We start from the raw sequence: 56,696 nt of genomic DNA, 5'->3' as shown, positions 1-56,696 counted from the left end.
GCTGGTCATCACCGTGCGCGGCACCGCCTTCGAGAAGGCGGCGACCGAGGGCGGCTCGGGCACCGTCGAAGCCGTCAGCGGCCCCGGTGACGCGGGCACCTCCAGCTTCGTCGGCGCGGAAATCGCCAAGAGCGAGCGTCCGGAACTGACCAGCGCCAAGATCATCGTCTCGGGCGGCCGCGCGCTGAAGGACGCGGAAACCTTCGAGAGCATCATCACGCCGCTTGCGGACAAGCTCGGCGCCGCGATCGGCGCGAGCCGCGCGGCAGTGGACGCGGGCTATGTCCCCAACGATTACCAGGTCGGCCAGACCGGCAAGATCGTCGCCCCGGAAGTCTATTTCGCCATCGGCATCTCGGGCGCGATCCAGCACTTGGCCGGCATGAAGGATTCGAAGGTCATCATCGCCATCAACAAGGACGAGGACGCCCCGATCTTCCAGGTCGCCGACGTGGGCCTGGTGGGTGACCTCTACACCATCGTGCCGGAGCTGACGGCCGCACTTTAAGCGGTTCATCGCAAACGACTTTGAAATGACACGAACCTCCGGCAGTCATGCGCGACTGCTGGAGGTTTTCTTATGCGCCTTGCTCTTATTGCCTTTACCGCCCTCACCTGCGCGACGCCCGCGCTTGCCGCGCCTGCCGCCGTCGCGACGCCCACCGGCGACTGGGAGACCTCGTCCGAGGGCGGCCTGTGCCGAATGCAACGCGCCTTTGAGGCAGGCGGCCAGCCGCATCTCCTGATCCTCGAGCAGAACGCGCCGGACCGGGCCGTGGGGATCGCGCTCGCCGGGCCGTCGCTGGCGGCCTTCCGCCCCGAGGCGCCGCTGCGGGTGACCTTTGCCGAGGGTCATGCCGGATTCGACAAGAAGGCGCGCATCGAGCCCAATAGCCAGTTCGGCCACGTCGCCGTTCTCGAGGGCGTGTGGCTGGAGAAGGGCACGCCGCAGCGCGACGGGAACCGCAGCCATATCGATCCGGCTGCGGCCGAAAGCGTCGATCGGATCGCGGTTGCGCAAGGGAGTGGCGGTGTGAGCTTCGCCACCGGCGCGCTGGGGGATGCCGCCAAGGCCCTCAACGCCTGCACCGCGCAGATCATGCGCAGCTGGGGCCTCGATCCCGAGGTGCAATACGGCCTGCAACGCTCGGCCGCCCCCGCGGATCAGGAGCGGTTCATGACGCAGATGCGCAACGCCTACGCGCGTCCGGCGCAGCGCACCTTGCAGCAGGGCACCATCGACTTCGTTGTCTTCACCGATGCGGCGGGCAAGGCCACCGATTGCCGGATGCTGGTCGCGACCGGTTATGAAGACCTCGACAAGGCGATGTGCGCCACGGCGATGAAGGAACGCTTCCGGCCGGCGCTCGGGCCGGACGGGCAGGCGACGGCGTCCTATTGGCGGCTGCGCACGGGCCTGCGTGTGGCCTTCCAGGGATAGCGCAAGGCCCAGCGGGCCGCACCCGGCTAAAGCAGCGTATTGATGAAGTGGAGCGTCATCCCGACGAGCCCGCCCACCAGCGTGCCGTTGATGCGGATGAACTGGAGGTCGCGGCCCACCGCGCCCTCGACACGGTCGGTGATGGTGCGCGCGTCCCAGCGCTTCACCGTCTCGGACACCAGCCGCACGATCTGGTCGCCGTAGCGGGTGGCGACGCCGACCATCGTGCGGCGGGCGAAGCGGTTGATCTGGTGCTGGAGGCGCGCGTCGCTCTGGAGCGCTCCGCCGAGCTCCGAGAGCATCGCGCGCATCTCCTCGCCCATCCCGCTTTCGGGATCGCGGGCGCGGCGGATCAGCGACTGGCGCATCCGTTCCCACACCCCGGTCCACCACACCGCGACGGCGGGGTTGGCGATCAGGTCGCGCTTCATCTCCTCGACCTTGGCGCGGGTGTCGGGATCGTGCTGGAGGTCATGGCCGAGCTTGGAGAGCCCCTCCTCGATCTTCGCGCGCAAGGGGTGGTCGGGATTGACCAGCACCTCGGCGAGCAGCTTGTAGAGCCCGTCGAGCACGCTCGAGGAGATGGTCTTGTCGATCCCCGCCCAGCGCAGCACGCCCGCGACGCGCTGGTGGATGATCTCGCGCAGGGTGTCCTCGTTGTCCTCGATGGTGAGGCCCGCCCAGCGCACGAAGCCGTCGATCAGCGGCTGGTGCCGCTTGTCGGCCATGGTGGTTTCGATCATCCGGCCGGCGAGCGGGGCGATGTCGAGCTTCGCAAGCTGCCCGGCAAGGCCGCTCCTCACCTGCGTGCCGAGCCGGTCCGGGTCGAGGGATTCGAGCACCTCGGCGAGCAGTTCCGCCGCCCCGCTGGTGATTCGCGAGCGTGCATCCCCGCCCCTCTCGGGCGAGGCGGCAAGAAACTCGCCTGCGGCCTTGGCGACGTTCATCGTCGCCATGCGCCGCGCGACCACCGCGGGGGTGAGGAAGTTCTCGCGCAGGAAGGCCGCCATGGTGTCGGCGATGCGGTCCTTGTTCTCGGGGATGATCGCGGTGTGCGGGATTGGAAGGCCGAGGGGATGGCGGAACAGCGCCGTGACCGCGAACCAGTCGGCAAGGCCCCCCACCATCGCGGCTTCGGCAAAGGCGTGGACATAGCCCCAGGCGGGGTGGCCGCCGGTGGCAAGGCCGTGGGTGGCGAGGAAGATCGCCGCCATGCCGGCGAGCATTCCGGTCGCGATCCAGCGCATCCGCCGCGCGCGGTCGACGGTCAGCGGCTGACCGCCGAAGGTGAGGGGCACAAGTGAGCGCGTCGCCATATCCGTGCCTTAGCCCGCCGGGGGCGGACAAGTCACCCCTCGCCTATTCCGCGGGCAAATGGCCCGGCGGCAGGCCGTGTCCGGGCAGGGGCAGGGCGGGCGCCGCATCGGCCGCGATTCCGGGCCGCTCGTCGCCCGGGCGATAGGTCAGCATCCGGTTGCGCAGCCACGGGCCCACGCGCTTCTCGAAGCCGTCGGCAAGGCTGAAGCCCGCCGGCACGATCAGCAGCGTCAGCAGGGTCGAGAGCACCAGGCCGCCAATCACCACGATCCCCATCGGCTGGCGCCATGCCCCGTCGCCCGACAGCGACAACGCCACCGGCACCATGCCTGCGGTCATCGCCACGGTGGTCATGACGATCGGCTGGGCGCGCTTGTGCCCGGCGTCCATGATCGCCTCGAGCTTGGGAATGCCCTTGTTCATCTCCTCGATCGCGAAGTCGATCAGCAGGATCGAGTTCTTGGAGACGATCCCGAGCAGCAGCAGGATGCCGATATAGACCGGCATCGAGTTGGGCATCCCGACCAGCCAGATCAGCAGGATGCCGCCAAGCGGGGCGAGCGCCAACGAGGTCATGTTGACCAGCGGGCTCATCAGCCGCTTGTAGAGCAGCACCAGCACCGCGAAGACCAAAAGCACCCCGGCGGCGATGGCGATCAGCAGGTTCTGGACCAGCTCGGCCTGGAACTGCTCCTCGCCCACCTGATCGCGGATCACGCCGAGCGGGAGGTTCTTGAGCGTCGGCAGCTGGTCGATCTGCGCCTGCGCATCGCCCTTGAGCACGCCCGGCGCAAGGTCCGCGCCGACCAGCACGCGGCGGTTCTGGTTGTAGCGCTGGATCGCCGTCGGGCCGGAACCGAAGCTGATGTCGGCGACGCGGCTCAGCGGCACCGATCCGCCATTGGCGAGCGGCACCGGCAGGTTCTCGATGGTGCTGAAATCGCTGCGCGCCTCGCTGGAGAGACGCACCGCGATCGGGATCTGGCGATCCGACAGCGAGAAGCGCGCGGCGTTCTGTTCGATCTCGCCCAGCGTCGCGATACGGATCGTCTGCGACAGCGCGGCGGTGGTCACGCCCAGTTCGGCGGCGATCTCGGCGCGCGGGGTGATGATGATCTCGGGCCGGTTGAGGTCGGCGCTGATGCGCGGGGCGACCAGCGACTTCAGCCCCTTCATCTCCTCGACCAGCTTGAGGGCGGTCGCCTCGAGCTTCACCGGGTCCGAGCCCGCCAGCATCACCGTCATGTCGCGGCCCGAACCAAACCCGATGCGCTGCGACTGGAAGCGCACGCGCGCGTCGGCGAAGCGGGCGAGCTTGGGCGCGAGGTCGCGCGAGAATTCGATCGAGGTGCGCTCGCGGTCCTTCTTGAGCTTGACGAAGATGGTCGAGGATTCGCCCAGTCGGATGCGTTCGAGCAGCCGCTCGACCTCGGGCTCCTTGCGCAGCTCGTCGGCGACGCCGTTAACGACGCGCTTGGCCTCGGCGAGCGAGGTGCCGGGCACCATCTCGACCTGCACCTGAAGGTTCTCGTTGTCGATATCGGGCTGGAACTGGCCGGGAATCTGGCCGAACAGCAGGATCGTCACCAGCAGCGAGAACCAGCCGATGCCGAGCATCCACAGGCGGTGATCGTAGAAGCGCGCGGTCAGCCAGCGCTGCGAGCGAGCGAAGCGCGACGATCCGCGGGCCGGCAGCTCGATCAGCTTGAAGGCGGCAACCAGCGCGGCGAGCGACAGCAGCGAGACGAACAGCAGCTGCGTCACCTCGAAGACCTTGTCGACCAGCTTGTAGAGGCCCCCGGTGGTGTCGCTCGACACGGCGGCGGCGATGATCTTGGGGATGCCGAGCGCGGCGATGGCGTTGAAGCTGGTGAACATCGCGATCGCCGGCACCGCCAGCAGGATGATGACCGTCAGCAGCAGCGCGGGCACGTAGAGCCAGCGGCGGCGCGGCCCGGTGAGCCCGGCGCGGCGCACGGCCATCTTGCCGGTGTCAAGCGTCCAGGCGAGCACGCGCATATAGGTGTCGATCATCCGCCCGCCGCCATGTTCCCCGTGGCCCTTTGCCTTGAGGAAATAGGCGGCCATCAGCGGCGTGATCATGCGCGCGACGGCGAGCGACATGAGCACCGCGACCACCACGGTGATCCCGAAGTTCTGGAAGAACTGGCCCGACACGCCCGGCATCAGGCCGACGGGGAGGAACACCGCGACAATGCAGAAGCTGGTGGCGACCACCGGCAGGCCGATCTCGTCGGCGGCGTCGATCGAGGCCTGGTAGGCGGTCTTGCCCATCCGCATGTGCCGGACGATGTTCTCGATCTCCACGATCGCGTCGTCGACCAGCACGCCCGCGACCAGCGCAAGGGCGAGCAGCGAGAGGAAATTGAGGTTGAACCCGAACCAGTTCATGAAGAAGAAGGTCGGGATCGCCGAGAGCGGGATGGCGACGGCGGAAATGAAGGTCGCCCGCCAGTCGCGCAGGAACACGAACACCACAACGACCGCGAGCACCGCGCCCTCGACCAGCGCCCACATCGAGGACTTGTACTGGCCGCGGGTGTAATCGGTGGCGTTCGACAGCGCGATGAACCGCACGCCGGGCGTCTCTTCGGTGATCTTCTCGATCTCCTTCAAGGCGCTGTCGTAGACCGCAAGGTCCGATGCCCCGCGCGCGCGGTTGAGGTAGAAGTTGACGACCTCCTTGCCGTTCACCTCGCTGCGCTGGGTGCGCTCGGAGATGCCGTCCCTGACCTCGGCGACATCGGCGAGCCGCACGGTGCGTCCGCCGCCGATCGCGATCTGGGTCTGCGAGAGCGCGTAGGCGGTCGGCGAATTGCCGAGCACCCGCAGCGATTGCCGCGTGCCGCCGACTTCGGCGAGGCCGCCCGCGGCGTTGAGGTTGCTCTGGCGCAGCGCCGCGTTGATCTGCGTGGCGGTGACGCCGAAAGACTGCATCCGCGCCGGATCGAGGATCACCTCGATCTGCCGGTCGACCCCGCCGTAGCGGCCGACCTCGGCCAGCCCGTCGATCTTCAAGAGGCGCTTGGCGACCGTGTCGTCGATGAACCACGAAAGCTGCTCGAGCGTCATGTCGTCGGCCTCGACCGCGAAGACGCCGATCGCGCCGCCGACGGCGTTGACCTTGTTGATGCGCGGCTCGAGGATGCCGTCGGGCAGGCTCCCGCGCACCGACGTGATCGCGGTCTCGACCTCGTTGACCGCCTCGATCAGGTCGGTGCCGATCTCGAACTCGACGACCGTCAGCGAACTCCCCTCGGTGGCGGTCGACTGGATCGAATCCACCCCGTTGATCGAGCGCACCGCGCTTTCCACGCGCTGGGTGATCTGGTTCTCGATCTCGGTGGGCGAAGCGCCCGGCTGGGCGATGGTGACGATGACCGCAGGGAATTCGACATCCGGGTTCTGCGTCACGTCCATCCGCATGAAGCTGACCAGCCCGGCGAACAGCAGGCCGGTGAAGAACACCAGCGGGATCACCGGGTTGCGGATCGACCAGGCCGAGATGTCGCGAAGTGCCATGAAAGTCCTGCCTGTTGTCGCGCCGGGTATCGTGCGCCCCCGTGCCAGCTACGGCCCGGGCCGCGCGCCGGATGGACGCCCTACTTCTGCAAAGGTTGCGGGTTGACGGTCTCGCCGGGGTTGAGGAAGCCGCCGGCGCGCAGCACCACGCGCTCCGAGCCATTGAGGCCCTCGGTGATGGCGATCCCGTTCGGTGTCACCGCGCCGGTCTTGACCGCGCGGCGCTCGGTCTTCTTGTCCGCGCCCACGACATAGACGAAGCTGCCCTTGGCATCGGCCAGCACCGCGCTTTCGGGGAGCACGGTGGCGCTGAAGCTGCCGCTGTTGATCCGCGCGGTGGCAAAGCCCCCGGGGCGCAGGCCGGGCGAGAAATCGAGCGCGATGCGCACCGTGCCCTGCCGCGTCGTCTGGTCGATGGTCGGGGCGAGCTGCCACACCTGCCCGGTGAAGCGCTGGTCCGATCCGGCCGGGACGACCGCCGCCGAGGTGCCGACCGCAAGCTTGGCGAGCTGTTCTTCCGAGACCCGCGCGAGCATTTCCATCTCGCCGCCGCTGGCGATGGTGAACAGCGCCTGGCTGCCGGCGCCGACCGTCTGGCCGGGCTCGACATTGCGGGCGAGGACATATCCGCTCGCCGGGGCGAGCACGTCGAGCCGCTGGTTGCGGGCGCGCAGTTCGCGCAGCTGCGCCTCGGCGACCTTGACCCGCGCCACGGCAGCGTCGCGCGTCGCGGTCAGGCGGTCGACATCGGCCTTGGAGACGAAGCCGCGCGCCACCAGCTGGAGCGCGCGGTCGAGGTTCGCCTGAGCGAGATTGGCGTCGGCCCGCGCGACATCGATCTGCGCGGCCTGGGCGGCGGCCTGCTGGACCTGCACCGAACGGTCGATCACCGCGAGCACCTGGCCCTGGCGCACCCAATCCCCGGCATCCACGGTGACGCGCACCACCTGCCCGCCCTCGCCCGCGATGCCGACCGGCATCGGGCGGCGCGCGGCGAGCGTGCCGGGGGCCTCGATCTCGCCCGCGACCATGGTCCGGCCGGGGGTGACGACGGTGACGGTCGCGGCCTGGCTGTTGTTGTCCGAAGCCGGCGCGGGCTGGCGTCCGGCAAAGGCGAAGAAGGCGCCGATCGCGAGCAGCAGGACAAACAGCCCCCCCACCCCGAAGATCAGCCAGCGCGGAACGGCGGCTGCCGGGCCGCTGCGCGCGGCGGCATAGTCGGCGGTCACCCCGTCACCGGCATCGGCGCTGATCGTCGTCTCGTAATTCATGGCCATTCCTTCACCCGGAACCGGCGCGCGCGGCCCAGTGAGTGTATTATTCGCATAAGGCACCAAGTGCAACGCCTCATAGAGCGCGCGGGTCACGGCTGCAATCCGTGCATCGACCGATGACTTCCCGCCTAGACGAAAGGCACGGATTGCGCGCGCAACGGCAAGGCCCGCCCCGCCGGTGGGCGGAGCGGGCCTCGAAAGCATCGACCGGCGCGATGCGCAGGGCGGATCAGTACTTGAGCTGGCGCTCGTAGAGCTCGCGGTAGTGCTGGATCTTGGTGACGCGCAGCCCGTGCATCCCGGAGCGATCGACCGCGCGCTGCCAGGAGGCGAACTCCTCGAGCGTGAGGCCGTAGCGCGCCAGCGCCTCGTCGAGCGTCAGCAGCCCGCCGTTGACGGCGGCCACCACCTCGGCCTTGCGGCGCACGACCCAGCGCTTGGTATCGGGCGAGGGCAGGTCGGCAAGGGTCAGCGGCTCCCCGAGCGGGCCGATCACCTGTGCCGGACGGATGTCCTGGTTCTCAATCATTTCGTGTCTCTCACATCGCCGCTGGGCGCATCGGAGCTGTTTCCTTCCGTATCGCCCGGGCGGTTCGGATCGTCGCGCAGGACTTTCGCACCGGGAGCATTCCTTTGTCCTAAACCATCACGGTTAACGGCAGGTTCGTCATCGTCGAGAAGCGCAAAATAACTTGCCGCGGCATCGCCGAAGCTCGCGGCGACCGCTTCGATGGGGGCCTGCGATTCGCTGCGCAGCAGCATCCTGAGGTCCCGCGCGGCGTTGAGGCGGGCGGTGAGCTCGCTCCACTCGAGCGCGCGCAGCGCATCGCCCGCACGGCGCGCCGATCCGGAGGCGAATCGCACGTCGGTGCCAGCGGCGCCCGGGGCGCCGCCCGCAGAGCCTTTGGCTGCGTGCAGGGGCTTGGCTTTCTCGAACATCATGGCCCTTCCTAGCCACGAGGGCGTCAAAATCCGGTAAAGCCGCCATTTACCCCGGCTTAGGAATAGTCCGGTCGGGATCGGCAAGGAGGGACCGCGCGCCTCTGGCGCAGCCGTGCGGGCGGGGCTATAGGCGCGCTCGTCCATGGCCTCCCCCGCTTCCCTCACCCCCGGCCTGCCCGCCGCAGCCGACGCCGCCGCGCTGTTCGACCTGCCGCGCCCCGCGAGCGAATGCCGGATCGTCGTGGCGATGAGCGGCGGGGTCGATTCCTCGGTGGTGGCCGCGCTTGCCCATGCGAGCGGCGCGGAAGTCATCGGCATCACCTTGCAGCTCTATGATTACGGCGCGGCGACCGGCCGCAAGGGCGCGTGCTGCGCGGGCGACGACATCCGCGATGCGCGCGCGGTGGCCGACCGGCTGGGGATCGCGCATTATGTCTTCGACCACGAAAGCGCCTTCCGCGAAGAGGTGGTCGAGGCCTTCGCCGACGAATATCTCGCCGGGCGCACCCCGGTCCCCTGCATCCGCTGCAACATGGGGCCCAAGTTCACCGACCTCTTCCGCATGGCGCGGGAGCTGGGGGCGGATTGCCTTGCCACCGGGCATTATGTGCGCCGGGTGATCGGCGAGGCCGGGGTGGAATTGCACCGCGCCCATGATCCGGCGCGCGACCAGTCCTATTTTCTCTATGGCACCACCGAAGCGCAGCTCGATTACCTGCGCTTTCCGCTGGGCGGGATGCCCAAGCAGGAGGTGCGGGCGCTGGCCGAGGCGGCCGGCCTGAGGAACGCGGCCAAGCCGGATTCGCAGGACATCTGCTTCGTGCCCGACGGCGATTACGCAAAGATCGTTACCAAGGTGCGGCCCGAGGGCGCGGCGCCGGGCGCGATCGTCCATGCGGCGACCGGCGAAAGGCTGGGCGAGCACAAGGGTATCGTCCACTTCACCGTCGGCCAGAGGAAAGGCCTCGAGATCGGCGGCCAGCCCGAGCCCTTGTATGTGATCGGCCTCGACGCCGAAGCCCGCGAGGTGCGGGTCGGGCCGAGGCGGATGTTGGCGGTGAGCGCCGCGCGCCTCAGCGAGACGAACCGCATCGGGCCCTTGCCGGATGCTCCGCTGACCGCGAAGGTGCGCAGCCTCGCCAAGCCGGTGCCGGTGACGCTCGACGGCACACTCGGGGACGGCGCAGGCGTGACGATCCGCTTCGCCTCGCCCGAATACGGCGTCGCCCCCGGCCAGGCGGCGGTGCTCTATGCCGGGGAACGGGTGGTCGGCGGCGGCTGGATCGATTCGACCGAGAAGGTGGGCGAACACTGAACCCCGTTCGCCTCGAGCGTAGTCGAGACACCCCGTACCGGCCTCTCGACTGACGACGAAGTCGGCAATTCATCCTGAGCCTGCCGAAGGGCTCGAGGCGAACGGAGGGGCGAGGCATCCCCTGTCCAGCCCCGCCGAAGTCGGGCCTCGCCCGGCCCAGAACCGGGTTAAACCCGGTCCAGACCCCTGCCAGACCCCCTCCAGCCCCCGCTTCGCGGCAATGTTTCACGTGAAACATTGCGGGCGGGGCAGATCATCACTCCTCCCAGGGTTCCAGCACGCAGCCATAGCCCTTGCGGTATGTGGCGGTGGCGCTGGCGACCAGCGGGAAACGGGCGGTGACGCTCATCGCCTTCTCGTCCTCGACCAGCGTGACCGCCTCCATCCCGGCGAGCTTGTCCTTCGCGCAGTCCTTCAGGGGGCGGCCCGCGACGAACCGGCACGAACAGGCGACGCGCGCCGAATAGGCCGAGGCGATGGTGCCGTAACCGTTGATTTCCTTTCGGAAAACCGTGGCCGCTCCGGCAATCGCGAGGACGATGACAGCAAGCACCCACCACCCCCACCGCGTGGCAGGCCGCGCGCGCGCCGAGGTGGGTGATTTCGCCATTGCCAAGCCTTCATGCATCGAGGAATGAGGGCGCGATGACCCTCCGCGACGCCGTCCTTAACCGCGCGATTATCCTCGCGCCAGCCCTGCTGATGCTTGCCGCCTGCGGCGCGGCGCCTGTAGGCGAGAAGCCCCTCAGCGAGGCGGCGAAGGCGGCGGTGACCAACAACGCCGGCGCGCCGCGGGACCAGCTGGCCCGTCAGATCGACGATCTCTTCACCATGCCCGGCCTCGGCGAAACCCGGGCCGTGGTGGTATTCGCCGACGGCAAGCTCGCCGCCGAACGCTATGCCGAGGGTTACGACGAAAAGACGAGGTTTATCAGCTGGTCGATGGCCAAGACGGTGACCGGCGTGCTGATCGGGATGCTGGTCTCCGACGGCCTCCTCGCGCTCGACGCTCCCGCCCCCGTTCCCCTGTGGCAACGCCCCGGCGACCCGCGCGCCGAGATCACCTTGCGCCATCTCCTCCAGATGCGCAGCGGGCTGCGCCACACCGAGGCCGGCGAACCGCCCTACGAATCCAGCGAAGTCAGGATGTTGTTCCTCGACGGGCGCGACAACATGGCCAAGTGGGCGGCAGAGCAGCCGCTCGAGGCGGAGCCGGGTGCGAAGTGGGAGTATTCCTCGAACACCAGCGTGATCCTTGCCGATATCGCCGCGCGCGCGCTCACCACCAGCGACCGGCCCGAGGCGCGGCGCAAGGCGGTGGCGGACTACCTCCAGCAGCGCCTGTTCGGCCCTCTCGGCATGACCAGCATGGTGCCGGAATTCGACGCATCCGGCACGCTGATCGGCGGCAGCCTGATGCACGCGACCGCGCGCGACTGGGCGAAATTCGGCGAGTTCCTGCGCCGCAAGGGCCGCGCCCCGGGCGGCGAGCAGCTCGTCCCGCAGCGCTGGGTCGAGGCGATGGTGACGCCCTCGCCGAAGAGCCCGCACTACGGCTTCCAGATCTGGCTCAATCGCCCGGTGCCGGGCCGCGAGCCGGGGGATCACCCACTGTTCCCCGACCGCGCACCCGAGAGCCTGTTCTCGCTGATCGGCCACATGGGGCAATACGTGCTGGTCTCGCCGAGCCAGCGGGTGACGCTTGTGCGCCTCGGCCACTCCGACGCGAAGGAGCGCCCGCCGATGCTCCAGCAGGCGGCGGACGTGCTGGAGCTCTACCCGGCGCCTTAGTGTTCCGCACGCCATCCGGCGTGCGGTCCTCGCTAGACGCGCAGCAAGCTGCGCCCGCTGCGGGCGGCCGTTCGGCCTTGCGGCCGCTGCGCGACCGATTGCCTCAGAGGGTGAAACTGCCCTCGACCACGGTGACGCACGGCCCGCCGAGCCATGCACGCCCATTTTCTCCAGCGCCATCCAGCCGCAGCGTCAGATCGCCGCCGCGCTGCGAAGCCTGGTGGGCACGCAGATTGTTGCGCCCCAACCGCTCCACCCAGAACGGCGTGAGAACCGCGTGGGCCGAGCCTGTCACACTGTCCTCGTCCACGCCGCCGCCGGGGACGAAGACGCGGCTGACGATGTCGGTGGCGGTGCCGGGCGCGGTGCAGATGAACTGGTCCGTGCCCAGCATCCCCAGTCCGCGGATATCGGGGTCGAGCGCGCGGACCTGCGCCTCGTCCTCGAACAGGAAGATATTGTAACGGCTGTCGTTGCGCCACACTTCGCGCGGCGCGGCGCCGAGCAGCGCGACCGCCTCCGGATAGTCGCCCGGCGCGGTGTGGATCGCGGGCAGCGCCAGCTCGTAGCCGTCACCCGCCCTCACGACCTCGAGAATGCCCGATTTCCGCGTGCGGAACGTCACCCGCTCCCCGCCGTCGCGCTCGAGCAGGATATGCCCGCTCGCCAGCGTCGCATGGCCGCACAACGCGATCTCGTAAGTGGGCGTGCACCAGCGCAGCTCCCAATCGGCCTCCCCGGTCGTGTCGCGCACCACGAAGGCCGTCTCGGCGAAGAGGTTCTCGCCCCCGATCTTCACAAGGGTATCGTCGGGCAGCCACTCCTCGAGCACCATCACGGCAGCCTGGTTGCCGCCGAAGGGCTGCGCGGAGAAGGCATCGACGTGCCAATAGGGGATCTTGAGCGTCATGCTGGGCCTCAGGGGTAGAGAAGCGTGTCGGACCAGGGCGCATCGGCGCTCTCGCGGACGAATTGCCGGCGGTCGTGGAGGCGGTTGTCGCGGTCGATCCAGAACTCGATGCGGCGCGGGCTCAGGGTGAAACCCGTCCAGTGTGCCGGGCGCGGCACCTTGCCCGCAGCCTCGTGTTCGGCCCACATGGTGTGGACCCGCTCGATATAGATGCGGCGCTCGGGCAACGGGCGCGACTGGTCGGAGGCGGCGCTGCCCACCTGGCTCTTGTAGGGGCGCGAGTGGAAATAGGCGTCGGCGCGCTCCGGAGAGACCTCGGTCAGGGGCCCCTCGATGCGGATCTGGCGGCGCAGGCTCTTCCAGTGGAACAGCAGCGCAGCCTGCATATTGGCACGGATCTCGCCGCCCTTGCGGCTTGTCGCATTGGTAAAGAAGGTGAACCCGCCGCCCTCGATCTCGCCCCGGCCGTGGCCCTTCAGCAGCACCATGCGCACCGAGGGCGCCGCACCCGTGGTCGCGGTGGCGAGCGCCATGGCGTTGGGATCGTTCATCTCGCCGACCTGTGCGGCGGCGAACCACTCCTCGAACAGCGCGAAGGGATCGATGCCGGCGGGCAGCACGCTGTCGGCCAGCTGGGCATCGTCGAGCGGGGCGGTATCGGACATGAAGGGGATCCTCGCAGATGTGGAGAAGGCCCATAGCTACGCGGGCGAGCCGGCGAAAGGCGCATTGGGTTAACCGCGCGTTTCTCCCCACCGGGGTCCCCGCTTGCACGCGGGCGCTGTCTCACCTAGCTAAACCACCATGCGCGACCTTTACGCAACGCTCGGCATACCCCGCACGGCCTCGGAAGCCGACATCAAGAGCGCCTACCGCAAGCTCGCCAAGGAGCTGCACCCCGATCGCAACAAGGACAACCCCAAGGCGGCGGAGAAATTCTCCGAGGTGACCCGCGCTTACGATCTGCTCTCCGACAAGAACAAGCGCGCGCAGTACGACCGGGGCGAGATCGACGCCGATGGCAATCCTGCCAATCCCTTCGCCGGCATGGGCGCGCGCGGCGGCTTCGGCCGCGGCAGCGCCTATGGCGCCGGGCCGGGCGGCGGGCCGCACCCGGGCGATTTCGGCGGCTTCGGCGCCGGCGGCAGCGCGGACGACGTCGACCTGTCCGACCTGTTCGAGGGCCTGTTCGGCGGGCGCGGCCGCCAGCAGGGCGCAGGCGCGCGGCGCGGTTTCGGCCGCCAGCCTCCGCCCCCGCCGCCCAAGCGCGGCGCCGACATCCAGTACCGCCTCGCGGTGCCTTTCGTCGATGCCGCCGCCGGGCGCGATCAGCGGATCACGCTGGCCGACGGCAAGGCGATCAGCCTCAAGCTTCCTGCAGGCGTCGAGGACGGCACGATGATGCGCCTCAAGGACAAGGGCCACCCCGGCCCGGGCGGCAATGGCGACGGGATCGTGATGGTCGAGGTCGGCAGCCACCCCTTCTTCCGGCGCGAGGGCGACAATATCCGCATGGATCTGCCCATCACCCTCGACGAGGCGGTGCGCGGCGCCAAGGTGAAGTGCCCGACGGTCGACGGCGCGGTCATGCTGACGATCAAGCCGGGCAGTTCCAGCGGCACGGTGATGCGGCTTGCGGGCAAGGGCTGGACACGCAAGAATGCCAGGATCGTGGACGGCAAGAACGAACGCGGCGACCAGCTGGTGACGCTGGAGATCCAGCTTCCCGCCGATCTCGCCCCGCTCGAGCAGCGCCTCGAAGGCTGGATCGACACCGCCCGCCCGCGCGAGAAGTTCGGCCTCTAGGGCCGGGCGGGACGGCCGAGCCGGTGACCGAAACGCAAGCGCCCATCCCCGCCCCCGCCGCCGCCGAGCAGCCCGGCACCCCGTCACGTGCCTGGGCGGTGACCAAGCGCGTGGCGATCGACACCTTCAACGATGGCTTCATCCACGCGGGCAATCTCGCCTACCTGTCGATGGTCGCGATCTTCCCCTTCTTCATCCTCGGGGCGGCGCTGTTCGACATCATCGGCGGCCGCGAGAACGCGCAGGAGATGATCTTCGCCGTCGCCCGTGCCATGCCCAGCTCGGTCGCGAGCGTGATCGTCCCGGTCGCCGAAACGGTCATCACCGCACGATCGGGCTGGCTGCTGTGGGCGGGCGGCGCGGTGGCGCTGTGGACGGTCTCGAGCCTGATCGAGACGATCCGCGACATCCTGCGCCGCGCCTATGGCACCACCAGCACCAGCACCTTCTGGAAAAAGCGGCTGTTGTCGGCCGGTCTGATCCTCGGCGCGGTGGTGACGCTGATGCTCTCGCTCTTCGCGCAGGTGCTGATCGGCGGCGCGCAGGAGGTGATCCAGGCCGTTGTCCCGCAACTCGGCCAGTGGATCGGCACGCTGCGCCTGTCGCGGATCGTGCCGGGCCTTGGCCTCGCGCTGTCCTTGTGGGTCTTGTTCCTCACCCTCACGCCATCGCACTTCCGGGGGAAGGAATGGCCGAAATGGCCCGGCGCGGTGTTCACCACCGTCTGGTGGCTGGTCGTTTCCGCCGCCCTGCCGGTGGTCCTGCGCACCGCATTTGCCTATGACCTCACCTACGGCAGCCTTGCCGGGAGCATCGTCACGCTGCTGTTTTTCTGGCTCGTCGGGCTCGGGCTCGTTATTGGCGCGCAGCTGAACGCGGCGCTGGCGCTGGTGGAGTCGCCGCCGCTGCCGGCCCCGGCACCCGAAGAGTGAGGCGAGGAATGAACGGATTGATGGCAGGAAAGCGCGGCCTCATCATGGGCCTCGCCAACGACAAGTCGCTCGCCTGGGGCATCGCCAAAAAGCTCGCCGAGCAGGGCGCGGAGCTCGCCTTCTCCTACCAGGGCGAGGCGCTGGCCAAGCGCGTCAAGCCGCTCGCCGCCGAACTGGGCAGCGATTTCACCTTCGAATGCGACGTGTCGAGCATGGAGTCCCTCGACGCCGCCTTCGCCGTGCTCAAGGCGCGGTGGGAGACGATCGACTTCGTGGTCCACGCGATCGGCTTCTCCGACAAGAACGAGCTGCGCGGGAAGTATGTCGACACCAGCCTCGACAATTTCCTGCTGACCATGAACGTCTCGGCCTATTCGCTGGTGGCGATCGCCAAGCGCGCCAGCGCAATGATGCCCGAGAGCGGCGGCGCGATCCTCACGCTGTCCTACTACGGCGCCGAAAAGGTCGTGCCGCACTACAACGTGATGGGGGTCGCCAAGGCGGCGCTCGAGACGAGCGTCAGGTATCTCGCCAACGACCTGGGCCCGCGCGGCATCCGCGTCAACGCGATCAGTGCAGGGCCGATCAAGACCCTGGCCGCAAGCGGGATCGGCGATTTCCGCTACATCCTCAAGTGGAACGAGTACAACTCGCCGCTGCGCCGCAACGTCACCATCGAGGACGTCGGCGGGGCTGGGCTCTACCTGCTCTCCGACCTCGCCTCGGGCGTCACGGGCGAGACGCACCATGTCGATGCCGGGTACCACGTCGTCGGCATGAAGCAGGAAGACGCGCCGGACATCGCGCTAGGGTGAGCGTCACGACGAGGCGGAGAATTCTAAGCCTTCGATCTCGGAAGAGCGCAACCTTTAGCATGTCACCTGATGCACGGGCATTCACCTAAAGGTTCTCGGCACTCCCATCCTCGGAAACTGTCCCTTTCTCCAATGATTTGCGGGTCAATGGGTTCGTTTGGTTTGATTTGCATACGGCTGGTCAATTCATCTTTGCTGCAGGTGGCGCGGCACCGCCTTTGATCGACCCCATGGATACGGCTCGTGGCGCGTCGAAGAGAAACACTGCAACTAGCTAATGAGCAAATGACAAGCAGACGACAGGCAGAAGCCAACCGGCAAAACGCGTTGAGGAGTACGGGTCCGAGGACACCTGAAGGACGCGCGGCAAGCAGCAGAAATGCCTTACGGCATGGAGTGCTGAGCACGAACTTTCTCGCAGGCCATGAGGATCGCGACCTTTTTGCGAATCTGCTAGAGGAGCTTGTGACCGAATACGGACCAGAAACAGCGAGAGAGTCCCTGCTGGTTGAACGCCTGGCGATGCTGTTTTGGCGCGAGCGCCGACTGGCGATTGCCGAGTCGGAGCAGGCCGATCTGCAATTATCTGAGGGGGCGGGGTCCTATGGAACCGGTCGACGAAACGTTCCGATCATGGATCAACTCTTGGTTGGCCGCTATCAGGGGATGCTGGCTCGGCAGATAAAGGAAACGCTGCGCGACCTCCGCGATGAGCGAGATAGTCGCTTTGGTTCGAATTGACATATCGGTCAATAAAGTCGACGGGCCTGACAACGGGAATGAATTTTGACGTCGTTACTTGCTTTGATCAGTAACTCATCTTGTTCTGTCACCGGAGAATTCGTCGGTTTCCGAGAAGAATTTGCAAGCGGCAGCGCTCACTGTCGGTGATTCGCAAATCGACCGGCACGAGCACATCGCGGTCAGAGCGCTGGCCATCGTCTAAGCAATTAGAACTCCGGCCGGTTCTGGCGGCTGATCAGTGGCCGACGCTCTCGCCCCGTTCGAGGCCCGATTGGGCGAGCTGCGCGTCGATCTGGCCGAGCAGCCGCTCGAGGCCCTCCTCGCTGTCGCTCTCGGCGCGGGCGACCAGCACGTCCTGCGTGTTCGAGGCGCGCAGCAGCCACCAGCCGTCGGCGGTGTTCACCCGCACGCCGTCGGTGGTGTTGACGCTCTCGACCTCGGGGCCTGGATTGGTGGAGAGCCGCCTGGCAATCTCCTCCATCGCCGCGAACTTGCGGGCTTCGTCGACCTGGAAGCGCATCTCCGGGGTGTTGAGCATCTGCGGCATCGCATCGCGCAGCTGGGTCACCGAGCGGCCGAGCCGGGCGGTCGCGGCGAGCAGGCGAATCCCGGCATAGAGCGCGTCGTCGAAGCCGTAGTAATCGTCGGCGAAGAAGACGTGGCCGCTCATCTCGCCGGCGAGCGGCGCGGAAGTTTCCTTCATTTTGGACTTGATGAGCGAGTGGCCGGTCTTCCACATCAGCGGCTCGCCGCCCAGTTCGGCGACCCGGTCGAACAGCGCGCGGCTCGCCTTCACGTCGGCGATCACCGTCGCGCCGGGAAGGTGCGCGAGGGCATCCTCGGCATAGATCATCAGCAGCTGGTCGCCCCAGATCACCCGGCCCTCGCCGTCGATCGCACCGATCCGGTCTCCGTCCCCGTCGAAAGCCACTCCGAAATCGAGGTTCTTTGCCGCGACGAGCGCCCTGAGATCGGTCAGGTTCGCCTCGACAGTCGGATCAGGATGGTGGTTGGGAAAATGACCGTCGACTTCGGTAAAGAGCAGATGGTGTTCCCCGGGCAGCTTCGCGGCCAGCGCTTCGAGCGCGGGGCCGGCGGCGCCGTTGCCCGCATCCCAGCCGACCCTGAGGCGCTCGAGCTTGCCGGGCTCGATACCGCCGAGACCCTCGAGCAGGCGCTCGACATACTCGCTGAGGATGTCGCGCGAGGTCACCGTCCCGGCGCCGCTGGCGAAGCCTCCGTCTGCTGCCAGTTTCCCGAGCTTCTGGATATCGGCGCCGAAGAACGGCCGCCCCTGAAACACCATCTTGAAGCCATTGTAATTGGGGGGATTGTGGCTGCCAGTTATCTGAATGCCGCCATCCACCTCTTCGCTTGAGGCTTCGGCGTAATAGAGCATCGGGGTCGCCCCGAGACCGATCCGCACCACGTCGCAGCCGCTGGTGGTGAGCCCCTCGACCAGCGCGTGCTCGAGCATCGGCGAACTCACGCGCCCGTCATAGCCGACCGCCACGGTCTTGCCCCCCGCCTCGCGCAGCAGCGTCCCGAACGCGCGGCCGATCGCCCGCGCATCATCGGCGCCGAGCGTCTCTCCGATCACGCCGCGAATGTCGTATTCGCGAAGGACGGTCGGGTCGAACTGGTGTTGCATGACGTCAGGATCTCCTTGGCGGCTCAGTGGCACCGCCGGGGGTGCGATTGCAATCGAACCATGCTTGGCGGGTCCCGCGAAAACGCGTCTGCAGCACGGATCATCCTCTGCCCCCCTCGTCCATGTTCGGCCACCCTAAAGATCGGTGCTGGCCCGTTATGTCAATGCCGGACTGGCACTAAGCCCCACGTGGCTCTACGGATGCGTCGACGTCTGTTCTGCAGACGAGGGCTATTTCAGCCGAAATGCAACGGCCTTCCGCTTAAGAAGTTTTGGATATGCTGGAACGGCTGCCAGGCAACCTAAGTTGCTTGTGTTAGAAGGGTGAACTTCGACGCGCTAAAATCAAGGGAATTCAAGCCGTCGGCCAGCAAGCATTCGCCGGCTATGGCTTTGCAGGAACCGGAGTAAGCCGCAATTTCCCCCTGCAACGGTAGGGCCAGCATTGGCCCGCGATACTTGATCATGATGGCTTCGTCCGGCTCGCCAACAACCAGATTGAGCCGGAACCATGGCCCGTCAACCAGCGCGTGTTTGCTCGACGCTTTAGAGGAGTTCTTCGGATCGTACGTGCCAAGTTTTGCGACCTCCAGTGCTCGTTCGAGGTGCAACTCCCGTGGGCGGCCATAATCATAGATGCGGAAGGTCGTGTCGCTGGCCTGCTGGATTTCGACTATCGATAACCCACCTCCGATCGCATGCACGGTGCCGGCGGGAAGGTAGAAGAAGTCGCCAGCTTGGGCAGGGTGCCAATTAAGACAGGTCTCGATGGACCCGTCGCGAGCGGCAGCCTCGACCTCGTCAGCGGTCATTTCGCGCTCGAAACCGATGGCGAGACGCGCACCGGGCTCCGCGTCGAGCACTAGCCAGCACTCTTCCTTGCCCGCTTCGCCGGGCAGCGCCTGTTCTACGGAAGGATGAACCTGGACAGATAATCTCTCGGACGTGAAAATGTATTTGACCAGCACCCGCGGAAGCTCAGGCGGTGGCTCGAACCAGATCTCGCCGATCCGTTTACCTGGCGGCGTGGCAAACGGAGGTGGTAAGTGATCGCGGCCCCAGACCTTCTCGACCGTGCGGGTCGCCAGAAGGCGGGGCAGGAATGCAGATCCGCTCACTGGCACACGGCGCTCGGCAGCTTGCCCACTGCCTGCGCCCCGTTGCGGGTGGTCACGAGGATCTCGCCGTCTGACACGATGATGCACACATCTTCAAGGTCGATCGCGGAGATCCGCGGTCCATCACTGATCGCAAGAACTCTGTTGCAGCCGATCAGATCGACTTGGCCGGATTTGATGTTGCCAGCTTCGTCGGCCTCGTCGGCGAGCGCGTCAGCAAGCGCGGCCCAGCTTCCGATGTCTGACCAGCCCATATCTGCCAGCACCATAGTGGCACGCATGGTATTCTCCATCACAGCGTAGTCCACCGACTCACTAGCGATCGCCGAGAATGGCTTAGGTGCAGGGCGAAAGATCGCGCCCTCTGAAACACCATCTGCGACAGCTTCGGCGACGAGGCGGGCCATCTCGGGCCGGTGCATCGCGAGTTCCGCCAAGAAGTGGCCCGCGCGAAACGCGAAGATGCCGCCGTTCCAGCTGTACTCGCCGCTAGCCAGATAAGCCGTCGCGCGCGCGAGGTCGGGTTTTTCGATGAATTCACGAACCACAAACCCGCCGAGGAGAGGTTCACCGCGCCGCAGGTAGCCGTAGCCGGTCTCCGGGCGGTCCGCAGCAATCCCGAAGGAGACAAGGTAGTCCTGCCGCGCCATCTGGGCTGCGGCAAAGGCCGCAGCGCGGAAGGCGTTGCTGTCGGCGATATGGTGATCGCTGGGGCAGATCAGCATTATGGCGTCTTCGGGCAGAAGCGCAGCTGCAAGGGCTATGGCCGGACCAGTATTCCTAGCTTCCGGCTCGACAACGAGCCGCGCACCCTGCGCATCTCCAAGCTGGGCCTTGATAAGATCTACGTGAGTCGCGCCCGCCATCACGAGGGGCGAAGCAAAACGAGCATCGCGCGCGAACCGGCGGAGAGTCTGCTCGAACATTGTTTCCTCGCCCATGAGGGGCAGGAACGGCTTGGGCACAGCCTTTCGGCTGACGGGCCACAAGCGGGTACCGCGTCCGCCACACAGGATTACCGGATAGATCTGCATCCCCACCTTCGTCTCTACAGGTAGCGAGAATTGCTAACCTATCTGCGGCGGTTATGCCAATACGAAGCGGGCTCGGCTGGTCGGGTCATCGCGGATTTCAGTCAATGCGTCGTGCCAGTGCGTTCCGGTTGACAGTTTTCCACGACTGTAGACCGGTGCTGTCATGAGGTCAGGACAAGAGCCTTAATCCTTGATCAGCGGCCGCCACCATTGTTCGTTGTTGAGGTACCAGCGCAGAGTTTGGGCGAGGCCCTCTTCGAAGCCATGGGCTGGGGCGTAGTGGAGCTGGGCGCGGGCCTTGGTTTCGTCGATGGCGTAGCGGCGGTCGTGGCCGGCGCGGTCGGTGACGAAGGTCTTGAGGGTGCTGGTGGGCTCGCCGCGCGCGGCCGGTGCGTCAGGGTAGCGCTGGGCGAGGCCGTCCACTTCGGCGAAGGCGCGGTCGACTTCGGCGCAGATCGTGTCGATCACGGTCATGTTGGGCAGTTCCGCCCCGCCGCCGATGTTGTAGGTCTCGCCCGGAACCCCGCGCTGCAGGCAGGCTTCGATCCCGCGGCAGTGGTCTTCGACGTGCAGCCAGTCGCGCACGTTCATCCCGTCGCCGTAGATCGGCAGATTGCGCCCGTGGAGCGCGTTCAGGAGGAACAGCGGAATGAGCTTTTCGGGATACTGGTAGGGCCCGTAATTGTTCGAACAGTTGCTGGTCGTCACCTGAAGCCCGAAGGTGTGGTGATAGGCGCGCACGAGGTGATCGGAGGCGGCCTTGCTCGCCGAATAGGGCGAGTTCGGCGCATAGGGCGTCACTTCGCTGAACGCGGGATCATGGGGGCCCAGCGAGCCGAACACCTCGTCGGTCGAGATGTGGTGGAAGCGGTGAGGGGTGCCGCTGCCCGCCAGCCACACGCTGCGCGCGGCCTTCAACAGGCTGTTGGTGCCCAGGATGTTGGTGTGGATGAAGGCATCGGGCCCGCTGATCGAGCGGTCGACATGGCTCTCGGCGGCGAAGTGGACGAGCGTCGTGATCCCATGCTCGCGCAGCAGGCGCTCGACCAGATCGGTGTCGCGGATGTCGCCCTCGACCAGTTCGGCATTCGGCGCGCCTTCCAGCGTCGAGCGGTTGCCCGCATAGGTCAGCGCATCGAGCACGATCACCCGGTCCTCGGGGTGCTGCCTGTTCCAGTAGTGGACGAAGTTGCCGCCGATGAAGCCGGCCCCGCCGGTCACAAGCACGTTAGCCAAGTCTTGCTTCCTCTTCGAGCATCAGGCGCAGGTTCTCGCGCCAGGGAACGGCGCGGTCGCCGAGGGTGGCGCGGGTCTTGCTGCAATCGAGCAGCGAGAACGCCGGGCGCCGCGCCGGGGTGGGATAATCGGCGGTGGTCAGCGGGTTGATGACGGGCACGCGCTTCACGAGGCCGAGCGCGTGCGCCTCCTCGGCGATCGCGACGGCGAAGTCGTGCCAGCTGATCGCGCCATCGTCCGCGTGGTGGAAGGTGCCGGTGGCGCCCTGCTCGACCAGCGCCCACAGGGTCCGCGCCAGCCCCGTCGCCCAGGTCGGCGAGCCGACCTGATCGGCGACCACGCCAAGCTCCTCGCGCTCGTTCATAAGCCGGATCATGGTGCGCACGAAGTTCGCGCCGCCCGCCTCGTAAACCCAGGCGGTGCGCACCAGCAGGTCCTCAGGCCGCAGGCGGTCCTCGCCCTCGGCCTTGGTGCGGCCGTAGGCGGACTGGGGATTGCGGGTATCCTCGGGCCGGTAGGCGACGGGGCTCGTGCCGTCGAAGACGTAGTCGGTCGAGACGTGGACGACCTTGCCCCCAGTCGCCGCCATCGCCTCGACCATCACGCCCACCGCATCGGCGTTGATCGCGCGCGCGGTGTCCTCGTCGCTCTCGGCGCGGTCGACCGCGGTGTAGGCGGCGGCGTTGAGGATCACCTCGGGCGCCTCGACCACGAGCCGCGCGGTGAGCATCGGCGCGTCGGTGAGGTCGCAGTCGGCGACGTCGATGGCGCTGATCTCCGCCCAGCCGGGCGCGGTGCGTTGCAGCGCCCCGCCGAGCTGGCCGCCCGCACCGGTGATAAGCACTCTCATGCGCCGCCCTCCGTCACGCGAACACGGCCGCGTCGGCAAGGCCGGTGCCGCGCGCGTCCTTGTCGGAGACCAGCGGCGCCATGCCGATGTCGGGCCAGTCGATGCCGACCGCCGGATCGTCCCAGGCGAGCGTGTGCTCGGACTGCGGCGCGTAGGGCGCGGTGCACTTGTAGAGGAAGTCGGTATCGTCCTCCAATGTCAGGAAGCCGTGGGCGAAGCCCTCGGGCACCCAGAACATCCGCTTGTTCGCCGCCGACAGCTCGATCCCGGTCCACTGCCCGAAGGTCGGCGAAGACTTGCGAAGATCGACCGCCACGTCGAACACCGCGCCCTTCGTCACCCGCACCAGCTTGCCCTGCGGACCCGGGTTCTGGAAGTGCAGGCCGCGCAGCACACCCTTCTGCGAGCGGCTGTGGTTGTCCTGCACGAAGGCAAGGTCGAGCCCGGCGGCAGCGAAGGTGCCCGCGTTCCAGGTCTCCATGAAGAAGCCGCGCGCATCGCCGAACACCTTCGGCTCGATGATCAGCACGCCCGCAAGGGCGGTCTCGATGATGTTCATGCCGGATCCCGTTCGGTGAGCAGGGCGAGCAGGTACTCGCCGTAGCCCGACTTCCTCAGCGGCTCGGCGATCTGCCTGAGGCGCGCATCGTCGATGAAGCCCTGCCGCCAGGCGATCTCCTCGGGGCAGGCGATCTTGAGGCCCTGCCGCTCCTCGGTGATGCGCACATATGTGGCCGCATCGAGCAGCGAGGCATGGGTGCCGGTATCGAGCCAGGCGAAGCCGCGCCCCATGATCTCGACCGACATCGCGCCCTCGTCGAGATAGAGGCGATTGAGGTCCGTGATCTCGAGCTCGCCGCGGGCCGACGGCTTCATGTCGCGCGCGCGGTCGACCACCGTCTCGTCGTAGAAATAGAGGCCGGTCACCGCGTAGTTGGACTTGGGGACGCGGGGCTTCTCCTCGATCGAGATCGCCTTGCCGGCCGCGTCAAACTCGACCACGCCGAAGGCTTCGGGATCGCTCACCCGGTAGGCGAACACCGTCGCGCCGGCGGCGCGGGCGTTGGCGCTGCGCAGCAGATCGGGAAGGCCGTGGCCGTAGAAGATGTTGTCGCCCAGGATCAGCGCCGAAGGCCCGCCGCGCACGAAGTCCGCGCCGATGTGGAACGCCTGCGCGAGGCCCTCCGGCCGGGGCTGAATCTCGTAGGACAGCTGCACCCCGAAATCCGACCCGTCGCCCAGCACGCGCTTGAACTGCGCGGCATCCTCGGGCGTGGTGATGATCAGGATCTCGCGGATCCCGGCCAGCATCAGCGTGCTCAGCGGATAGTAGATCATCGGCTTGTCGAAGACCGGCATCAGCTGCTTCGACACACCGCGCGTCAACGGATAGAGACGCGTGCCGGACCCGCCCGCGAGGATGATCCCGCGCCTGTTCGTCTGGCTATTCATGATGCTAAGAATTCCCCTGATCGCCTCCGACTCAGAGGTCCGAGGGCGCCCATGGCACCGCCGCCTGCTAGCGTCAACGGGAAAGTGATAGGCGCAGCGCTGCTCTGTGAGTGAGCAATTTAGACTAGCGCTGGACGGTACAAGCCTCCATAGGGCGCGCATGAATTTCCTTCGCAACGCCGGTCAGAAACTCGCCCAAAATTCCTGGTTTCTGGTGGGAGTCATTCTCCCCGTACTTCTCAGCGCCGTCTACTATTACGGGATTGCCTCTGACCAATACGTGTCCGAGTCCCGGTTCGTGATCAAGGCGCCGAATCAACGCGCCGCGCAGACCACCTCCTTTGCGAACCTGATCCAGTCGACTGGCCTGTCGAGCGGGCAGGAGCAATCGAACCAAGTGATTGATTTCGTACGTTCACGCTCGGCGCTCGAGACGCTCGACAAGAAGCTCGACATCAAGAAGGCCTACGGCGATCCCGGCATCGACTTACTTTCGCGCTTCCCGCGCATCTGGGAAAAGAACGCGTTCGAGGACCTGTTCGACTATTACCGCACCAAGATCGAGATCAGCCGGGACAACGATACAGGCCTGGTGGTACTGCGCACCATCGCCTTCTCGCCCAAGGATGCCGCCGCCATCAATGCGCATTTGCTCCAGCAGAGCGAGACGCTGGTCAATCAGCTCAATGAGAACGCACGAAACAAGGCGATCTCGGAAGCAGAGAACCGTGTTGTCGAGGCGCAGACGCGGGTGAACAAGGCGCTGAAGGCGGTTTCGGACTACCGGAGCCAGGCTAGACTTGTCGAACCGCTCAAGGAGGCAACCGGGGTGGTCGAGATCGCCAACCGCTTGATCACCGAGCGTGCGGCTCTTGAAGCCCAGCTTTCTACGGTACGCCAAGTGACGCCCGACCATCCGTCAATCCCTGTTCTGCGGGAGCAGATCGCATCGCTAACCCGCGAGATCGAACGGCAAAACTCCCGCCTCGTCGGCGGCGGGACCAACACCATCAGCCGCAAGCTTCCCGATTACGAGGCGCTCCAGATCGAGCAGGAATTGGCCTCGCAGTTGCTGGTGCTGTCACAGACCTCGCTTGAGCAGGCCCGCACTGAGGCACTCAAGCAGCAGTTCTACCTCGAACGCGTGGTCGAGCCGAACGTGCCCGACCTGCCTGAATACCCCAAGGCGCTGAAGACGGTGCTGACCATCCTCGGCTTTGCGCTGTGCCTTTACTTCATCATCTGGATGTTCGTCGTCGGCATTCTCGAACACGCCCCTGAGGACTGAGGCGATGGCATCGCTGCGCGAAGGCTGGAACATTCAGGTGCGCGTCATCGGCGCCCTCATGTTGCGCGAGCTTACGACGCGTTTCGGTCGAGAGAATATCGGCTTCCTCTGGATCATGGTGGAACCGATCTTGTTCGCCCTGCTGGTGGGTCTGGTCTGGCGATTTCAGAAGGGACCGCTGGAATTTGGTGTGGACATCATCGCGTTCACCGTCAGCGGCTACATTCCTCTCGTGCTCTTTCGGAGCATCGTCACCCGGTCGATCATGAGCTTCACTGCAAACGGAAGCTTCATGTACCATCGACAGATCAAGGTCCTCGACATTCTGCTGGTGCGCTTCCTGATCGAACTGATCGGACATATGATGGCTTATGTGGTGATCGGATTGGCGCTCGGTGCCTTTGGCATGTTCCCGCAGCCCTACGATGTAGGATTTATCATCCTGGGTGCCCTCTACTATGCGGCCTTCTGCTTCTCCGTTGCGCTGGTTGTGGCCCCGCTGAGCGAGATGAGCGAAGTCCTCGAGAAAGTCACGCCTGTAACGCTCTATATAATGATCCCGTTTTCGGGCACGTTCTTCCTGGTCAGTTCACTGTCACGTTCGGCCGCGAATGTCGTGCTCTACTCGCCTCCCGTCCATGGAATGGAGATGATGCGGTACGGGCTGTTCGGTCCATCGATCGATCCGCAATTCGATTATCTCTATCCGCTCAAGTTCATCCTGCCCGTGACGGCACTCGGCTTGCTCCTCTGCAGGATCGTTCGCAGGCGACTGGTGGTCGAATGATCGTCTGCGAGAACCTGCGCAAGAGCTACCCTGCCGGCAGTGGCCGCAAGGAAGTGCTGAAGGGAGTAAACCTGACAGTGCAGAAGGGCGAACGGGTCGCCTTGCTCGGTCGCAATGGAGCCGGCAAGTCAACTCTGATCAAGCAGATCGGAGGTGTCGAGTTGCCCGATAGCGGCCGGGTCATCCGCAAAATGACCAACAGTTGGCCGATCGGCTTCAACGGTGGTTTCCAAGGTAGCCTCACCGGCTACGACAACGCGCGGTTCATCGCTCGCATCTATGGCCGCACTTACTCGGAGATGCGCGACTTCGTCGAGGACTTTACCGAGCTCGGCACATCGTTGAAGATGCCGGTCAAGACCTATTCCTCGGGGATGCGCGCTCGATTGGCCTTTGCGCTGTCGCTCGCCATCGAGTTCGACTGCTACCTTATCGACGAGGTCATCCTGGTGGGTGACCAGAACTTTCAACGAAAGTGCCACGCCGAGCTATTCGAGAAGCGTGCCGATCGCGCGATGATCATCGCAAGCCATGACATGCAAACAGTCAGTGCGGTCTGCGACCGGGCGGTTGTGCTGCATGACGGGAGAGCCACCATCTACAACAACGTCGATGACGCGGTGGCGGTTTACGAGTCCCTGTGATCCCGAAGCCGGACGAAGTCTCGTTCTAGAGAGGATTGATCACGGGTTCTGGCGTGTGCGTGACGAAATGATTGTACCGCATATACTCAATCAGACCCTTGTAGTTCCGCAGGTCCATGGGTTGCGGCTCCTGGGAAGAGAGAGCAGCACGGTCGTGCAGCATGAACTGCTCGAAAGTGTAAAGCTTCGTGTTCCGTCCTATGAAGTGGAACACGGCGCTCTTCCGGCTCAGCTCCGGGTCGATGCGCGGGCTTCCGCCATGTGCGAGCAACGAGTGCCAGAACACGACATCGCCCGCCTTGAGAGAAAGAACCTTACGCTCAGTTCGCATGTCGCTTTCCAGCTTCAGGAAGCAATCCGTCCAAGCAAGCCCCATTTCCCCGACGAACTTCTGCTTCTCCGCACTTGAATCTTCGGTCTTAGCATAAAACTGGCGCATTTCTGCGAGCCGTGGATCGCCGGAAGCGACATGTTCGCTCAGGTAGAAAGGCCATTTGTGACTTTGTGGAACATAGAAGAGGGGTCCTGCATCGATTGATATATCTTCGAGCGCGACCCAGCAGCCGGCCATGGAGTAGGTGGGTTCAGGCCAGAAGAAAATGGCGTCGATGTGAGCTTCCTGTTCCGTGCCACGCTCGAAATTGAGGGAGCCAAAAACAACTGGCTCATCATCGAGTGCCCAGCGAAGGAAGTCGAGAATTGCAGGGGTGGCGGCGAGCTCGAGAAGCTCCGGGTGCCGCTGATGGAGCTGACCGATGCGGTCTCCAAAACCGAACTCATCGGCACCGGTATCAAACTCTTTTCGAACTTGCGCAACTATGTCGTTGTAGGCGGCAATCTGATCCGGCGTATAGGCGCTCCGGATCACCGAGAAGCCTTGATCGATCCACTGTTGCTTGAGATCATTGGAAATGCGGTTGCTGCCGTACCACTCGGGGGTTTCAGGCCCGATCGGCAGCGGGGTCGGCGCCCCACTATCCGGAGTTTCGATCGATACAGCGCTGGCAATGGCCATGAAATTTGCTCCGCAAAACCCGCCCCGGATTATACACCCAGATTAGGAAAAAGGCGAGCACTTAGATGCGGTTTTCGGGCTCTTGCAACTCACCTTAACCGTAAGCGATGTTTTCAGGCCACGTGGGCGTGCGGCAGGAGCTCGTCGATGCGGGATGCTGGGTGCCCCCAATACGGTTTGCCGGTTGATCCCGACCCCATCTCGGTCGGAGTTCTGTGCCCGAGGCTCGAGTGGGGGCGGAATTGGTTGTAGTCATGCCGCCAGGCTTCCAGCTCCTGGCGGGCATGAGCCAGGCTGGTGAAGATGGTCTCGTTCAAGAACTCGTCCCTGAGCCGCGCGTTGAAGCTCTCGATGAACCCGTTCTGGTAGGGCTTGCCTGGCGCGATGTAGTGCCACTCGACATTGCGCTCCTTCGACCACCGCAGGATCGCCATGCTGGTCAGTTCGGTGCCGTTGTCGCTGACGATAGTATGGGGCCGCGCCATCCGCTCGAAGACTGCAGCATCAAGCTCACGCCCGACCCGCGCGCCAGAGATCGACGTGTCGGCGATCAGGCGCACGCACCCCGGGCTGTAATTATCGACCACGGCGAAGATCCGGAACCGTCTGCCACAGGCGAAGGCATCGGATAGGAAGTCGAGGCTCCAGCGCTGGTTGGGTCCCTGTGGGACCGTCTCGGTGCCCGCGTGCCCAACGCCCGCTTGCGACCACCACGACGGCGCACCTGCAGCCGCTCCTCTCGATAGAGCCGTCGGAACTTCTTGTGGTTCATTGCGCAGCCTTCCCGGCATAGCAGCCAGTGCAGCCGCCGGTAGCCGAACCGGCGACGCTGGCTGGCCAGCTCCCTGATGCGCTCGCGGGCCTTCGCATCGTCTGGCCGACGACTGACGTAACGCACCATGGTCCGGTCCGCGCCCAGCACCGCGCAGGCACGACGCTGACTCACCTCGAAGACCTCCTGGAGATGAGCCACCGCCTGCCGCATGGCACGGGGCGCTAGAATGTTTTGCGCTGATCTACTTGAGCATGGCGCTGTCGAGCATCGAGTCCGCCAGCAGCTTCTTTAGCCGCTCGTTCTCCTGCTCCAGCTGGCGCAACCGCCGGGCATCCGACACTTCCAGCCCGCCATACTTCGACTTCCACTTGTAGAAGGTCGCCGAGCTGATCCCGTGACGACGGCATCCCCGCTTCCTGCTCCTTCGAAACAGCGATGATCTGCTCCTCGCTGAACCTGCTCCGCTTCATCCGTCCGTCTCCTTCTCAGGGCCGGACTCTACTCATCGCTGGAGGAAATCTAGGGGCTCAGACCAGCCTTCACCTTAGGCGGCCAGTCCCGGCGCTTGCCGACACCGGTGAAGACCTCAAAGCGCCGTACACCGCTGCTACCAGCATCATCACATGACATCGTCATAGCACCAGCGCCCCTCGACAATCAGGGCGCGGACACTCGGCGCTCCGCATCACCCGCGCAAGGTGGGCTCAGAACATCGCTTACCCTTAACCTTCCCGATCGCTACGAGCGCCCCGCTCGGGACAGCATCAAGTCGGCCAGTGCGGCATAGTCGCCTGGCGTCATATCTATCGGCAGGTCTCGCACTTTATGCACGGGCTTGGCAGTAGCAAAATCCACCCGCGAGATCGCTGTGTCTAATGCGTCTGCCAGTGCTGTTGGAGTCATCGCGCTGAGGCTGACGAAGCGATCAGAACGGAGCGTCAAATCCTTGCCCTCATAGCTGTTCGTCACGGTCATACACCCGGCGCTTGCCATTTCCAGCGGTGGATAGCTTGGATGAGGACTAACCATAAGTGAGATACCTGCGCAGGCGCGGTTCAGCATCTCGGCATATTCCTCAATCGTCATCTTGCCGACATTGCGGGCGTTATCGAGGCCTGCCAACCGGCCACCATCGAAGGCCTCTCCCGCGAAGACGATGTCGTACTGGCTGTTGGCCCGCGGGTTGCGCCCCTGCCAAATGCGAAGGCCTTCGCAGAGCAGTTCAAAGCAATTGCGGTTCACCGTTGGGCGACCGTAGGCAAGGATCAACTTCTCTGGCCGGGTGGGAGCGATCAGGCTGTTCAGGACGGGGTGCAGCTCGTAGCCTACATAATGTTGTGCATGGAAACGGTATCGAGCCTTCATGTAGCCCGCCAACTCTTCCGAGTTGATGATAGCCAGCGTGTCGTCTGGGCGGCGATAAGTCGCCTCCGCTAGAGCGTAATGGTTCGACCAGTTGTAGAAGCCGGGTTCGAAATCTTGAATGATATAGGCCATCAGGGGGTTGGAGCCAAAAATTCTTCTCTGCTCATCCAGAAGTCGAAAGCCGAGATCAGCCGTCCACCAGGCGGTTGAGATGTACATGTCGGTCGCGCGGAGGCTTATAGGGAGATGTTGCGCATGGGCGACACCGACTATCGAACAACCCGCGACATCGTCGTGCGGATTGGCTTGGGCGAAGGGGCGCCCGAGACGTGTTGTTAGCGCCTGGACCGAAGGCGGATCCACGGAGTCTGACGTGATCAGCACTCGCAAGTCTATGTCACCGCCCATCTGATCGGCAATCTGACGAATTACGGTGAGAGCCGTTGTGATGCCACCGTAAATCTTCTCAGGCTGCATGGTCGGCAGGATGGCGTTGAGACGCCGCCGCTTGCTGGAACTCGACGCCACGCCGACAGGATAGATTTCGGGAACGCTATTGTAAAAATCGCTGCGCAACGTCAGGCCTCCATTCAATCGCGGCGTGGGTCGATCCAGTGCGTAGGCTATCGAGTCGGCGCGCAGCCGCATCAAAGGGGCACCTGCATCGGTTGGTGCATCCAAGCACGTGATCTTGGCGTGGCCAAACCCCTGATGTTCACAGATGTAGAGTAAAGACCGCTCGATTGCGTGAGCCAAGGTGCCGTCGATCTGACCGGCTTCCGGCTCGAAATCCTCGTAGGTGAGGCCCAGGTTGAACAGTGGCTCGATGGCTTCGCGACGCGCCCAAAACATCGTGCTCGTCGGAAATTCAAGCGGCGTATCCGACGAGATCTTGCATCCGATGCGAGCGAGCAGAGCTGCGGCGTGATCGAAATCGAAGCCCCAGTTGCGGAGATCAAGAACAGGTGGAAAATGATCCGAGTAGACAAGTCCGACATTGGACTTCTCAAAGATGTCAAAAATCGACAAAGCAATATCACGTGAGCCAATCAAATTTGCGCGTAGAAACTCACCCCAGCCAGAGTAGATGCTGTCATGGGGAGATTTCTTCGTGTGGAGGTGCAATATCAATTCAGCGTCATCTAGATGTTTCGCTCCCTCGATCAGGAAAGGTGCTACATCACGTCCGCGGTTCTGACACAGCACGGCACGGCCATTCAGCCCATGGTCAGCAAGAATGGCATCGCTGAGCGCCACTTTTTCCGTGGTGTCAGTGGTGACGATCACCCGCGCGTCAATGCCGAGACCCGCGATTTGGCTGAATATCTGCGGCAGAAGATCTGTATAGTATCCGTGAACGATGGCCAACACTCTCGGCATTCGCCGCGGCGTCTCCAGCAGCCCGGAAAGTGGAACCTTGATCGTCGGGAACAAGGAAGCTGCCGGATTGGCGGCCTGCTGGGCACCGTATTCGTTGAACAAGCCAGCGATAGGCATAGCCGCCCGCGGACCGCCGCCATGAATGACGTTTCGGGTCTTGGGCACGCTGATCCGCCGGGCGCAGTGGTCCCTCAGCATCTCATGGACTCTAGGTGTCAGGCGATACGCAATGCGCGCATCATCGATGTCCACTATACCAGCCGTGATCAGCTGGACCTTGATGTATGGAAACCCCAGATCGAGAAGTTGCTCCCAATAGTGAATCGTCGGATTTTCTTCTACAGGAAGATCAAAAATCGGTCCGGTTGAGAAGCCAGCGTCTTGAAATCGATCTGATAAGTGCACTTCAACACTGTAGATCAGATCGTCTTTATTCAAGTAGAGTGGTACGTCGATCATAACGTCGAGCGCTTTTTTCGCCAGCGCCTGCGCACTGAACGTAAAGAAGAAGGACTGGCAATGCGGACGAACTTCCAAGTTTCGTGTCAGGAACGCCACGTCGAGGCTAGATTCGGCTATCCTTTTTCGAAGAAGCTCGATCGCAGCTTGATCTTCGTGCGCGGGGAGAATGCTGTCGTTGGTGAAGGAGACGGAGCGAGCAAGTGATAGGCCGCCCAGCAATTCGATAGCATGCCGCCAAGCGCCGAAGTCGAAGCCGATGTTCTCACGAACTATGACAATCCGGGCTGCATCGCAGCGCGGATCGACCATGTCGCTAAAGCTGTCGGTGTTTACGACCAGCGCGACGGCATAACCGGCGTCTGCAAAACTTCGGATTTGGTGCCTTTGGCAGTCGCTGAGTGTCCCGTCACCGCTATACGCCACGAAGACTAGCCAGTCCTCACCCGGCGCAATCGGCGATGCGCGGTCAAGCCGGAAGGTTGCCTGCCGATCAGATGTTACCGCCGTAGGCGCTGGATCCGAGATCAATATGGGCGAGCGTGGATACCTGCCCAGGTGCCGACCGATCCAGAGATAATGAAGGGCCGGATCGATGCCGACCATTCCAACATCCGGATATTCCTGCAGATACCACTGCTCGTCGAACTGACCACTAGTGCGCAGATTGTCGATGTCTTCCAAAGAGTAGTTGGAAAGGGACCACTGCGACATTCTCAACAATTCCTCGTGCTACTAAACAGGCTAACCATTTCGTTCCGCCTGGGCCGCGGATCGTGTTACTTACAGGGCGTAGATCATGTCGACATTATGCTGTGGATCTAGATTAGCATGTTCTCCGCTCCATCATAGGCGTTTCAGTCGCAGGTGAGTCTCAGGTGTACAGTACGTTCGATTGGGTAGATCAATGAGGACGCTCTCGACCTTCTGACATGCCATGCATTATGTAGTGGCGGACCGGATCCATCCCGTCCTGCGCAACGTCAGGGTGTATCTCTAAGTAGCGAGCGGCATCGAACAATCCTGCGCGACGATAGAAGGCGTGCTCTCGACTGCGACGCCATCTGGTCGGCAACCAGCTCCACCACTTCGGCATGCGAGCCGCCGTCATAACCATGTCGCGAAGCCAATCGTTGTCGCTCGTGAAGGCGGCACGCCAATTGCCTTCTTGAGCGAGTATCGAAGTTAACTGCGCAACCTCATTGAATCGTGCGGCGAGCTTCTGCTCGGATTCCTGACGCGCGTGCATGGCGGCCTGAAGGGCAGCCTCCCTTTCCCCCAAAGCTGCCTCGACAAGTTCGAGGGCTCGAGTCAGTTCCTCCGTCGCAGCATGGTTTGCGGCGAGCTCGGCTTCGACCTGAAGCTTGGCCGCTCTCTCAGCCCGCAGATCGGCCTCGCTGCTGCCGAGCTTCTCGCTGAGGTGCCTCGCTTCGACACCAAGCTCAGCATGGAGCTGATCGAGCGCTCGCGTCAGCTCCTCCTTCTCGGCAAGGCTCGCGGCGAGCTCGGCTTCCACCTGAGACTTGGCCGCTCTCTCCGCTCGCAGATCGGCCTCGCTGCGGCCGAGCTTCTCGGTGAGGCGCCTCGCTTCGACACCAAGCTCAGCCTGGAGCTGATCGAGCGCTCGGGCCGCACGTTGTGCTTGCATCTCCCAATGCTTCCGATCTCCAGCCAGCTTGAACGTCCATGAATCAGCTTCTCTAAGGCGAGCTTGAAGCTTCTCCTTCTCCTCCAGTGCCAGAAGATGTTCAGAGCGGACGCGATCGAGTTCTGACCTGGTCTGCTCGATCTCCTCCTCGCGCTGAAGAAGTATGCTCACCGAAAGAGCGTGTCGCTCCTGAAGTTGCGCGAGTTCTTCGGCGGTGGAGCGCAGCGAGGCCTCGCGCTCTTCGACTTCGGCTTTCAGACCTGTACAAGCTTCCTCAGCGGCAGCCAACTCGGCGGTACAGCTTGCCAATTCAGCCTGCAGTGTTGCGACCGTAGCCGCTGCGGCCTCGAAGTCGATCCGCTGCCGCTCAAGACCAGCACTGAGCTCGATGATCTGCTTGCGACTGGCCTCGTGTCCGGCTTGTTCTTGTGACAGACGCGCTCCAATCAGGAGGAGTTCACTCTCGGCCTTCTGCCGCTCCTCCCAGTTCGCGCGATTTTCCCAATCGAGCACTTCCACACGCTTGTTCAGTTCGCCGATCTGGGCATGCGCCTGCTCGATCAGGAGCATGTCCTCAGTCATATCTGATGCGTTGACTGGCTCCTTGTGGTTCCAAGCGATAGCGTTGAAGGTCGTGATCTCTTCATAGATGAACTTCGTCGGCAGGCTCTGCTTACTTTTCCCCTTGCGGAAGATAGCGACGAAGTCATTCCAATGATCCGCCTTCCTCCCTGCCGTGAAACTTTCGACCAAGACGACGGGTTCGCCTTGCGAGCACGCCCAGCGTTCAAGGGCGAGGCCGGAGTCAGGATAGAACCGCCAGTGGTCTTCTGGGTAGCGATGGACAGCACCGTTAGAAGGCGCGCTGACATAGATGTAGCCGCCTCGGCGAACCTTCCTGACCATCTGGAGGAAGGTTGCCCAGAACATCGGGTCGTGCTCGAACACCGACGATGCGAGCACGAGGTCGAAGTAGTTGTCCTCCAGGGGCCAAGGCTTGCCCGGCTCAACGACAAAGTCGACACCCGGCCCTGCTTCAAGGTCGATACCGACATATTCCGTCGTCTTCGGAGCGTGGCTGCGTAGCGACCCGTTGATCTCGTAGGAGCCCAATTCCAGCACTTTGGCCCTCGGAAGATCCGAATACCGGTTCATGACCAGACAGCCGATCTCCATCGCGGTATCGTGCATCAAAGGGACTCCAGAGCGTGAATCGGTCGCCCAATGCCCCACCTCGGCGTTGACATCAACCGATTCACCGTCATGTTGAAACGGTTCCACGCGAAAAGCGGCTGCCGCTCGCCAGTCAGCGAACCATCGGATGACCTCGTCGGCCTCCTTCTGGCGTCTTCGTCCTGGCGAGCGCGGCACCAACGGGGGCTTGAGGCGGGTCGACACATGGCTATAGGCGGTGAGCGATGACCTCGAATAAAAACCAGAGTTTTGACAGCCGAGTTATCAAGCTCTGGCTCACACTCCGAGTCCATTTCGACGCGTTTCGTTTGTTTCCTTCGCGCTATCTTACCGCCACCAAATGGCGCGTGTTGCGCAAGCGCGTCCGCGCCCGCGGCCAGTTCGCGCCACTGCTGAGCAGATCCGCTCACGCTTACGCATTGTGGGCAATGAGTGAGTCTGCCTCGTCCCGTCCCCAGCATCCAACCTCTCGCATTCCCGTCATTGCTCTGGTCCAATCCACTGCAAGCTGTCGCGAGCTAGATTCAACTTGCGACAGCCTCACTGCTGCGGGGATCGAGTACTTGATCATGCGTCCGCCGCCGGAAGGCTCCTTAGCCGCTCTTGTGTCGAGTATCGACTTCACCGCGACGCCCTGGGTGCTGCCCCTATCGGGCGGCGACCGTGTGTCACCGAATGCTGGCAGCGCCTATGCGGCTGCTATCGCTAAGACGGAGGCGGCGTGTACCGTCGTCTATGCCGACGATGATTTGCTTGATCGCTCACGGCGAAGGATCGATCCGCACTTCAAGCCGGATTGGAACGAGGAGCTGCAACGCCATTGCGACATTCTCACAGGAGCGTGCATTGTGCGCGCTAGTGCGGCCGATTTGCTCGAAGCTGCGGGATCAGCGGACTGGCCAACCGCGCTCGTCCGAAACGCAGCCTCGCGAGGTACAGCGAACCACATCCACGCAGTGCTTCATCACCGCCGCTCGCGCCCCGTTATGCCGCCAATGCTGTCGCTCGCGCAAATCTCTGACGCGTTGCCGCCGGTCAGCGTCATCATCCCCACGCGAAATCGCGCAAACCTTCTGCGCACCTGCATTACGGGTCTGCGCAATACCAGCTATCCGGACATGGAGATTATCGTCGCCAACAATGATAGCGATGAACCTGAAACGCTCGCCTATCTGCGTGCCCTCGCCAGCGAGGGGGTGACGATCCTCGATCAGCCGGGGCCGTTCAATTACTCGACGATCAACAACAACGCTGTTGCAATTGCCCGCGGCGAGCTCATCTGCCTGATGAACAACGACATCGAGGTGCTCTCGCCCGATTGGCTCGCGATCATGGTGACCCAGGCGATGCGCCCGGAAGTCGGGGCGGTCGGCGCACAACTTCTCTATCCCGACGGACGCATCCAGCACGCAGGCGTGGTGATCGGGGTCGGTAACGCCGCCGGCCATGCCCACCGGTTCCTGCGTCCGGAGGCGGAAGGATACTTCCGGCGCCATGCCCTGCCCCAATACGTATCCGCAGTCACGGCGGCTTGTCTTGTCGTCCGCCGCGACCGCTTTCTGGCGGTAGGCGGGCTCGACGAGGCGAACTTCGCCGTCGCCTTCAACGATGTCGATCTGTGCCTCAAGCTGAACCAGCGCGGCTGGCAGTCCTTCTACGAGCCGCGCGCCGTACTGGTGCATCATGAATCCGTCTCGCGCGGGCAGGACACCGATCCGGTCGGGGCGGCAAGGTTCGCACGGGAACTGGCAGCGCTCCAGCGGATTTGGCGGACCAACGAATCCACCGACCCCTATCACCATCCGATGCTCAGCCGCGCATCAGAGCAGTTCGCGCTAGACCTCACCTCGGTCGCGATGCCTCGCTGATGCAACGCCTCGATCTCCCGCACGTGACGTTAGTCTCGGCTACGTCCATCAACTTAGACGGCACGCTGCAGGCTCTCGACGCGTGTCAAAGCGCAGTCCGCTTCGGCGCCGCCAAGCTATTCACACACAGGCAGCCCGACTGGCGCCCAGCGGGCTTGGAGGTGGTACTCACTCCCCCGCTCGAATCCTCCACGCAATACTCCCATTTCATCCTGAACGAGCTGGCGGATCATGTGGAGACGTCGCACTGTCTGGTGATTCAATGGGACGGATACGTCGTGAACCCGGACCGCTGGAACCCGCAATTTTTCGATTACGACTACATCGGTGCCTCCTGGCCCCAATTCAGCGATGGACATGAGGTCGGCAACGGGGGGTTCTCGCTGCGCAGCCGCCGCTTGTTGGAGGCCTGTCGCTCCCCGCAATTCAGCCCCAGCCATCCCGAGGACGTGGCGATCGGGCGGCACAATCGCGGGTGGCTGGAAGCTCAGGGCTTGCGTTTCGCCCCTCGTGCTCTAGCTGACAGTTTCGCCGCCGAGCGCAGGGGCTCGCCAGAGGACACTTTCGGGTTCCACGGAGTGTGGCACATGCCGGCTCTTGTCGGTGCCGACCGCTTCTGGGAACTGTACTGCGGGCTTGAAGACCGGTCCTCTGTCCATCAAGACAGGGGCGGGATCATGCGCGACTTGGCAGGACAACCGCACGGTCTGCGGCGCTGCCTGAAGATGGGATGGGACGGATTGTGGCAACCTTCGCGACGACGGACGAGGCAGGCGTGAGCAATCCGCTGCCGGGCCTTCCGCTCATCGAAACCCCGCTGCTTCTCGCGATGGCGGACGAACTGGGATTGAGCGAGGAGGATCGGCGCGTCGCGCGCGACCTCTACGAGCAAGGCTACGCCGTCTTCGACTTTCCCGACCAGCAACTCGATGAACGGATCGAGCGGATCAAGGCGCGCCTCGCACCGCACTACGGCATCGACTTCGCCGATCCCGAGGCTGACAAGACCTGCGGCGAGCGGCGCATCCAGGATGCCTGGCAGACCGATCCCGATGTCCGCGCCATCGCCGCCAACGAAGCCGTCACCGCGCTGCTCGGCAAGCTTTACGGGCGGCAGGCCTTCCCCTTCCAGACGCTCAACTTCCCCGTCGGGACCCAGCAGGATGCGCACTCCGACATGGTGCATTTCTCCAGCCTGCCGGAGAAGTTCATGTGCGGCGTGTGGCTGGCGATGGAGGACATCCACCCGGACGCAGGGCCCTTGTTCTACTACCCCGGCTCGCACCGCTGGCCGGTGATGAGCAACGCGCTGATCGGGCGGCGCGGCTACGAGACCCAGCTTGCCTCGGCGCAGGATCCCTACGGCGAGGCGTGGCGGGCGCTGTGTGCGGCACAGGGCGCGCAGCCGCAGACCTTCCTCGCCAGGAAGGGCCAGGCGCTGATCTGGTGCGCCAATCTGCTCCACGGGGGCAGCGCGCAGAACGATCCGCGCCTCACCCGCTGGTCGCAGGTGACGCATTACTATTTCGAGGACTGCATCTACTACACCCCGGCCTTTTCCGACGAGGCGCTGGGCAAGCTCCAGATGCGCCGGATCTCGAGCATCGCCGATGGACGCCTCCGCCCGAACCTCTATCAGGGCCAGCCAGCCGAGGAGGCGCTGAAGTCCGCCAGCCACGATCCTGCCGGTTCTGCTGGAAAGCCGTCCGGTTTTGGTTCAAAGGCACGGCGTGCCCTGCGCCGGACGCTGGGGCGCTGAACACAACAGGTTGGGCACCTGCACTTGCACTTTTCGGGATTGTCGCGTCACCGGCATCACGGTCGCCGCGCATAGGGTTGGAATGATCTGAATGAACACGTTGAGAAACAGCGCCTTGGGCAAGTCCGTGATCGGCCGCTTCGCGCTCGCCGCCCTTGCCGCGGCGGCGCTTTCGGGATGTGCGACGCTTCCCACCAGCGGGCCGACGGGATCAGACATCCGCTCGCAGATCGCCAAGGATGCGGGCGCGCTCGGCATGACCCTGGTGCAGGTCCAGACGGTCAACGACCTGCCCCGCCCCCCGGCGCCGCCTGCGCCGTTCCGCCCCGACTACACGCCGCCTCCCTCGACCGAGCTGGTCGGTCCGGGCGACGTGCTGAACGTCGCAATCTTCGAGACCGGCGTCGCCCTGTTCGGCCGGACGGCGGCGATCGGCACGGAAGGCGCATCCAATTTCGATGCCGCCTCGCGGGCGGAGCGGTTCCCGCCGCTGCGGGTCAGCGATCAGGGGACGATCACCATCCCCTATGTCGGGCAGGTCAACGTCGCGGGCCGCACCACGCGCGACATCGAGGTGCAGCTGCGGCAGGCGCTGCGCGGCAAGTCGCAGAACCCGCAGGTGCTCGTCTCGATCGCGGAGGGGCTCACCAACTCGGTGATCATCGGCGGCGACATCGCCCGCCCGGGCCGTCTGGTGCTGCCCACCAACCGCGAGAAGCTGTCCGAGGTGATCGCGCTGGCGGGCGGCAACAAGGGTGAGATCCGCGACCTCGTCGTGCGCGTCTCGCGCAATGACACGGTCCAGGAATGGCGCCTCAGCGACGTGCTCGACAATCCCGAGCTCGACCTGCGCATCTTCCCCTCCGACCGGATCACCCTGATCCGCCAGCCGCGCAGCTTCACCGTGCTCGGCGCGCCCGGTCAGACCAGCCAGTTCCCGTTCCCCGGCGCCAGGGCCTCGCTGATCGAGGCCATCGCCACCGCGGGCGGCGCGAACCCCAATTCGGGCAACGCGCGGGCGATCTTCGTCTTCCGCATCGATCGTGACGCGGCCGGGAACGAGGTGCCGATAGTCTATCATTTCAACATGATGCAGGCGAGCTCCTACATCCTCGCGCAGAAGTTCGCGATGCGGGACAAGGACGTCGTCTATGTCGGCAACGCGCTGGCCAATCAGCCCTCCAAGCTGATCCAGGTGCTCAGCCAGCTGTTCTTCCCGCTCGTCTCGCTGCAACAGGCCGGAGCGTTCTGACGCGGGGTCATCTGGCATGACCGCGCCGGAGAACTCTGCGCCCCTCCTACTGGACGTGACCCGCCAGATCTGGCGGCGGTGGGAGGGGGTGCGGCCGACCGGGATCGACCGTATCTGCGATGCCTGGCTCGAACATTTCGCGCCGCGCTCGCAGGCGGTAATCATCACCAAGGGACGGCAGGTGATCCTGCCGGTTTCCGCCTCGCGCGCGCTGTTCGCGGCGCTCGCGCCCGCGGGGTCGCGTGCCGAGATAACCACCGCGAGCTTCCGGCGCAGGCTCGTCGGCATCGCGCTGCGGTGGGGGTGGTGCTGGCTGCGCAATCTCGATGGCGGGGGGCGCTTCTGGCTCAACGCCGGGCACACGGGTCTGCACAATGCCGGTCTTGCCGACTGGTGCAGGTGGGCGAACGTCCGGCCGATCTACCTCGTCCATGACCTCATCCCCATCACCCATCCGCAGTTCTGCCGCCCCGGCGAGAACGCGAAGCACCGGGAGCGCATCCGCACGGTGCTCAACACTGCCACGGCGGTCGTCGCCAACAGCCGGCACACGCGCACCACCCTCTCGCAATTCGCACAGGCGAACGGCCTGCCGGTCCCGCCCACGATCGTCGCCTGGCCCGGCTGTTCGAGGCTGCGCCGCGAAAGCCCGGGGGAAGACGATGGGCCGCCCACCTTCGTGATCCTCGGCACGATCGAGGCGCGCAAGAACCACGCGCTCGTGCTTTCGGTGTGGCAGCGCCTCGTCGCGGCGCTGGGCGATGCCGCCCCGCGGCTGGTGATCGTCGGACGGCGGGGCTGGGAGGCCGATGATGTCTTCGCGACGCTCGATAACCAGGACTTCAGGGGCAAGGTGGTCGAGGCCGGCTCGCTCGACGATGCGCAGCTCGCCGAAGTCCTCGGCCGGGCGCGCGCGCTGCTGTTTCCGAGCCACGCCGAAGGTTTCGGCATCCCGCTCGTCGAGGCGCTGGCAGCGGGCATCCCGGTGATCGCCAGCGAGCTCGACGTCTTCCGGGAGATCGCTGGAGACATCCCCGACCTCCTCCCGCCCGACGACGAGGACGCGTGGATGGCGGCCCTGATCGATTACGCGCGCGAGGACGGTGTCGGCCGCCCGCGCCAGCTGGCACGGTTGCGCAATTATGCTGCGCCGACCTGGGCCGAACATTTCCGGCGCGTGGACGCCCTGCTCGCGCAGCTCGAGCGGGATCGCGGCGCGGGCGGCTAGCTGTTGCGGCCCAGCAGGCGGTTGGTGCGCCCGGCGAGCCTGCGGACGGCGATCACGGCCCGGGCGTTGGTGTCGAGCCGCACCTCCCGCCGGGTGAGGCGCCGCACCAGCACTTCGGCCGGGCACGGCAGGTTCGTCTCGGGATCGAGGTAGCGCGGGTAGAGCAGCAGCGCGGCGGCCACCAGTTCATCGAGGCTCCGCCGCCGCGTGCGCCGTGCCGGGACGGCACCGAGATCGGTGGTGAGGCCCCAACCCGCGTAGAAGGGCGCGCCGTGGACGGTCACCTGCTTCCCGCGCAGCAGCGCCTCGAACCCGGCGAGCGAGCTGTTGACGTGAAGTTCGTCGACCATGTCGATCAGGCTCGCCATCGGCGCTTCTGTCTCGACCCGGTCGGCGTAGGCGGCCGTGTCGCTTGCCGACAGAAGCCCGCGCCGATGGCCGGCGAGCACATCGGGATGCGGCTTGTAGATGACGAAAGCGTCGGGCCCGGCGTGATCCCGCGCGCGCCGCAGCAGTTCGAGATTGGAGGCCAGCGCCCCGCCGCTCGTCACCGCGCGGTCGTCCTCGACCTGCCCCGGCACCAGAATATGCCGGCGCGCGCCGCCGGGACGCTCGAGCCGCAGCGGGGCGGCGTTCTCGTATTTCGATAGGCCCCCGGCGACGATCGCCGCGCGCAGGGCGGCAGCGCGCGCGACGAGGTCCGGCGGCAGGTCTGCGTTCTGCAACAGGTCCTCGAGCTCGCTCGGCCGGGTGGGATCGAAGTGCACCCCGCGCTCGTCGACGACGATCGACAGCGGCGGAACGCAATCGGCGCCCAGCCCGGACGAGCGGATGAAGCCGTCCTCGACCTCCATCAGGCGGCGCCCGGCGAGCGCCTTTTCCTGGGCCTTGCTGAGGCGGGAACGCCACACCGCCACGCGGTCGCCGGGCGCCAGCGTCGGCACCCCGCGGTGGAAAGGGGTTTCGCTGCCGTTCCAAAGCAGCGGCGCGACGGTCGGCCGCTTCCAGTGCGCAAAGCCGAGCACGGCGGCGATGCCTTGATTCGCCTCGATCGACCGCCGCCAGAACCCGCACAGTTCGATCGCCTCGAGCGCGGTGATGGGGTTGCCGTCGAAGGGATCGAACCACTGCCAACGGGTGAGATGGCGTGTGACGAGCGCCGCAGGATCGACCGCCTGGGGCTTGCCGTTGCGCCCGACGAGGCTCAGCGGCGTGCCCGCCGCCAGAGCCAGCACCGCGCGCGGATCTTCGGCGGGGAGGATGACCTCCTCGGCGCTGCCCAGCAGGGTCCAGGGATCGGCATCGACGGGCCAGCTCGCCGCATCGAGCCGCGCCGGGCCGGCCACCTTCCGCCCCCAATAGGCGCCGCCCACCTGGTGGCGGGCGAGGGCATCGAGCAGGCCCTGCCAGTCCCCCTCCCCTGCGCCGCCGCTCTGCGCGAAAGCACGGGCGCGGGCCCCCGGAAACGGCGGGATGGCAAGGAGCGGTGCGGCAGCCATGTCAGCCGAGGGCGGCGATCGCCACCAGGTCGCCGAGCAGCGCCTCGAGCTGGTCGAGCGGGACCATGTTAGGTCCGTCCGACAGCGCGGCGGCAGGATCGGGGTGGGTTTCCATGAACAGCCCGTCGACCCCCACCGCCATCGCCGCGCGGGCCAGCGGCGCGACGAATTCGCGCTGGCCGAGCGAACGGTCGCCGCCGCCGCCGGGGAGCTGGACGCTGTGGGTGGCGTCGAACACCACCGGGCAGCCCATCTCCCGCATGATGACGAGGCCGCGCATATCGACCACGAGGTTGTTGTAGCCGAAGCTGGTGCCACGTTCGCACAGGGCGATCTGCGGATCGTTGACCCCGGCCTCCTTGGCCGCAGTCTGCGCCTTGGCGAGCACCGCGCCCATGTCCTGTGGCGCCATGAATTGCGCCTTCTTGATGTTGACCGGCTTGCCGCTGCCGGCGGCGGCCATGATGAGGTCGGTCTGACGCGCGAGGAAGGCCGGGGTCTGAAGCATATCGACCACCTCGGCCACGGCCGCCACCTGATCGGGCAGGTGGACGTCGGTCAGCACCGGCAGGCCGGTCTCGGCGCGCACCTTTTCCAGCACCCGCAACCCTTCCTCGATGCCGTGGCCGCGAAAGCTGCTGACCGAGGTGCGGTTGGCCTTGTCGAAACTCGCCTTGAAGACCACCGGCATGGCAAGCCGTTCGCCGATCGCGCGCAGGCGCTCGGCGATCATGAGGCACAGCGCCTCGCTCTCGATCACGCAAGGGCCGGAAATGAGAAAGGGCGGCGCTCCGGCGGAGCGCTGCAGGGGCGGCAACATCAGGTGTCCTCCACTTGGGCGCGGCGCACCAATTGCGCCTCGATCAGCGGAATGTCACTCGGATTGTTGAGCTCGATCATGTCCCATGCCGGCGCCGGGCACACCGCGACCCCGACGGGCAGGCCCGCATCGAGGAAGCGGAGCTGTTCGAGCCCCTCCTGAAGCTCGAGCGAGACCGTGCCGTGGGCGCGATAGCGCTCGAGCGAGGCGGGCCGATAGGCATAAAGGCCAAGGTGCAGCAGCACCGGCTCGCGCGGGGCGGTGTCGGGGGCGATGTGCGGGATGATGGATTTCGAGAAGTAGAGCGCGCGGCCCTCCCGGCTGCACACCACCGTGGTCCCGCCGACACGGCCCGCGGCGGCATCGGTCTGAAGATGGCCGAGCACCGTCGGGCTGGCAGGCACCGCGACGGTCGCCATCGCCAGATCGGGTTCGGCCTCCAGCAGCTCGACCACGGCCGCCACCATCGCGGCGGGGGTGAGCGGCGCATCGCCCTGAAGGTTGACGACGATCTCCGGCGTCTCGGGCAGTTCGGCCAGGGCCGCCGCACAGCGTTCGGTGCCGTTGGCGCATTCCACCGGGGTCATCACCACCGCCATGCCTTCGGCCTTGGCGAAGGCGGCGATGCGATCATCGTCGGTCGCGATCACGCAGCCCGCTTCGGCCCCCAGCGCCCGCGCTGCGGCCAGCGCCGCCTGCCAGGTGTAGTGCAGCGCCGGCCGCGCGATCCCGTCCGCGCCGGTCAATGGCGCAAGAGGCTTGGCGGGAAACCGGGTCGACGCGAACCTGGCAGGGACGATTATCTGGATGCGGGGCATGGCCTCACGGCGTGAGCGCCGGTGCGGGCGCCGATGCGATATCGTAGATCTGGACCGCGCCGATCGGGATGTTGGGCTCTCGCTCGTCGACCACGAACAGCACAGTGATGCGGTGCGTGTTCATGATCTCGAGCGCCTCCTGGACGCGCGCGGTGCGGAAGATCGTGCGCGGTGCCTTGGTCATGACGTCAGCGGCGGTGCCGAACACGACGTTGCGGGCATGGCGCCGCAGGTCGCCATCGGTGATGATGCCGACCAGAGCGCCTTCGTCATCGACGACCCCCGCCACGCCGAGGCGCTTCTCGGTCATGGTCACGAGCACCTCGGGCATCCCGGTCTTGAGCCCCACCAGCGGCAGGCGGTTGCCGGCGTGCATGACGTCCTCGACGCTGCGCAGGAACAGGCCGATCTCCCCGCCCGGGTGCAGCGCGCGGATGTCCGAGCCCGACAGGCCGCGCGCGCGCATCGCCGCCACCGCCAGCGCATCGCCGAGCGCGAGCATCATGGTCGAGGAGGTCGTGGGCGCGAGGCTCGAGGTGCAGGCTTCCTCCACGGTCGGCAGCAGCAGGCCGAGGTCCGCCGTGCGCATCAGCAGCGAATTGGGATTGCGCGACACGCCGATCACCGGGCAGCCGATCGCCTTGGCGTAGATGCACAGCGGCTGCACCTCGACGGTGGCGCCGCTGTTCGAGAACACGATCAGCACGTCGCCCGAACTGATCATGCCGACATCGCCGTGCGCCGCTTCGGCGGCGTGGACGAACAGCGCCGGCGTGCCCGTCGCCGCGAGGGTCGCGGCGATCTTGCGGGCGACGTGCCCCGACTTGCCGATACCCGAGACGATCACGCGCTGGTTGCAGGCCAGGATCATCTCGACAGCGCGCGCGAAAGCATCGTCGATCTGCGCCTCGAGCTGGCGCAGGGCATCGGCTTCCATACGGATCACGCTGCGCCCGACCGCAAGGTGACCCTGGTGAAGCGGGCGCAGGGGAGTCGGAGCAAGCTCCTTGACTTGAGCCTCCAAAGGCAGTTCCTTAAGCAATGCAACCTCCATCACTTTTGCACTGCCCAAGGCGACCTCGAACGAAGCGCAGTGACTGGCCGGACCGATCGTGCTCTTTGGCAACATTATCTTCGATCTGGATGGGACATTGATCGACAGCGCCCGTCTGACGGGTGCCATCATCGACACGATGCTCCGCGCGCGCGGAGCCAACGTTACGGCGGACCGGGAACTGATCCGCGAAATGGATGCTATCGGCGGGGCGGCCATGATCGCCGCGGTGATGGGCCGCCACTCGGTCGATCCGGCGGCCGAGATCGAGGAATTCCGCGCCATCCACCGCACCATCGCGGTGCCGGGCGACCTGGCCTTTCCCGGCGTGGGCGACACGCTCGCCGCGCTGCGCCGCGCCGGCATCGGCATGGCGATCTGCTCGAACAAGCCGCAGGTGCTGTGCGAGAAGATCCTCGGCGATCTCGACCTGGCGGAGCATTTCGGCGCGATCATCGGCAGCGCGCCCGACCGGCCGCGCAAACCATCCCCGGAAACGGCGCTCATGGCGCTGGAGGGGATTGGCGGGACGGCGCAGGACACGCTCTATTGCGGCGATTCGGCGATCGACGTCGCCACCGCCAAGGCCGCCGGGCTTCCGGTCGTCCTGGTGGCGTGGGGCTACGGCACCGGCGCGGCAATCGCCGAGACGCCGACAGTCCCGGTCATCGCGGCCATGGCAGAGCTCAGCGACGCGATCGCGGGACATGGCCGGTCAAGCCTTCCGGGCCGATGAAATGCGGGTCGCAAAGACGCGGTCCCAGATGATCCCGGTGATCGCGTAGTTGCCTTCCACCTTCAGGTGGTGGTGCCGCATATGATGGACCTTGAGGGCATTGGCGATGCGCCCCTTCATCGGCCGCTGGTGGCACGCGAAGTGCACGAGATCATAGGCGACATAGCCGACGATGAAGCCGAGGAAGATCCACACCGCCTCGGGCCCGATCAGCGCGGTGAGGCCCAGCCAGATCAACGCGCTCGCCGGCAGGCTGACGATCATCGGCATGAGGTTGCGCAGCGGATCGTTAGGGTGCGAATGGTGGTTGCCGTGGATCACGTAGACCATCCTTTTCAGGAAGTCCGAACGCGGCTCGAGGTGGAAAAGGTAGCGGTGCAGCGAATACTCGGTGAAGGTCCAGCCCACCACCCCGACGAGCGCCAGCGGAACCGCCCACCAGGTGGGCGCAACCAACCATGCGGTGATGGCCACCGCAGGAATCACCAGTGCCCAGATGAGCACGAAAGACCTCAGCGAGACGAAGGTGAAGCGCTCGACCCATTCGGCTTCAAAAAGCCTTGCCCGATGGGAAGGGCCGCGCTCCGGCATACCATTAAACATCACTAACACCTGCCCCGAGCGGAGCCCCCAAAGCTCTCGTCCACCATTGACTCTACACGATATGAACAATCAACGTGACCGAAAAAATACATCGTTTTGGCCCATGCGGTAAACCGTTCACCGCAAGCCCAGTGCGCCCGATTCGTTGGTTTGCAGCCCCATACCGCAGTTGCGAAAGAATAACAGGGGCCTATCCTTTGCAAATGCAAGATCCCTCCGGAAAGAGACCAAAAGAGCACATTCTGGTGACCGGCGCCTCCGGAGCACTGGGACACGCACTTTGCATGCGACTCGCCCGGCCCGGCATCCGGCTCTCGCTCTGGGCGCGCGATGCGCAGCGCCTCGAGGCTACCGCAGCGCTGTGCCGGGCCGCTGGGGCGCTGACCACCATAAGGACGATCGATCTCGGCCAGCTTGATGCTGCCCTAGGGGCTCTTGCGCAGAGCGACGCTGAGGAGCCCTTTGCCCAGGCCTATCTCGTCGCTGGACAGGGTGACACCTTGCCGAGCGGCGCGGTGGTTGAGGACCCCGCGCAGGTCGTCCGTCTCGTGCAGGTCAATTTCGCCGCACCGGCCGCGCTCGCGTCGCTTCTCGCCGAGCGGATGGCCGTGCGCGGCGCCGGACGAATCTGCCTCATCGGTACGGCGGCGGCGTCGCATTCGCTCCCCTTCGCGGCGACCTATTCCGGGAGCAAGGCGGGACTCGCGCGCTTCGCAGACGCGCTGCGGCTTGCGGTGAAGCGCCATGGCGTCAGCGTGACGCTCGTCTCGCCCGGCTTTTTCGCCGCCGATTCCCCGTCCCGGCCGGGGGAGATCACCGCCAGCCGCGTTGCCGAGCGGACGGTGGCGGCGGTGGCCGTCGGGGCCGCCGAGCTCGTCGTGCCGCGGCGGTTCCTGCTGCTGCGCTGGTTCGACCGGCTCCTGCCCCGCCCCTTACGCGACCGCATCCTGCTCGGCCTGCGCCTCCCCTGAGGCGATCGCGGCGAGCAGCGTGTGGTGAAGCTCGGCGGGGGTGAGGTCGACCTCCTGGCGGCCGGCGCCTAGCGGCGTGCCGTCGGCCGCAAGGCGCAGGATGACATAGGGCGTGTGGTGCTCGGCTCCCGGCTCGCTCGCACCGGGGATGCTCGGGCGATGATCGCCGAAGAAGCACAAGGTGACCGGCCGCCCGAGCCGCGCCAGCCCTTCCCACAGGCGGGTCAGCATCGCATCGCTGTGGCGCAGCAGCCGGATGTAGGGGGCCGCGAGCGGCTCGCCCTGCGCCCCGCCGGCAGGCCACGGCCCGTGATTCTCGATGGTGACGGCGTAGATCAGGCCCGCGCGCGGCGCCGTGGCGGCAAGATCGAGAATCCGGTCGGCGACCGCGGCGTCGGTGACATATCGCCCCTCACCCGGTTGCGGGGGCGGGAAGGCGTCCTCGCCGACCAGTGCGCCGAAGCCGCTCGCGGGCATCAGCCTGTCCCGCCCGTAGAAGCGCATGTCGTGGGGATGCACGAACCAGCTGTCCCAGGCGTTGCGGTCCAGCCGGTTGGGGAGCGCCCAGCTTGCCTCCCCGCGCGCGGTCAGGAAGGGGTCGAAGCGCCGCGTGCCGAGCTGCTCCTCCGCGCGGCCGAACAGCACGCCGTATTCGGTGCGCATCGTATAGGCGCCGAAGCCCGGGACGTTGAGGCGGCCTGTCTGCCAGGCGTCCCGGCGCGCAGCCGCAAGGCCGGGCAGAGCGATCGCCGGATCGCCGAACAGCGCGACCGGATCGGTGAAGGATTCGCACTGGACGATCACCACCAGCTGCCCCGCCGCGCCGCCGATCGGGGCCGCGGTGCAGGGTTGCGGGTCGGTGGTGCCGCGCCAGTCGGCCCACTGGGCGAGCACCGCCGGGATCAGGCCGAGGCGGGCGACGTCGATCTCGGGATCGGGAACCGGCGCACTGAGGGTCCTGGCGAGCGGAGGGAGGGCGAGACGCAGCCCGATCCAGCTGGCGACGCCCAGCCCTGCCCCCGCGAGCCGCGGCACGAGGTCGGGGGCGGCAAACAGGGCGATGATCGCGGCGAGACCCGCGACCCCTGCCGCCAGCGCCGCGAGCTGCCAGGGCCGGAGCGCCGAGACGTAGAATTGCGGGTGCTGGAACACCGCGCCGATCAGCGCGAAATCGCTGAACACCAGCGGCTCGCCGAGCACCTTGCGCTTGATGTTCGAGATCACCGCGTGGACCGCGACCAGCGCGGATGTGCCGATGCCCGCCACCAGCGGCACCCCGGTCACCACCAGCAGGACCGCGAAAGCCAGCATCGACACGAGCAGCAGGACGAGCGTTCCGGCCGGGCGGCGAAGTCGCAGCCGGCCGAGCGGGCGCGGCCTGGCGATCAGGTCGCCAATCACCACCAGCAAGGCCAGGATCGGCGCGCCCAGGGCAAGCTCGCGCAGCAGATCGTTCATGCCTGCATCGCCCCGCATCGCGCACGCGGCACGCGGCGCTGCATCTCTGCCGGGACCTCGCGTCTTTGCCGTGCCATGGCGCGGCGCTATCGCCGAAAGGTGTTCAAGGCCAAAACAAAATATCGTCCGGACATCGACAATGCCCTGCCCGCGCGGCTAATACCGCGCCGAACGGCATACACGACCCATGGCATCGACCACCAGATGAACGCTGAACTCAGCCCCGGCCTCCTCGGGGAGCATACCGGAAATCAGCGTCGGGTGATGCTGCTGCAAGGGCTGATGGGGCCGTTCTTCCGCAGGCTCGGCATTGGCCTGCGACGCTCCGGCCATGTTGTCTACAAGGTCAATTTCAACGGCGGCGACCAGGCCTACTGGCGCCTGCCCAACGGGTTGAGCTATCGCGGCACGCTCGCCGAATGGCCGGACGCCTTCGCCCGGCTGCTCGACACGCACGCCATCACCGACGTGATGCTGTTCGGCGATTGCCGGGTGCATCACATGGCCGCGCTCGAGGTCTGCCGCGCGCGCGGCGTGACGATCTGGGTGTTCGAGGAAGGCTACATCCGCCCCGACTGGGTGACGATGGAGATCGGCGGGGTGAACGGTCACAGCCAGCTCTCCCGTGACCCGCGCTGGTATCGCCAGCGTGCGGCCGCGCTGCCGCCGGTGGCCGAGCACCGCAAGGTGCCCGCCTCGTTCCGGCGCCGCGCGACCGAGGGGCTGATCTACAACGCCGCCGACGTGCTGACCCGCTGGCGCTATCCCGGCTGGCAGACCCATCGCCCGTGGCATCCGCTGGTCGAGGGCATGGGCTGGGCGCGCAAGCTGGCGCGCAAGAACGAGCGCAAGCGGCAGGGCATGGCGCTGCTCGAGCGGCTCCAGAAAACGGACGCGGCCTATTACCTCTTCCCGCTGCAACTCGATTCGGACGCGCAGATCCGCCTGCACTCGCCCTTCGCGGGGATCGTCGAGGCGATGAAGATGGTGCTCGAATCCTTCGCCCGGCACGCGCCTGCCGGCACGCGGCTGGTCATCAAGGAGCATCCGCTCGATAACGGCGTGCGCGACTGGCAGTTCGAGGCGGAGACCCTGGCCGAGCAGTTCGGCGTGCTCGACCGTGTCGATTACCTCGCCTGGGGCGATATCGAGGCGATCGCCGAACGGGCGCGCGGCATGGTGACGGTGAACAGCACCAGCGGCACCCTGGCCCTTGCCCGCAAGGTCCCGGTGGTGGTGCTCGGCAAGGCCGTCTACGACATGGCGGACCTCACCTTCCAGGGCGGGCTCGACCGCTTCTGGACCGAGGCCACCCCGCCCGACGAGGCAACCTTCGCCGCTTTCCAGCGGGTGCTGATCGACACCTCGCTGATCCCGGGCGGATTCTTTTCGGAAGAGGCACTCGACAAGGTGGTGAAGCACGCCGTGGCGCGATTCGACGGCGTGCCGCTGCCGCCGGAATGACCGGCTTCGGCCTGATCGAGCACGCCCTCGTCGCGCTCGCCCTTCAGGCCCTCATCGGGTTTGCGACCGGCCGGTGGTGGACCGGCGCCGCAGCGGCATCGGGATATTTCATCGGGCGCGAGGTCGCGCAGGCCGAGTATCGCTGGATCGAGCAGTTCGGCGGCGGCCTCAGGGCCAATATGCCGTGGAACGCGGTGTTCGACCCGCGCGTCTGGCAGACCGCCGTTCAGGTCGCCGACTGGCTCGGCCCGGTGCTCGCCACCGTCACGCTCGCGCTCGTCGCGACGCACGCGCGGCAGCGACGCGGGCGGAACGCGGCGGCGCAGCGACCTTGACGCGGCCCGCGCCGCCCCATAGCCGGGGCCGTGGCTGCGGGGCAAAGGGGGCATCCGGCACATGACCAAGGTTCTTGTCACCGGTTCGGCCGGGTTCATCGGCTACCATCTTTCGCAGCTGCTGCTCGAGGAAGGCTTGCGCGTCGTCGGCTATGACGGGATGACCGACTACTATGACGTGCGCCTCAAAGAGCGGCGCCACCAGATGCTGCTCCAGCACGCGCACTTCACCTGCAAGGAGGGGATGCTCGAGGATTTCGAGACCCTCCACGCCCTGGCGCTGGCCGAGCGGCCCGACGTGATCGTTCACCTCGCCGCGCAGGCCGGGGTGCGCTACAGCCTCGAGAACCCGCGCGCCTATGTCGACGCCAATCTGATCGGCACCTTCAACGTCATGGAGTGCGCGCGCGAGCTGGGCGTGCAGCACCTGCTGATGGCCTCGACCTCCTCGGTCTATGGCGCAAACACCGCCATGCCCTTCGACGAAGGCCAGAAGGTCGACACGCCGCTCACCCTTTATGCCGCGACCAAGAAGGCGAACGAGGCGATGGCGCATTCCTACGCCCACCTCTGGAACCTGCCGACGACGATGTTCCGGTTCTTCACCGTCTATGGGCCATGGGGCCGCCCCGACATGGCGCTGTTCAAGTTCACCCGCGGGATCCTCGAGGGCACGCCGATCGACGTCTACAACGACGGCGAAATGTACCGCGATTTCACCTACGTCACCGATCTGGTGCGCGGCATCCGGCTGTTGATCGACGCCGCGCCCGTGCGCCCGGAAAGCCCTGAGGATATCGCGCCGGGCGACAGCCTCTCGCCGGTCGCCCCGTTCCGCGTCGTCAACATCGGCAATGGCGAGAAGGTGCGGTTGGCGGACTTCGTCGATGCCATCGAGGCCGAATGCGGGCGGGCGGCGATGCGCAACTACCTCCCCATCCAGCCGGGCGACGTGCCCGCGACCTGGGCCGACACGGCGCTGCTCCAGTCGCTCACCGGCTACGCCCCGCAGACCCCGTTCCGCGAAGGCGTGGCGCGCTTCGTGGCGTGGTATCGGGAGTATTATCGGGTGTGACTTGCGGCGAGGCCGAGGGAGGGCTCGGCCTGGAAGGCCTCGCACGCGGCCGCTGGCGAGGGCCGCTCGGCTGCGCCTTCGCGGGTCCCTCATCCGGCCCCGGACCCGAGCCGGGCCGCGAGAGGAGGTGGCGGGACGGCCTTACTGGCCCTGCGGCGGCGGGGGCAGCGCGCCCTCGCCGGGGAGGGTCTGGCTGCGCTCGCGCTCGAGGCGCTGCATATATTCGCGCTCGATCATCTCGACGCGCTCCTGCTCGGCCGCCGCCTGCGCGTCGATGGTCGACAGGCGCTCCTGACGCGCCTGTTCGATGAGCTGGCCGAAGCGCACGGCCTCCGCCTCGCTCTTGTCCTTGGCCCAGGCCTGGACGAATTTCTGGTTGCAGCCGGTAAACCCGCCCGCGCCCGCCGGCGTGCAGCTCATCGCGCCGAAATCACCGGCATATCTGATCTCTTCCGCCTGCCGGGAGCGGTTCTTGAGCTCGTCGGTCCCGACGCCGCGCAGGTTTTTCGGGATACGGTAGCGTTCGGCCTCGACGAGGATCTCGCACACCACCACCTCGCCCGGCTGCGCCTTGGGGCATTCCGAGGCGTCGTAGGCGATCACCATGTTGATCTTCTCGCTGGCGCTCTGCGCGGCCGCGGGAGACGCGCCGACGCAAGCGGCGGCGGCGAAGCCGGCGACGAGGGCGGCAGGGGCGAGCAGATGCTTCATGGCGGATGTGGTCCTCTGTCGGCACGCGGGGCGGATGCTTGCGCCTGATGCCCCTGCACGGTGCGATTTGTCTAGCCCGCACGGACTGAACGCGCGGTGAAGCCTGCCGGAACATGGTTCGGCGATGGAAACCATTGCGCGGGTTAGCCTACGGGCGCACTTCGCAACTTCGCCGGTCCGGTGCCGGGTTGTTCGGGCACGCGTTGACCTCAGCGGGGCGCGCCGGTAGGGGCGCCGGGACGCGGAGGTATCGTTTCAGCCATGGCTTCGATCATGCGCAATGTCGTTCTGGCGCCGATCTGGGTGCTGCAGCTGATCACCGGCGCGAAGAGCTTTCTCGACAATCCGCTGATCGGATCGCGCTGGCTGAATGGCCGGGGCCTGCACGTCGGCCGCGTGCGTCTCGCCGATGCGCTGACCCGCTGGCGGCGGCGGCGGCTGGCGCGCAAGGTCCGGCCCGAGTGGCGCGAGGCCTTCGACCGTGACGGGTTCGTCGCCATCCCGGATATCGTCCCGCCCGAGGAATTCGCGGCCCTGCGCGAAGCGGTGCTCACCTATCGTGGGCCCACGCGCGAGATCCGGCAGGGCGATGCGATCACCCGGCGCCTCGCGATCGATCCCGCCATGCTGGCGGCGATCCCTGCCCTGCGCCGCCTGCTCGCGCGCAAGGACATCGCCGCGCTATTCCACTATGTCGCGGGCTACCGGATCGAGCCGCTGCATTATATCCAGACGATCGTCAGCAAGGTCGGCGGCAACGAGCCCGATCCGCAAGAGACGCTGCACGCCGACAGCTTCCATTCCTCGATGAAGGCGTGGCTGTTCTTCAATCCCGTCGACATCGAGAACGGGCCGTTCACCTATGTCCCCGGATCGCACCGCTTCACGCCCGAGCGGCTGGCGTGGGAGCGTGCGCGCAGCCTTGTCGATCCGCGCGCGATCGACCGGATGTCGGCGCGCGGATCGCCCCGGGTCGAGGCGGAGGAGCTTGCCGCGATGCAGCTTCCCGAGCCGCGCGCCCTGGCGGTGCCGGCCAACACGCTGGTGGTCGCCGACACGGTGGGCTTCCACGCGCGGGGCCCGGCAAGCGAGGCGGGCGAGCGGGTGGAGCTGTGGTCCTATGCCCGGCGCAATCCGTTCCTGCCGTGGCTGGGCGGCGATCCCTTGAGCCTGCCCGGCATCGCCGAGCGTCGCGTCCCGCTGATCTGGGCGGTCACGGACAGGCTGCCGCGATGGCTGGTCGTGCCCTGGCCATCTGTCGGGGTGCGCGCGCCCGTCGATCACCCCTGACCGCCGGAACGCGGCGCGTCAGATGCGTTCACTAAGCTTGATCGCGACCCTGCACCCGAGCCGGATCGCCCCGGCGAGCAGCGGATAGGCCGGCGCCCGCTCCGCGCCGTTGGCGAGCGCCGCGTCGCGATGTTCGAGCTCCTCGGCGCGGAATTCCTCGATCATCGCCGCCAGCTCCGGGTCCGCACCGGTCGCTTCAAGCTTTTCGAGCTGCTCGGTGTAGTGGCGGTCGATCTCGGTCTCGACCGCCGCCGTGCAGGCCATCGCCGCCTCCGGGCCGAGCAGCGCCGTGCCGGCGCCCAGCGCATAGCCCGCTGCCGACCAGAAGGGATGGAGCGCGGTGGGGCGCACCCCGCGCCGCGCCAGCAGTGCATCGAACTTCGCCCGGTGCTCGGCTTCCTGCGCGGCCATGTGGCGGATTTCCGCCGAATGCGGGCCCCGGTCGCCCATCACGGCGAGCTGGCCTTCGTAGATGCGGGTCGCGCCGAATTCCCCGGCCTGATCGACCCGGATCATGCGGCTGATGTCTCGTGCGTCGACCATGATCGGCTCCTTTGCGTCTACCCTAACGGCGATACGCGGCGAGCGCCACCACGGCTGCACCCCCGATGCTCGAAATGAGGAAATTGAAGCCGGCAAGCGAGATGCCGAACAGGCTCCACGGCGCCGCATCGCAGCGGACCAGCGGCGCGGCGGCGAAATCGGTGAAGCTGCCGCCCGCCTCGATCCGCGAGCAGGCGGTGATCCCCTGCCACCAGTGATACTCCACGCCCGCATGGAAGCCGCCGATCAGCCCCGAGGTGATGATCGCGAGCCCCGCGAGGGCCACCCACACCCGCGCCGGCTTGGCCACGAAGGAGACCAGCGCGAGCGCCAGCGCGGCGAAGTGCGGATACCGCTGCCACCAGCACATCTCGCACGGATAGAGGCCGAAACCGTATTGCGCGACATAGGCCCCGCCGAGCAGCGCAGCCGGGATCAGCACGGCCAGCGCGCGGGCCTTCGCCGGATTGTCCATGCCTTGCGCCCTACTTGCCGCCCGCCGGACGCGTCGCGGGCCGCAGCGCGACGCTGCTCTTCGTGGTGCGGCGCAGGGTGTCGAGCGCGTAGTTCAGCTGGAAGTCCTTGATCCCTTCCTTCTCGAGCTGCGCGGCGGTCAGCTGGAAGCGCGGATCGGCGATCTTGTCCTTCTCCATCGCCTCGTCCTTGACGGCGAGCTCGTTGATGAGATGGCCGCGCAGGTCGCTTTCGCGGGTCTGGTACTTCTGGCGCAGCGCGTAATCGGGGTCGGAGATCTGCGGCACGGTGATGTCGGGACGGATGCCGCCCTCCTGCACCGACTTGCCCGCCGGGGTGTAGTAACGCGCCGTGGTCAGCTTGAGCGCCGCGTCCTTGCCGAGCGGGAGGAGCGACTGGACCGAGCCCTTGCCGAAGCTGCGCTCGCCCATGATCAGCGCGCGGCGGTGATCCTGAAGCGCGCCGGCGACGATTTCGGAGGCCGAGGCGGACCCGGCGTTGATCAGCACGATCAGCGGCACGCCTTCGGCCATGTCGCCGCGATAGACGGTCTCGGCATCGTAGAGCATCGTCTCGCCCCGCGCGCGGCCGCGCTGGCTGACGATCCGGCCCTCCGACAGGAACAGGTCGGAGAGCGCCACGGATTCGTCGAGGCTGCCGCCCGGGTTGTTGCGCAGGTCGAGCACGAGGCCGTTGAGCCTGCCGCCCGGCGCCTTCTTCTTCAGCGCCTGGTATTCGGCGAAGACATTGGCGCCGACATTGGCCGAGAACTCGTTGACCGAGATGACGCCGATCCCGCCCGACTGGAGCTCGGAGGTGACCGGTTCGAGCTTGATGGTCCCGCGCGTCACGTCGAGCTCGAGCGGCTGGTCCCGGCCCTGGCGGAAAATCGTCAGGCGGATCGAGGTGCCCTTGGGCCCGCGCATCTGCGCGACCGCATCATCGAGCTTGGTGTCGACGATCAGCTTGCCGTTCAAGTGCGTGATGAAGTCGCCCGCCTTGACGCCCGCGGTCTCGGCCGGGCTGCCGCGGAACGGCGAGACGACCTTTACCGCCCCGTCCTCCATCACCACCGACAGGCCGAGGCCCGAATACTGCCCGTCGATCATCGTCTCCAGCCGCTGGAGATCGCCGCCGTCGAGATAGGACGAATGCGGATCGAGGCTGGCGAGCATCCCGTCGATCGCGCCGCGGATCAGCTTGTCGTCGTCGACCGGCTCGACATAGCTCGCCTTCACGCGCTGGAAGACCGCGAAGAACTTGGCGAATTCCGGCCCGACGCGGCCATCGACCTGGGCCATGGTGGCGGTGGTGGCCGGGATCAGGGCGACGGCGGTGACCAAGGCGGCGCTGCGCAGGAGAGCGGCGATTTTCATAGGGGCGATGAGACTCCTTCGTGGTCGAATGTATAGGCTCGCCCGGCTTAACGCCAGATAGACACGCCCGAACGGGGGCGCGCCGTGCCGATGCGCGCCGGGCGTCCCGCGCCGCCCCCGCCAGGCTGGTGGCTTACCTCAGGTATTGCAAGGGGTTGACCGGTGTTCCGTCGCGCCGCAGCTCGATCGTCAGGGGCTGCGCGCCGCCGCTCGCGCGGCCGATCGGGCTGCCGCCGATCACAGTGTCGCCGACTGCGACATCGACCCTTTCGAGCCCGGTGACGAGGCTGGTCCAGCCGCCGTCGTGCTCGACGATGACGATTCGCCCGAAGCCGCGATAGGCCCCCGCGAAGGCGACCCGCCCGCGCGCCGGGGCGACGACCTGCGCGCCCTGCGCGGGTGCGAGGATCAGCCCATTGCTGGCGAGCCCGCTGTCCCGCCGCGCCCCGAAGCCCAGCAGCGTGCGCCCCTGCACCGGCAGCTGGAAATCGCGCGGCGGCGGGGCGCTGGGGAGCGGCGCCGGGGCTGGCTCGGGCGCGGCGGGCAGGGCCGCAGCGAGGTTGAAGGCGACGCCGAAGATGTTGCGCAGGGCATCGCCCACGGTCTCGCCGTCGGTGCTGCCGCGCTTCCGGAGCT

General features: G+C 66.0%; 51 protein-coding genes and 1 pseudogene (1 of these 52 running past the window's edge). 22 read left to right on the top strand and 30 right to left on the bottom strand.

Features of this window, described 5'->3' with window-relative positions; genetic code table 11:
• On the top strand, positions 1-508 hold the 3' portion of the coding sequence (locus OPU67_RS00260) for an electron transfer flavoprotein subunit alpha/FixB family protein (protein ID WP_267616667.1). 422 nt of this gene lie to the left of the window's left edge; only the last 508 of its 930 coding nucleotides appear in the window; its start codon lies off the left edge, out of view; it ends in the stop codon at positions 506-508.
• 72 nt (positions 509-580) lie between these two features.
• Positions 581-1,441: an energy transducer TonB gene (locus tag OPU67_RS00255; protein ID WP_267616666.1), complete on the top strand. Its 861-nt coding sequence runs from the start codon at positions 581-583 to the stop codon at positions 1,439-1,441.
• Positions 1,442-1,467: 26 nt separating this feature from the next.
• Here OPU67_RS00255 and OPU67_RS00250 read toward each other — a convergent pair whose 3' ends face one another.
• From OPU67_RS00250 to OPU67_RS00230, 5 genes are all read right to left on the bottom strand, one after another.
• Entirely contained in the window at positions 1,468-2,757 is a 1,290-nt protein-coding gene (locus OPU67_RS00250; protein WP_267616664.1) for a DUF445 domain-containing protein, read from the bottom strand.
• Positions 2,758-2,800: 43 nt separating this feature from the next.
• Entirely contained in the window at positions 2,801-6,301 is a 3,501-nt protein-coding gene (locus tag OPU67_RS00245) for an efflux RND transporter permease subunit (protein WP_267616663.1), read from the bottom strand.
• 80 nt (positions 6,302-6,381) lie between these two features.
• Positions 6,382-7,572 (bottom strand): efflux RND transporter periplasmic adaptor subunit, encoded by a 1,191-nt coding sequence (locus OPU67_RS00240; RefSeq protein WP_267616662.1) that lies wholly within the window; start codon positions 7,570-7,572, stop codon positions 6,382-6,384.
• A 232-nt stretch (positions 7,573-7,804) separates the two neighbouring features.
• Positions 7,805-8,104, bottom strand: coding sequence for a DUF1153 domain-containing protein (locus OPU67_RS00235; RefSeq protein ID WP_267616661.1), 300 nt, complete (start codon positions 8,102-8,104; stop codon positions 7,805-7,807).
• Positions 8,101-8,661 carry a hypothetical protein gene (locus OPU67_RS00230; protein ID WP_267616660.1) on the bottom strand — a complete coding sequence of 187 codons (561 nt, stop codon included), beginning with the start codon at positions 8,659-8,661 and terminating at the stop codon, positions 8,101-8,103. The genes OPU67_RS00235 and OPU67_RS00230 overlap by 4 nt, the downstream gene beginning before the upstream one ends.
• Here OPU67_RS00230 and mnmA point away from each other — a divergent pair.
• Entirely contained in the window at positions 8,660-9,832 is a 1,173-nt protein-coding gene (mnmA, locus tag OPU67_RS00225) for a tRNA 2-thiouridine(34) synthase MnmA (protein WP_267616658.1), read from the top strand. The two genes, OPU67_RS00230 and mnmA, sit on opposite strands and share 2 nt — an antisense overlap.
• Positions 9,833-10,088: 256 nt before the next feature.
• Here the strand turns inward: mnmA and OPU67_RS00220 are convergent, their stop codons facing one another.
• Positions 10,089-10,442 carry a hypothetical protein gene (locus OPU67_RS00220; RefSeq protein WP_267616656.1) on the bottom strand — a complete coding sequence of 118 codons (354 nt, stop codon included), beginning with the start codon at positions 10,440-10,442 and terminating at the stop codon, positions 10,089-10,091.
• A gap of 35 nt (positions 10,443-10,477) precedes the next feature.
• On the opposite strand from OPU67_RS00220, the gene OPU67_RS00215 reads away from it, so the two are divergent.
• Entirely contained in the window at positions 10,478-11,623 is a 1,146-nt protein-coding gene (locus OPU67_RS00215; RefSeq protein ID WP_267616655.1) for a serine hydrolase domain-containing protein, read from the top strand.
• Between the two features lie 103 nt (positions 11,624-11,726).
• Here OPU67_RS00215 and OPU67_RS00210 read toward each other — a convergent pair whose 3' ends face one another.
• Positions 11,727-12,533, bottom strand: a complete 807-nt coding sequence (locus tag OPU67_RS00210; RefSeq protein WP_267616653.1) for a PhzF family phenazine biosynthesis protein — start codon at positions 12,531-12,533, stop codon at positions 11,727-11,729.
• A gap of 8 nt (positions 12,534-12,541) precedes the next feature.
• Positions 12,542-13,198 carry a pyridoxamine 5'-phosphate oxidase gene (gene pdxH / locus OPU67_RS00205; protein WP_267616652.1) on the bottom strand — a complete coding sequence of 219 codons (657 nt, stop codon included), beginning with the start codon at positions 13,196-13,198 and terminating at the stop codon, positions 12,542-12,544.
• A 139-nt stretch (positions 13,199-13,337) separates the two neighbouring features.
• Here pdxH and OPU67_RS00200 point away from each other — a divergent pair, with 139 nt between their 5' ends.
• The 4 genes from OPU67_RS00200 to OPU67_RS00185 all read left to right on the top strand — a co-directional run bounded on the left by OPU67_RS00200 (position 13,338) and on the right by OPU67_RS00185 (position 16,827).
• On the top strand, positions 13,338-14,339 hold the full coding sequence (locus OPU67_RS00200) for a DnaJ C-terminal domain-containing protein (protein ID WP_267616651.1): 1,002 nt from the start codon (positions 13,338-13,340) through the stop codon (positions 14,337-14,339).
• A 23-nt stretch (positions 14,340-14,362) separates the two neighbouring features.
• The gene (locus tag OPU67_RS00195; RefSeq protein ID WP_267616650.1) at positions 14,363-15,271 is read left to right on the top strand and encodes a YihY/virulence factor BrkB family protein; all 909 of its coding nucleotides are present in this window, start codon (positions 14,363-14,365) and stop codon (positions 15,269-15,271) included.
• 8 nt (positions 15,272-15,279) lie between these two features.
• A complete protein-coding gene (fabI, locus tag OPU67_RS00190; protein ID WP_267616648.1) occupies positions 15,280-16,086 on the top strand; it encodes an enoyl-ACP reductase FabI in 807 nt (268 codons plus the stop codon).
• A 396-nt stretch (positions 16,087-16,482) separates the two neighbouring features.
• Positions 16,483-16,827 (top strand): hypothetical protein, encoded by a 345-nt coding sequence (locus OPU67_RS00185; protein WP_267616647.1) that lies wholly within the window; start codon positions 16,483-16,485, stop codon positions 16,825-16,827.
• 238 nt (positions 16,828-17,065) lie between these two features.
• Here the strand turns inward: OPU67_RS00185 and pgmG are convergent, their stop codons facing one another.
• The 7 genes from pgmG to rfbA form a co-directional block, all read right to left on the bottom strand.
• Complete coding sequence (gene pgmG, locus OPU67_RS00180; RefSeq protein WP_267616645.1) at positions 17,066-18,481, bottom strand: phosphoglucomutase/phosphomannomutase PgmG; 1,416 nt, start codon at positions 18,479-18,481, stop codon at positions 17,066-17,068.
• Positions 18,482-18,783: 302 nt separating this feature from the next.
• Entirely contained in the window at positions 18,784-19,599 is an 816-nt protein-coding gene (locus OPU67_RS00175; protein ID WP_267616643.1) for a class I mannose-6-phosphate isomerase, read from the bottom strand.
• Entirely contained in the window at positions 19,596-20,633 is a 1,038-nt protein-coding gene (locus OPU67_RS00170; RefSeq protein WP_267616641.1) for a mannose-1-phosphate guanylyltransferase, read from the bottom strand. Before OPU67_RS00170 ends, OPU67_RS00175 begins: the two co-directional genes overlap by 4 nt.
• Positions 20,634-20,816: 183 nt before the next feature.
• The gene (rfbB, locus tag OPU67_RS00165; protein ID WP_267616640.1) at positions 20,817-21,869 is read right to left on the bottom strand and encodes a dTDP-glucose 4,6-dehydratase; all 1,053 of its coding nucleotides are present in this window, start codon (positions 21,867-21,869) and stop codon (positions 20,817-20,819) included.
• Entirely contained in the window at positions 21,862-22,719 is an 858-nt protein-coding gene (rfbD, locus tag OPU67_RS00160; RefSeq protein ID WP_267616638.1) for a dTDP-4-dehydrorhamnose reductase, read from the bottom strand. The genes rfbB and rfbD overlap by 8 nt, the downstream gene beginning before the upstream one ends.
• 13 nt (positions 22,720-22,732) lie before the next feature.
• Positions 22,733-23,278, bottom strand: a complete 546-nt coding sequence (gene rfbC, locus OPU67_RS00155; RefSeq protein ID WP_267616636.1) for a dTDP-4-dehydrorhamnose 3,5-epimerase — start codon at positions 23,276-23,278, stop codon at positions 22,733-22,735.
• Positions 23,275-24,171, bottom strand: a complete 897-nt coding sequence (gene rfbA / locus OPU67_RS00150; protein WP_267616634.1) for a glucose-1-phosphate thymidylyltransferase RfbA — start codon at positions 24,169-24,171, stop codon at positions 23,275-23,277. The genes rfbC and rfbA overlap by 4 nt, the downstream gene beginning before the upstream one ends.
• A 160-nt stretch (positions 24,172-24,331) precedes the next feature.
• Here rfbA and OPU67_RS00145 point away from each other — a divergent pair, with 160 nt between their 5' ends.
• The 3 genes from OPU67_RS00145 to OPU67_RS00135 are packed head-to-tail and all read left to right on the top strand — an operon-like array spanning position 24,332 to position 26,890.
• Complete coding sequence (locus OPU67_RS00145) at positions 24,332-25,459, top strand: capsule biosynthesis protein (RefSeq protein WP_267616633.1); 1,128 nt, start codon at positions 24,332-24,334, stop codon at positions 25,457-25,459.
• A 4-nt stretch (positions 25,460-25,463) separates the two neighbouring features.
• Positions 25,464-26,246, top strand: a complete 783-nt coding sequence (locus tag OPU67_RS00140) for an ABC transporter permease (protein ID WP_267616631.1) — start codon at positions 25,464-25,466, stop codon at positions 26,244-26,246.
• Positions 26,243-26,890, top strand: a complete 648-nt coding sequence (locus OPU67_RS00135) for an ABC transporter ATP-binding protein (protein ID WP_267616630.1) — start codon at positions 26,243-26,245, stop codon at positions 26,888-26,890. Before OPU67_RS00140 ends, OPU67_RS00135 begins: the two co-directional genes overlap by 4 nt.
• Before the next feature lie 25 nt (positions 26,891-26,915).
• Here OPU67_RS00135 and OPU67_RS00130 read toward each other — a convergent pair whose 3' ends face one another.
• From OPU67_RS00130 to OPU67_RS00115, 4 genes and pseudogenes are all read right to left on the bottom strand, one after another.
• Positions 26,916-27,905 (bottom strand): phytanoyl-CoA dioxygenase family protein, encoded by a 990-nt coding sequence (locus OPU67_RS00130; protein WP_267616628.1) that lies wholly within the window; start codon positions 27,903-27,905, stop codon positions 26,916-26,918.
• 113 nt (positions 27,906-28,018) lie between these two features.
• Positions 28,019-29,150: pseudogene (locus OPU67_RS00125) on the bottom strand (IS3 family transposase).
• 268 nt (positions 29,151-29,418) lie between these two features.
• Complete coding sequence (locus OPU67_RS00120; protein WP_267616627.1) at positions 29,419-32,568, bottom strand: rhamnan synthesis F family protein; 3,150 nt, start codon at positions 32,566-32,568, stop codon at positions 29,419-29,421.
• Between the two features lie 220 nt (positions 32,569-32,788).
• Complete coding sequence (locus tag OPU67_RS00115; protein ID WP_267616625.1) at positions 32,789-34,930, bottom strand: methyltransferase domain-containing protein; 2,142 nt, start codon at positions 34,928-34,930, stop codon at positions 32,789-32,791.
• A gap of 20 nt (positions 34,931-34,950) precedes the next feature.
• Here OPU67_RS00115 and OPU67_RS00110 point away from each other — a divergent pair, with 20 nt between their 5' ends.
• The 5 genes from OPU67_RS00110 (at position 34,951) to OPU67_RS00090 (ending at position 40,833) form a co-directional block, all read left to right on the top strand.
• Positions 34,951-36,594: a glycosyltransferase family 2 protein gene (locus OPU67_RS00110; RefSeq protein ID WP_267616623.1), complete on the top strand. Its 1,644-nt coding sequence runs from the start codon at positions 34,951-34,953 to the stop codon at positions 36,592-36,594.
• Positions 36,594-37,373: a DUF5672 family protein gene (locus OPU67_RS00105; protein ID WP_267616621.1), complete on the top strand. Its 780-nt coding sequence runs from the start codon at positions 36,594-36,596 to the stop codon at positions 37,371-37,373. Before OPU67_RS00110 ends, OPU67_RS00105 begins: the two co-directional genes overlap by 1 nt.
• The gene (locus tag OPU67_RS00100; RefSeq protein WP_267616619.1) at positions 37,370-38,353 is read left to right on the top strand and encodes a phytanoyl-CoA dioxygenase family protein; all 984 of its coding nucleotides are present in this window, start codon (positions 37,370-37,372) and stop codon (positions 38,351-38,353) included. Before OPU67_RS00105 ends, OPU67_RS00100 begins: the two co-directional genes overlap by 4 nt.
• A 91-nt stretch (positions 38,354-38,444) precedes the next feature.
• Positions 38,445-39,605, top strand: a complete 1,161-nt coding sequence (locus OPU67_RS00095) for a polysaccharide biosynthesis/export family protein (protein WP_267616618.1) — start codon at positions 38,445-38,447, stop codon at positions 39,603-39,605.
• A 55-nt stretch (positions 39,606-39,660) separates the two neighbouring features.
• Positions 39,661-40,833 (top strand): glycosyltransferase family 4 protein, encoded by a 1,173-nt coding sequence (locus OPU67_RS00090; protein ID WP_267616617.1) that lies wholly within the window; start codon positions 39,661-39,663, stop codon positions 40,831-40,833.
• Here the strand turns inward: OPU67_RS00090 and OPU67_RS00085 are convergent.
• From OPU67_RS00085 to OPU67_RS00070, 4 genes are read right to left on the bottom strand one after another with little or no spacing between them, the layout of a single operon-like run.
• Positions 40,830-42,332: a hypothetical protein gene (locus OPU67_RS00085; RefSeq protein WP_267616616.1), complete on the bottom strand. Its 1,503-nt coding sequence runs from the start codon at positions 42,330-42,332 to the stop codon at positions 40,830-40,832. The two genes, OPU67_RS00090 and OPU67_RS00085, sit on opposite strands and share 4 nt — an antisense overlap.
• A gap of 1 nt (position 42,333) precedes the next feature.
• On the bottom strand, positions 42,334-43,152 hold the full coding sequence (kdsA, locus tag OPU67_RS00080) for a 3-deoxy-8-phosphooctulonate synthase (protein ID WP_267616615.1): 819 nt from the start codon (positions 43,150-43,152) through the stop codon (positions 42,334-42,336).
• Positions 43,152-43,970: a 3-deoxy-manno-octulosonate cytidylyltransferase gene (locus tag OPU67_RS00075; RefSeq protein ID WP_267616613.1), complete on the bottom strand. Its 819-nt coding sequence runs from the start codon at positions 43,968-43,970 to the stop codon at positions 43,152-43,154. The genes kdsA and OPU67_RS00075 overlap by 1 nt, the downstream gene beginning before the upstream one ends.
• Before the next feature lie 4 nt (positions 43,971-43,974).
• Positions 43,975-44,907 carry a KpsF/GutQ family sugar-phosphate isomerase gene (locus OPU67_RS00070; protein WP_267616894.1) on the bottom strand — a complete coding sequence of 311 codons (933 nt, stop codon included), beginning with the start codon at positions 44,905-44,907 and terminating at the stop codon, positions 43,975-43,977.
• Positions 44,908-45,082: 175 nt separating this feature from the next.
• Here OPU67_RS00070 and OPU67_RS00065 point away from each other — a divergent pair, with 175 nt between their 5' ends.
• Positions 45,083-45,760 (top strand): HAD family hydrolase, encoded by a 678-nt coding sequence (locus tag OPU67_RS00065; protein ID WP_267616612.1) that lies wholly within the window; start codon positions 45,083-45,085, stop codon positions 45,758-45,760.
• Here OPU67_RS00065 and OPU67_RS00060 read toward each other — a convergent pair.
• On the bottom strand, positions 45,740-46,363 hold the full coding sequence (locus OPU67_RS00060) for a sterol desaturase family protein (protein WP_267616611.1): 624 nt from the start codon (positions 46,361-46,363) through the stop codon (positions 45,740-45,742). The genes OPU67_RS00065 and OPU67_RS00060 overlap by 21 nt on opposite strands.
• A 203-nt stretch (positions 46,364-46,566) precedes the next feature.
• Between OPU67_RS00060 and OPU67_RS00055 the strand changes: the two genes are divergently transcribed.
• Entirely contained in the window at positions 46,567-47,334 is a 768-nt protein-coding gene (locus tag OPU67_RS00055) for an SDR family NAD(P)-dependent oxidoreductase (RefSeq protein ID WP_267616609.1), read from the top strand.
• Here OPU67_RS00055 and OPU67_RS00050 read toward each other — a convergent pair.
• Complete coding sequence (locus OPU67_RS00050) at positions 47,296-48,792, bottom strand: LTA synthase family protein (protein ID WP_267616608.1); 1,497 nt, start codon at positions 48,790-48,792, stop codon at positions 47,296-47,298. The genes OPU67_RS00055 and OPU67_RS00050 overlap by 39 nt on opposite strands.
• Before the next feature lie 204 nt (positions 48,793-48,996).
• Here OPU67_RS00050 and OPU67_RS00045 point away from each other — a divergent pair, with 204 nt between their 5' ends.
• The 3 genes from OPU67_RS00045 to OPU67_RS00035 all read left to right on the top strand — a co-directional run bounded on the left by OPU67_RS00045 (position 48,997) and on the right by OPU67_RS00035 (position 51,666).
• On the top strand, positions 48,997-50,256 hold the full coding sequence (locus tag OPU67_RS00045; RefSeq protein ID WP_267616607.1) for a capsule biosynthesis protein: 1,260 nt from the start codon (positions 48,997-48,999) through the stop codon (positions 50,254-50,256).
• Positions 50,253-50,591: a hypothetical protein gene (locus tag OPU67_RS00040; protein ID WP_267616606.1), complete on the top strand. Its 339-nt coding sequence runs from the start codon at positions 50,253-50,255 to the stop codon at positions 50,589-50,591. The genes OPU67_RS00045 and OPU67_RS00040 overlap by 4 nt, the downstream gene beginning before the upstream one ends.
• 61 nt (positions 50,592-50,652) lie before the next feature.
• Positions 50,653-51,666, top strand: a complete 1,014-nt coding sequence (locus OPU67_RS00035) for an NAD-dependent epimerase/dehydratase family protein (protein WP_267616605.1) — start codon at positions 50,653-50,655, stop codon at positions 51,664-51,666.
• A gap of 141 nt (positions 51,667-51,807) precedes the next feature.
• Here the strand turns inward: OPU67_RS00035 and OPU67_RS00030 are convergent, their stop codons facing one another.
• Positions 51,808-52,377, bottom strand: coding sequence for a hypothetical protein (locus OPU67_RS00030; RefSeq protein ID WP_267616603.1), 570 nt, complete (start codon positions 52,375-52,377; stop codon positions 51,808-51,810).
• 261 nt (positions 52,378-52,638) lie between these two features.
• Here OPU67_RS00030 and OPU67_RS00025 point away from each other — a divergent pair, with 261 nt between their 5' ends.
• Positions 52,639-53,667 carry a phytanoyl-CoA dioxygenase family protein gene (locus OPU67_RS00025; protein WP_267616601.1) on the top strand — a complete coding sequence of 343 codons (1,029 nt, stop codon included), beginning with the start codon at positions 52,639-52,641 and terminating at the stop codon, positions 53,665-53,667.
• 18 nt (positions 53,668-53,685) lie between these two features.
• Here OPU67_RS00025 and OPU67_RS00020 read toward each other — a convergent pair whose 3' ends face one another.
• From OPU67_RS00020 to OPU67_RS00005, 4 genes are all read right to left on the bottom strand, one after another.
• Positions 53,686-54,210: a demethoxyubiquinone hydroxylase family protein gene (locus OPU67_RS00020; RefSeq protein WP_267616600.1), complete on the bottom strand. Its 525-nt coding sequence runs from the start codon at positions 54,208-54,210 to the stop codon at positions 53,686-53,688.
• 22 nt (positions 54,211-54,232) lie between these two features.
• A complete protein-coding gene (locus OPU67_RS00015; protein ID WP_267616599.1) occupies positions 54,233-54,685 on the bottom strand; it encodes a disulfide bond formation protein B in 453 nt (150 codons plus the stop codon).
• A 10-nt stretch (positions 54,686-54,695) separates the two neighbouring features.
• A complete protein-coding gene (locus OPU67_RS00010; RefSeq protein ID WP_267616597.1) occupies positions 54,696-56,060 on the bottom strand; it encodes a S41 family peptidase in 1,365 nt (454 codons plus the stop codon).
• Positions 56,061-56,193: 133 nt separating this feature from the next.
• The coding region (locus OPU67_RS00005) for a murein hydrolase activator EnvC family protein (protein WP_267616595.1) at positions 56,194-56,696 on the bottom strand (503 nt) is incomplete at its 5' end.

This window comes from Erythrobacter sp. WG (assembly GCF_026586795.1).
In the GTDB taxonomy this organism is placed as follows: domain Bacteria; phylum Pseudomonadota; class Alphaproteobacteria; order Sphingomonadales; family Sphingomonadaceae; genus Erythrobacter.
Note: the sequence above shows the minus strand (reverse complement) of the source record. Positions and strands in the feature narration are given on the sequence as shown.

Bases quoted from the DNA above. Each gene is read 5' to 3' on its own strand.
- OPU67_RS00255 (WP_267616666.1), top strand. From the start codon at position 581: ATGCGCCTTGCTCTTATTGCCTTTACCGCCCTCACCTGCGCGACGCCC.
- OPU67_RS00250 (WP_267616664.1), bottom strand. From the start codon at position 2,757: ATGGCGACGCGCTCACTTGTGCCCCTCACCTTCGGCGGTCAGCCGCTG.
- OPU67_RS00245 (WP_267616663.1), bottom strand. From the start codon at position 6,301: ATGGCACTTCGCGACATCTCGGCCTGGTCGATCCGCAACCCGGTGATC.
- OPU67_RS00240 (WP_267616662.1), bottom strand. From the start codon at position 7,572: ATGAATTACGAGACGACGATCAGCGCCGATGCCGGTGACGGGGTGACC.
- OPU67_RS00235 (WP_267616661.1), bottom strand. From the start codon at position 8,104: ATGATTGAGAACCAGGACATCCGTCCGGCACAGGTGATCGGCCCGCTC.
- mnmA (WP_267616658.1), top strand. From the start codon at position 8,660: ATGGCCTCCCCCGCTTCCCTCACCCCCGGCCTGCCCGCCGCAGCCGAC.
- OPU67_RS00230 (WP_267616660.1), bottom strand. From the start codon at position 8,661: ATGGACGAGCGCGCCTATAGCCCCGCCCGCACGGCTGCGCCAGAGGCG.
- OPU67_RS00220 (WP_267616656.1), bottom strand. From the start codon at position 10,442: ATGGCGAAATCACCCACCTCGGCGCGCGCGCGGCCTGCCACGCGGTGG.
- OPU67_RS00215 (WP_267616655.1), top strand. From the start codon at position 10,478: ATGACCCTCCGCGACGCCGTCCTTAACCGCGCGATTATCCTCGCGCCA.
- OPU67_RS00210 (WP_267616653.1), bottom strand. From the start codon at position 12,533: ATGACGCTCAAGATCCCCTATTGGCACGTCGATGCCTTCTCCGCGCAG.
- pdxH (WP_267616652.1), bottom strand. From the start codon at position 13,198: ATGTCCGATACCGCCCCGCTCGACGATGCCCAGCTGGCCGACAGCGTG.
- OPU67_RS00200 (WP_267616651.1), top strand. From the start codon at position 13,338: ATGCGCGACCTTTACGCAACGCTCGGCATACCCCGCACGGCCTCGGAA.
- fabI (WP_267616648.1), top strand. From the start codon at position 15,280: ATGAACGGATTGATGGCAGGAAAGCGCGGCCTCATCATGGGCCTCGCC.
- pgmG (WP_267616645.1), bottom strand. From the start codon at position 18,481: ATGCAACACCAGTTCGACCCGACCGTCCTTCGCGAATACGACATTCGC.
- OPU67_RS00170 (WP_267616641.1), bottom strand. From the start codon at position 20,633: ATGCAGATCTATCCGGTAATCCTGTGTGGCGGACGCGGTACCCGCTTG.
- rfbD (WP_267616638.1), bottom strand. From the start codon at position 22,719: ATGAGAGTGCTTATCACCGGTGCGGGCGGCCAGCTCGGCGGGGCGCTG.
- rfbC (WP_267616636.1), bottom strand. From the start codon at position 23,278: ATGAACATCATCGAGACCGCCCTTGCGGGCGTGCTGATCATCGAGCCG.
- rfbA (WP_267616634.1), bottom strand. From the start codon at position 24,171: ATGAATAGCCAGACGAACAGGCGCGGGATCATCCTCGCGGGCGGGTCC.
- OPU67_RS00145 (WP_267616633.1), top strand. From the start codon at position 24,332: ATGAATTTCCTTCGCAACGCCGGTCAGAAACTCGCCCAAAATTCCTGG.
- OPU67_RS00140 (WP_267616631.1), top strand. From the start codon at position 25,464: ATGGCATCGCTGCGCGAAGGCTGGAACATTCAGGTGCGCGTCATCGGC.
- OPU67_RS00135 (WP_267616630.1), top strand. From the start codon at position 26,243: ATGATCGTCTGCGAGAACCTGCGCAAGAGCTACCCTGCCGGCAGTGGC.
- OPU67_RS00130 (WP_267616628.1), bottom strand. From the start codon at position 27,905: ATGGCCATTGCCAGCGCTGTATCGATCGAAACTCCGGATAGTGGGGCG.
- OPU67_RS00110 (WP_267616623.1), top strand. From the start codon at position 34,951: ATGACCTCGAATAAAAACCAGAGTTTTGACAGCCGAGTTATCAAGCTC.
- OPU67_RS00105 (WP_267616621.1), top strand. From the start codon at position 36,594: ATGCAACGCCTCGATCTCCCGCACGTGACGTTAGTCTCGGCTACGTCC.
- OPU67_RS00095 (WP_267616618.1), top strand. From the start codon at position 38,445: ATGAACACGTTGAGAAACAGCGCCTTGGGCAAGTCCGTGATCGGCCGC.
- OPU67_RS00085 (WP_267616616.1), bottom strand. From the start codon at position 42,332: ATGGCTGCCGCACCGCTCCTTGCCATCCCGCCGTTTCCGGGGGCCCGC.
- kdsA (WP_267616615.1), bottom strand. From the start codon at position 43,152: ATGTTGCCGCCCCTGCAGCGCTCCGCCGGAGCGCCGCCCTTTCTCATT.
- OPU67_RS00075 (WP_267616613.1), bottom strand. From the start codon at position 43,970: ATGCCCCGCATCCAGATAATCGTCCCTGCCAGGTTCGCGTCGACCCGG.
- OPU67_RS00070 (WP_267616894.1), bottom strand. From the start codon at position 44,907: ATGGAAGCCGATGCCCTGCGCCAGCTCGAGGCGCAGATCGACGATGCT.
- OPU67_RS00060 (WP_267616611.1), bottom strand. From the start codon at position 46,363: ATGTTTAATGGTATGCCGGAGCGCGGCCCTTCCCATCGGGCAAGGCTT.
- OPU67_RS00055 (WP_267616609.1), top strand. From the start codon at position 46,567: ATGCAAGATCCCTCCGGAAAGAGACCAAAAGAGCACATTCTGGTGACC.
- OPU67_RS00050 (WP_267616608.1), bottom strand. From the start codon at position 48,792: ATGAACGATCTGCTGCGCGAGCTTGCCCTGGGCGCGCCGATCCTGGCC.
- OPU67_RS00045 (WP_267616607.1), top strand. From the start codon at position 48,997: ATGAACGCTGAACTCAGCCCCGGCCTCCTCGGGGAGCATACCGGAAAT.
- OPU67_RS00040 (WP_267616606.1), top strand. From the start codon at position 50,253: ATGACCGGCTTCGGCCTGATCGAGCACGCCCTCGTCGCGCTCGCCCTT.
- OPU67_RS00035 (WP_267616605.1), top strand. From the start codon at position 50,653: ATGACCAAGGTTCTTGTCACCGGTTCGGCCGGGTTCATCGGCTACCAT.
- OPU67_RS00030 (WP_267616603.1), bottom strand. From the start codon at position 52,377: ATGAAGCATCTGCTCGCCCCTGCCGCCCTCGTCGCCGGCTTCGCCGCC.
- OPU67_RS00025 (WP_267616601.1), top strand. From the start codon at position 52,639: ATGGCTTCGATCATGCGCAATGTCGTTCTGGCGCCGATCTGGGTGCTG.
- OPU67_RS00020 (WP_267616600.1), bottom strand. From the start codon at position 54,210: ATGGTCGACGCACGAGACATCAGCCGCATGATCCGGGTCGATCAGGCC.
- OPU67_RS00015 (WP_267616599.1), bottom strand. From the start codon at position 54,685: ATGGACAATCCGGCGAAGGCCCGCGCGCTGGCCGTGCTGATCCCGGCT.
- OPU67_RS00010 (WP_267616597.1), bottom strand. From the start codon at position 56,060: ATGAAAATCGCCGCTCTCCTGCGCAGCGCCGCCTTGGTCACCGCCGTC.